Genomic DNA, 57,671 nt, shown 5'->3' with positions numbered 1-57,671 from the left:
ACCCGTAAACTTCAGGCGCGCAGTGCCAAGGGTGCGCTAACGGTCAGTTTATCCCCCAGTTTTGCTATTCAGTGGCTCGTGCCCCGGCTTTCTGGTTTTAACCAGAGTTTTCCGGGGATTGACGTTCGCATTCAGGCGGTGGATCGGGAAGAAGATAAACTGGCGGATGATGTCGATGTCGCGATTTTCTATGGACGGGGCAACTGGCCGGGGCTGCGGACGGATCGCCTTTATCCTGAATACCTGTTGCCGGTTTGTTCTCCTTCGCTGTTGACGGGCGATCGTCCCTTGAAAACGCCCGCTGATCTCGCCCGGCATACGTTGTTGCACGATTCATCCCGGCGGGATTGGCAAGCCTATATCCGCCAGCTTGATATGCAGCAGCAGATCAATGTGCAGCAGGGGCCGATATTCAGCCATAGTGCGATGGTGATCCAAGCGGCCGTGCACGGTCAAGGCGTTGCTCTGGCGAATAATGTCATGGCTCAGAATGAAATTGATGCCGGGCGGCTTGTCTGCCCGTTCAATGATGTTTTGGTCAGTAAGAACGCATTTTATTTGGTTTGTCACGATAATCAGGCAGAATTGGGCAAGATCGCCGCCTTCCGTAAATGGATACTGACTCAAGCGGCGACTGAGCAAGAAAGGTTAGGGTTTATCACCCAACACGCTTAGTGGCTATATCCGATAGCTGATAAACAGGAGCTGTGCGATGAGCAGTCGAACCATGCTTATTTGGGTTGGTATCAGTGGCTTTTTCTACGTGGCATTGGGCGCGATGGGGGCACATATGTTGGCACCTGTCCTGACACCACGTCAGATGGAATGGATACATACCGGCCTGCAATATCAAGGGCTGCATACCCTCGCCATGATGGCGCTGGCCGCTTTGTCGATGCGTCATCCCGTGGCGCCATTGGGTTGGAGTGGGATTTTTTTCGCCGCAGGGATCGTGCTGTTTAGTGGCAGTCTTTATTGTCTGGCCTTTTTACCACTAAAATTTCTGGTTTATTTGACGCCAATCGGTGGGTTCAGTTTTCTCATTGGTTGGTTATGTGTATTAATTGGCGCTCTGCGTCTAAGGAAATCGGCGCCTAGCCATGAATAAAGTTGTTTTATATTGCCGCCCGGGTTTTGAAAAAGAGTGTGCGGCAGAAATTACCGATAAAGCAGGTAAAAAAGAAGTTTACGGTTTTGCCCGTGTGAAAGAGAACAGTGGATATGTGCTGTTTGAGTGTTATCAGCCGGATGATGCGGATCGTCTGATCCGTGAAATTCCGTTCAGTGAATTGATTTTTGCCCGTCAAATGTTGTTGGTGGGCGAATTGCTGAAAAATTTGCCGCCGGAAGATCGCATTACACCGATTACCGGCATGTTGATGGGGGTCGTTGAACGGGCGGGTGAGCTGCGTGTGGAAGTGCCGGATACCAATGAAGGCAAGGAATTGATGAAATTTTGCCGTAAGTTTACGGTTCCGCTGCGTAATGCCATGCGGCAGGAAAAACTGTTGCTGGCGAAGGAAAATAATAGTCGCCCGGTGATCCATGTCTTTTTTATTGCGCCGGGTTGCTGCTACGTCGGGTATTCCTACAGCAACAATAACTCCCGTTTTTATATGGGTATCCCTCGCCTGAAATTCCCTTCAGATGCGCCAAGCCGTTCAACGCTGAAACTGGAAGAAGCCTTTCATGTCTTCATTCCTTATGACGAATGGGAAGAGCGTCTGGATAGTGGCCTTCATGCCGTGGATCTCGGGGCTTGTCCGGGCGGATGGACTTACCAGCTTGTGAAACGCAGTATGTTGGTTCATGCGGTAGACAACGGCCCGATGGCTGACAGCCTGATGGACACGGGGCAAGTAAAGCATTACCGTGTGGATGGCTTTAAATTTGAGCCACCCGTGAAAAACATCTACTGGGTGGTTTGTGACATGGTTGAAAAACCCGCCAAGGTTGCCCAACTGATGACGGATTGGCTGGTACAAAGCTGGTGTCGTGAGGCGATCTTCAATCTTAAGTTGCCGATGAAAAAGCGTTATGAGGAAGTGGCGCATATTTTGCAGAAAATAGAACGGCAATTGCAAGAAAATGGTGTGAATGCACAGATTCAGGCGAAACACCTCTACCACGATCGTGAAGAGATCACCGTGCACGTTCGTCGTATCTGGTCTTTGTATGCCACTGAGCGGGATTATTGAGTTAACCCTTTATTCTCCTTTATTGCTAAGAATTAAGAATGCTGCCGTGTTGGCAGCATTATTTTCAACTTAAAATCGTTCCTGCAAATTTTATCGATAAATAATACCACCATCAGTAATAATTGATTGACCTGTAATATAGTCAGAATCGTTACTAGAAAGAAAAGCGACTAACGCTGCAACATCATCTGGAGTTTGTACTCTTCCTAATGCAATCTCATCTATGAATTTTTTATATGTTGTGCCTTTTGGGACTCCTGTAATCTCTGAAAAACGCTCGTCAATCTCTATCCACATATCAGTTCCTACAATTCCTGGGCAATACGCATTTATAGTAATGCCAAAACTGGCGTATTCCTTAGCAGCAGTTTGAGTCAATGCCCTAACTGCAAATTTGGTCGCAGAATAGACGCCGAGCATGGCAAAACCATCATAAGCAGCAATAGATGCTGCATTAATTATTTTCCCTTTATTATTAAGTTTCTTAAATTGCTCGGCAGCAGCTTGAATACCCCAAATGACACCACCAATATTAACATCTAATATTTTATTTAAATCTTCGGGTAGTACATCTGCTATTTTTTTTACTTGAGATATTCCCGCATTATTAATCATTACATCAAGGCCACCTAATTTATCAGCTGTATATTCAACAGCCTTATATACTTCATTTCTTTGACTAATATCAGAAACTATAATTTCTGATTTACAACCTAATTTATCAACTTCTTCTTTGACTTTTTTTAGTTCATCCATATTTAGGTCAACAAGAGAAAGGTGGCATCCTTCTCTGGCTAATCTTAATGCAATGCCTCGGCCGATACCACGAGCTGCTCCCGTAATTAAAACTATCTTTCCTTTCAAATTATTCATATATACCCCAGATTGTTTTTACAATAAAATTTAGTGTTTTCCATTGTTTATCAATGGGTTTAAGTGTCTTAAAAATCATATATAATAATTTATAAGCACTTGTTGTGAAAGTATAGTATTTATTATGTCATCATGGTTACTCTGAAACATAGATATTTCAATAATTACTGAATGCTTACTCCACCATCGACTGCAATAGTTTGTCCAGTAATATATTCTGCTTCATTTGATGCTAGAAAACAAACTGTGTAACCAACATCTTCAGGCGTTCCCAATTTGCATGTTGGTATTTCATTTCTAAACTGTTTTAAATAATCTTTACCGAATTCTTGCAATCCTTCTGTCAATATATAACCAGGCATAATGGCATTAATGGTTATGTTTTTTTCTGCGTATTCGAGAGCTGCACTTCTCATAAATCCCAATTGTCCTGCTTTACTAGCACCATAATGACTGGAACCTGAAATACCCAGTTTTTCTCCCGTAATTGATGAAGTAATAATGATTCTTCCATTATTTTGTTTTTCCATGACGTTTAGGGCTGCTTGCACTAAAAAAAATGTTCCTTTAAGATTTATGTTTAGGACATAGTCCCAATCTTCAACAGTCATTTTTTTTATATGATGCTGTGGAAAAATTCCTGCATTTGAACACAAGATATCTAGTCGATTATATTTTTTTACAATATGGTTGACAGCGTTTTTGCACGCAATTTGATCCGATACATCAAGAGGAATAAAATCAACTCCAAGCTCTTCTGCTACTTTTTGGCCGTTGATACTATTAGTTCCAGAAATAATAGGAATGGCACCTGATTTTTTTAATACTTTTGCGATTCCTTTCCCTATGCCTTTTGTTCCTCCTGAAATAAAGGCTATTTTTCCTGTTAAATTAAACATAATAGTCCCCTTTGGAATATTATTGTGGTTTTAATGAGTTTTAAAAAGTTTTTTAAAGGTATTTATTGGTACTGATGGATATCTTTTGTGTAAATAAAGTTATTGGTCATAATGAATATCTTTAGTATAAATAAAATTCAAATATCTTTAAAGTGGAAAGCTTAGGTAAAATTAAAGACTAATTTACATTGGCGATAGAGCTTTCATAAAGCAGCATTAAATTATTTAATTTAATGCTGCTTTTAAACTGCCACAACAATGTTGTTGTTTTTTCTACATATTTATTTTACCTTAGATGCTCTAAGTAGATGCCAGGAAATAAAAACTACTATTATAGTTAATATTGACGTTAACCAACTGGTTGTATTAATAGCGTTTGTAAAAGAATATGAGGCTGATTCAATTAATTGGCTCCCTTGGCTTTCTGTTAGTGAATCTGCGACCACATAAGCTCCAGCTAAAGTTTCTAAAGCTAATCCTGTTTGTTCTATCGAAACGCCATCTGGCAAAGTCAAATTTAGACGATAAAAAGCAGTGATTAATCCCCCTAAAATTGTTGTACCAAGAACTACACCAACCTCATAAGCCGTTTCACTGATTGCCGATGCTGCTCCGGTTTTGGAAGAAGGTACAGATGAAAGAACTAAGTCATTAGAAACAGAAGCGATTGCACCTACGCCTATGTTCAATAAAGCAAAAGCGATAACTATTGAAGTTAAATAAGTACCTATACAGGCAATTAAGAAAAATGCAGAACCAGCGAGTGCCAACAAAACTGGGACTAGCCAATATGTAGGGACTCTTTGTGCAACAGGAACAATTAAAATTCCAACAAAAATTGCAATAATTTGACCGGGAACTAGAGCAAGACTGGCAGATATTGGTTTCATATCAAGCACAATTTGTAAAAATTGAGTAGCAAAAAATACAAAGCCAATTAGCAAACCTAAACTGAGTAAATTAACTATGATTGAACCAGTAAATACTCCATTACTAAACAGAGAGATATCCATCAAAGGAGTTAATAGTTTTTTTTGTCGACGGACAAAAAGAACTCCAGCAATAAAACCAATGAGAAATTCTAAGACTACACTGATTTCGAATCCATTACTAGCTAACTGCTTAATGGCATATACAATTCCAGTCATTGCTATTATTGATAATAAAATGCTATAGATGTCGATAGTTCCCGTATTATTTTTATCAGATTCAGGTAATAGAATAGCACCAAAAATTAGTAAAGGTATTAATACAGGTACTGCTAATAAGAAAATAGAATTCCAATCAAAATATTGTAACAAAACACCGCCCACAACAGGACCAAGAGCAGAACCGACAGTTAATGTTGTTGCCCAAATTGCGACAGCTAAACGACGTTGTTCACGATTTTTAAAAAGAGAACTGATTAATGCTAAAGTTGATGGCATCAACATTGCACCGAAAAAACCAAGCGCAGCTCTTCCGATAATCAATTGCTCTGGGGATGTGGACAGTGCTGTTAAAACTGAAACAATTGTGAATCCCAATGAACCAAATAATAATAAAAAACGGTGGCCAATACGATCACCAATGCTCCCCATAGAAACTAAAAGTCCTGCTAATACCAATGCATAAGCGTCAATTATCCACAGTTGTTGGTTCGCACTTGGTTCCAGTGCACTTGCTATTTTAGGCAAAGCAAAACCCAAAATAGTGTTGTCTACAGTTACTAATAAAACAGGTAGCATTAATATTAATAGTCCTAGCCAATTACGAAGTCCCGCTTGATCATTGGTTTTGGTAGTGCCATTAAATGACATCTCTTTCACTCCTTCTTACTTATCTTCATTTAAACTTTGAAAAATGTGTTGACAATCAGTATAGCTAGTATAGAGCCATCCCCCTAATTTTAGTTTAATTTCATCTAAGGAATGATTAAATCCCGCCTTATCTCCAGACTGGATCATTGAATCTAACAAAGATAATTCATTTAATGTATCTTTACGAATTTCCACAGCCATATAATTTTCATGTTGAATATCCCAATAAATTTCCTTTGGATTAGTCAATAGCCTTGACAATAAAGCTAACATTGTACGCATCGGAGGTGGAGAAATATTATATAACACATTTATATCAATTGAATTTGCTTTTAATGCTAAACCAAATGCTAATATCAGTGCATGGGGTAACACTTGACATAGTGCCATAACTTTATCGTGCTCTCTTGGTAGCATTTTAGTAATATGCATTTGGGACTTTGTCAATACTAATTCAATCCAGTCATGTCCATTATGTCTATTTTCTACAATTAAAATTACGGAACGATTCTTCTCCTGTAGGGAAGGAGAAAACATAGGGTTAATACCAACAAAAGGTTGTTGAGGAGAAATGTTTTTTAATGAAGAGTAAAACGGTTCTTGAACAGAGCAAGTTGACACTATCAATACATCGTTGTCGATAGCTGATAAAACCCATGGTAATGCTTTAATTGCAACTGTTTCAGGTAAAGAAAATATTATTGCATCTACTCCATTGAATATTTCATCAACATTTGAATTAGGGTCTAATAAGTCTATTTGGGAATAAGATACATAATTTCCTGAAAGCTGCCTATCTATTCCATGTACAGTATGACCAGAAGTAGAAAGAATACGTCCCAAAAAAGAACCTATAGCACCGTTACTACCTAGAATGACTATCTTAAGGTTATTCACATATTCTCCTTAATATCATTAAAACAAAAGTGTGGCACACTAGCTTTAACCAATGTTTCTTCGAATTCTTCATAAGGATCAGAATCAGCGACAATAGCGCCACCTATACCAAATTCTGCACATTTATCGCGTAATATTGCTGTACGTATAATAATACTTAGTTCTACTTCACCGCTAAAAGAAAACCATCCAAGAGCTCCGGAATAAACTCCTCTAGCTGAAGATTCTAAAAAATCAATAATTTCCATTGTACGCTTCTTCGGTGCTCCAGTCATTGAGCCTCCGGGAAAGCATGCACGAACAGCTTCCATTACAGGAATATTATCTTTCAATTGACCACGTATTGTTGAAACTAGTTGATGGACAGAAGAGAAACTTTCAATTTTGAATAGTTCAGGAACATGTACACTTCCCGGAGTACATACCTGATTGAGATCATGACGTACAAGGTCAACAATCATTAAATTTTCAGCTCTATCTTTTTTAGAATTATTCAAATTATCCCATAGTAATTGATCTTCCTCTTTTGTTTTTCCTCTTGCTCTTGTCCCTTTTATAGGTCTAGATTCAATATTTCTAGCAGAATCAATAGATAAAAATGTTTCTGGAGAAGCACTTAGTATATAAAAGTCATCACATGATAAATATGCACCATAAGGAACAGGGCTTATACGACGCATTTTTTTATAAGCATCAAAAGGTGGATAGGTATAAACCATTTTTGCTCTATTAGTTAAGCATACTTCATAAGATTCTCCATCTTTAATATACTGAAGTGTTTTTTCTATTTTATTTATATATTTTACTCTAGAGTCTTTAAGGTCTATTTTATTGTATTCTACAGGCCCAGGGGAAAAGTTTGGAATATCTTTATTTATTTCTTTATTATGTATAGGGATGTTTTTTGTTGGCCATTTTGGAAAGTCTCCATTAGGTAGCAAAATACACTCGTAAATTTTCTCTGTAAAATGATCAAAAACAAAAAAATGGGGATTGAATATCAATAAAGAATCTGGATATTCTGATTTGTGTTTTTTTTCTCCTATTGTTAGTGATTTTAGTTCATATCCCAGATAGCCAATAAAACCTCCTTTGAATCCAAAAGGAAGTTCTTCAGGTGAAGATATTTCAATTTTTTCTAATAAAATAGATAATTGCGAAAAAAAATCACCTTGAATACAGCTTTCACCATCTGGGCCAATCATATTTAATGTTTCTGTTTGAACGTCGTAACGTATAATAATGGATTGCGAAGAATCATTACCACCCATTATTGAAAATCGAGATTTTAGATTATCAGATTTTTCACTGTCAAGCCAAAAAGAGTAATTTTCACCACTATAATTGTGCATAAAAAATAGCTCAGGATCTATTTTTATTTCATATTCACGGGCATTTAAAGTATAATGAGTTTTACCTCCTGTCAGTAAATAACAGTCAATTACTGAACGAGGTTCTTTTTTCTTTTTTTCATTATATTTTTTGGCTATTTCAATAAAGTTTTCCAGTATTTCATGTCCATATTCAGAATAAATGGATTCAGGGTGAAATTGTACTCCAAAAATAGGTTTTGTTTTGTGTTCCACTGCCATGACTAAACCATCATCAGTCCAAGCTGAACATTTTAAATCATCTGGCAAATTATTGCATATTAAAGAGTGGTACCTGACAACTTCAAAGCGTTTAGGTAAGTTGTAAAACAAACCATCTTTTGTATGATTTATTCTGTCGCGATAGCCATGCACTGGTTTAGGTGCATGGTTTACAGAACCACCAAAGGATAAAACAATGCCTTGATGACCAAGACAAATACCCAACAAAGGAATATTAGAATTTTGAATTACTTTAGAGCAAACTCCAAAATCATTAAATACAGATGGATGACCAGGGCCTGGTGAAATAACTATTGCATCATAATTATTTATAAATAACTCGTCATATGATACAGAATTGGCCACTACAACGGGTTCCACGCCAGTAACTTCGTATAAGTATTGAGCAATATTTTGTGTAAAAGAGTCGTAATTATCAATAAGTAGTATTTTCATCTTTATTTATCTTTATTGTTTAAGAAGTTTTCTATCAAGATACTTTCTTGATAACATGTTTCATTAATAATTAAATTAAATATTGATTTTGTATATTCTTCTCTTAATTTGAATTCTTGAGACCTTTCTTTTAATAGTTTCATTAATGAATTTATGCGTTGAGGTTGCATCATTGGAATATTTTTTTCTGCTTTTATTTCCGCTATTTTCATGCAGACACTCATACGCTCAGAAAGAAGAGTAAGAATTTTAACATTAATAATGTCTAATGAGTCCCTATATGGTTGTAATATATTTTGATGGTTTATCTTTGTTAACTGATTCATGGGTATTAGCATTCCTTTTTATATGGGTTTACTTTTAAATCAGGTTTTTTAAACTTGTGGAATAATTTCTTCTGGTTTCAGCCAACTTAATCCTTTATCTTTTATTTCAGTCAGAGATTCGGATAGTTGTATTATTTCGATTTCTTTATGTTCACAAGAGAAGGCGAATCGAAGCATGGCTTTACCTTCAGATATAAATGGATAAAACACTGGAAATAATAATATACCCTTGTTATGTAGTATACGTGCAGCTTCAAAACCATCTGCTTCATTTTCAAACATAGCGCCACGAATTGGGGATATAGCACCAGCATTCATTAGACTGTTTTGGCTTAATGAGTCAAATAACTTAATGTTTTTCCATAATTTTTTTTGTCTGGTTTGTATTTCAGTTGTAAGATGAATTTTTGCTGAAGCAACATTAGCCGCTAGCATAGGAACCATAATTGAATGACCAAAAACTAAAGTATTTGCTAACGTAGTGATCACTTCAACGTCTTTTGTATCTTTAACTACGACAAAACCACCAGAGCCTCCAAAAGCTTTGGATAATGAGCTTGCAATTATAAGATTCTCTGGTAATTGATGATCTAAGGACGAGAAACAATAACCTGAACCATGATTTCCAACTATAGAAATACCATGAGCATCATCTACGTATACATACCCTCCAGCAGCTGATAACTTATTAGATAGTTCTGCTACCGGAAGTACTCCTGTCATAGAACCAATCCCATCAATCAATAGAATAGGAGTGCGATTGTTTCTTTTACAGTCCTGTAAAGCTTGTTGTATAGATTCTTCATCACTACTATCAATTCTTGATACTAATCCAAATTGTTCAAGGATGCCGCGTAAAATCTGCATAGAAGCATGTGCTGTTTTGTCTATTAACCAATGTACAGGGCGAGTAATAGCATAACTTGGTAAAGAACCACTTCCTAATAATGGTAGTACACCAAGATGAACATTACTGGTAGATGTAAAAACAACAACTGAATTCCCTCTGTAAATCTCTGATAACAATTCTTCTAATTGTTGTAGATATTGTGGGCACATAGCTCCACGAGATGATGATAGATGAATTCCAGTTTTGTTCATTGCTTGTTTAGCTGCTTCTATTAAAGCGGGGTGGTTTTCTAAACCTAAATAAGAGCACGAAACAAATTCGGTAAAAGTTTTACCTTTATCTGTCGTGATTTTTTTGTCAATACGCTCCGTTACTGTGAAACCAGTTAAATCTTCTTTAATAGCTTGACTCAAAATGCTGGTTGTACGTGATTTACGTATTGTCATCCAATCTTGTTCATTTCTCTGATTCATTTTTGTTACCCCTATAATTTGTTATTTACTAAATTAATTACTGAAGATTAAAAATCATTTATACCAATAGTAATAACTGAAAGACCAGTTGTATCTGAAGAATCATTATCAATAATCGTTCTAACTTGGGAAAAACCTTCTTTTAAAAATAGATTGCCGACGGCATTTTGTTGATTTTCTTGATGTTCAATAACCAGCCATCCACTTGCTTTAAGAGATTGCTTGGATTGAATTATGATCGAACGAATTAAATCCAGGCCATCATCTCCAGAATATACTGAAACATAAGGATGATGTTTCTCCCATTCTGGTAATATTGAGTGTTTTTCTGGTATGTATGGCGGATTAGCTACAATTAATGAGACTGATTTTTTAAATTTATCAAGTGATTGAAGATCACGTAAATCAGTTTGAAATGCTTGGGCCTTTATAGATAAATTAGATAATCTATTGATATTTCTTACCAAATATTGAAAGGCCACTGTATCGTACTCTACGCAAACAACATTTAAATCTGGACGACGTTTAGCGATTGATAAACCAATTGCGCCGCATCCTGAACATAAATCTAAAACAGTTGAACCAGAAGGAATGTTACTCTCTTTGTTAATCCATTTATGAATAAGTTGACTATGAGTACGAGGAATAAATACTCCAGAGCCAACAACTAAAGGTAATCCATCAAAATTTACAGAGTTAACAATATGCCCAAGCGGTATGCGATTACAGCGTTCATAAACTGCAAGCATAAATTCATTATAAGCTTGTTCTTTATTACTTCTTTCCAAATAACGATCGATCAAACATTCAAGATCTGATTCGACATCCCAAATACCAGCTTCCGATAAAAGTTTCCTGGCATTATCAATGAAAACTTGATATTCATGAGAAAAATTCATGACCACACTCCATAATAAGTATGCAATTTCTGACGCATTGATTCATAAAGGTAAGAAAATGCAACTAATTCTGGTGGAGGAGTAAAATGAGGATGGAGAGATTCAATCAAAGCCTGATAGTTTTCATTTAGTCCCTTATCCAGCAATGGTAGCCAATAGGGTTTGATATCCCAACGATATTCATATCCTGTAGCAAACATTTGTTGAACAGTTTCTTTAACTATTAATTCACGAGGTAGGCCAACTAATGGTGGGCGGATAGGGTTAAAATCATCAAGGTTAATTTGCGAGTTTTCCACTCCAGTTAAAGAATTAGCAATATAATTCGCTAATAAAGGGGATTGGTGTAATCCATCGCGATATGTTCCAGTGACAAGCCATATATTAGTATCATCACATGGTCCTATTAATGGAAAACCATCGGCAGGAATGGGCCTATTGCCGACTTGAATTGAAAGAATTTCAGCATCATAAAGATTAATATCTAACTGTTCTAATGCACAATCTAGTAAAAATTGGACATCAGAAATTAAGGCATGTTTACGTGGTTTTTCTGCCAAGATATTGGTTGCACCAAGATATAAAGTTCTTTCCCCGCGTGGTACACAGTGTAGACCACATGCAAATGCCCTATTAGGGGTACGGATAACCGACGTTGGCAACTTTTTGCCTTCAGGAACCCTGACTAAAATTGATACGCCATAACCTGCAAATATTGGCGGAATTTTTTTGGAAATTTCAGGTAAATTATATAGAAGTTCTAATGAGTTTACTCCAGCTGCGACTATAACCTTGTTTGCCTGTAAGCATTCTCCACTCAATAACTTAACGCCTACAGCCTTACCATTTTCAGCTAACACACATTGAGCATTTTCTTCTATAATTATCCCACCTTCTTCAATAAATGCTGCGTCCAGCTTTTTAAGTAATAAATCAGAATTTACAGCATGCTCATCAGGAATATATAAGGCACGAAGTGGACGGACTAGATCATTAGGATTGAGCCATTGAATTTCTCGTGGGTCAATTGTTGAATAAGGGACTGAATAGTGGATAAGCGATTGCTCAATAGCATCATAATTGAGGCTATCAACTTCTTTCATTCCAGCAGTATTAAGGATTATATGAGTTCCTTCTGCTGTGAATAATGGTTTGTCATTACCGGAGGAATCAGATAGCCTTTTTTCCCATGTTGGCCAAAGCTTTTTAGCAATACAGTCCATATCTAACTTCAACTTTCCGTGTCGACTGGCCAATAAACCTTGTGTGATCTCACCAAAGCAACCATTCATGGCTCCTGCTGCTTGAGAGGCAGAATGACTTCTATCTGTATTGCCGATTCTACAAACAGAAAATCCTCTATTTGCTAACTCATAGGATATGGAACTACCTATTGCTCCTGAACCAATAACAATAAAATCGTATTTCATCATTCATTTCCTATTTATTCAATAATGGTTTAAATTAAATGATTAAGTAAAGAATGTAGTTATTAATTTTATTTTTTGTAAAAATAGGTCAGGAAGGGAAGTTAACGATAAATTACACTGGTGTCAATCCTTTTCTTAAAATGTATTTTATTGTGGGATATTGGTTTTGTTATTGTTTTTATTGAAACTAAAACATAGTGGTAATGATTTTTTTTCATTTATTGCAATGATGATTTTTTACATTAATGAATGTAGTGTTTTTTAAAGTGGATGGTTATGTTTTTTATTTGTCGTTTAATATATTTAAATAATAATTTTCACCCATAATAACCATATTAAAAATGTGAGATATCGACCTGACTATCAGACTGAGTTATACCCTGAGTAAAAAAAACTAAAGAGATCATGCTTTCTTAAGATCAATTTCCAGCAGATAAAAACAACATTATTTAGTAATAAATAATGTTGTTTCTTTATTATCAAAAAATTTTTAATGAGAAATGAATAATTAATTACATAAATTAAATTTGTTCAATATGTATTCTAAAAAGATATATGAATTATTTTTACACAGACCCTAACTAACGCTATTTTATTCTGGAGTTTTACTTCTAAGAGCGCCCTAGAAAGAATTTAAAACTCTTACTCCCGTTATTTTAAAAATTTCGGATTTTAGGATACTTATCTTGTTGTTACAGGAGATTGACATGGCCTCAAAGAAAAAATATACCTATTCGGGGTTATCTGATTCCCATTCTGTTCAGGATGTTAACTCACTGCTCAATGCCTACGTGCCAAATTCTGATCCCGGTGTTCGGGTGGCACATAAGGTATTAGCCGATGAAGCGCCTGATGAGCTTTTGCGTGGAAATTATCACTGGGCCAATAAATACGTTAAATCCGGCACATTGGAATTATCGTATAACTTCCTGAAATCGGCGCCAGCGATCATGCCATTATTGAAGATTGCTGATTTCAGTGCTTTTAATGAAGATCAAAAAGAAGCCGCGAAACTTTCTTTACAATCTTGGTCTGATGTTGCCAATATTAAATTTACCGAAGTGAGCAGCCCTAATAAGGCCAATATCACGTTTGGTTTCTTTGATTATAGCGCCACCAAGGATTACGCATTTGCAACGCTGCCACAGGGTCAGAGAACGGCTTATAGTTGGTATAATGCAACCAGCCATACTTTTGTGGACAATGACATTGATGTGAATGGTTATGCCCGCCAGACGTTCACGCATGAAATTGGTCATGCCTTGGGGCTGGAACATCCTGCCGATTATGACGCTTCTGATAAAATACGTCCGAGCTATATCAGGTCAGCGGAATATTTCGAAGATTCCCGTGCTCATACCGTCATGAGTTATTTCAGCGAAAAAAACACGGGTCAGGATTTCAAAGCAAATTATTCATCGGCACCGTTGCTGAATGATATTTCCGCCATTCAGGATCTGTATGGCGAGAATATGGAAACCCGGGCGGGTGATACCGTATATGGTTTCAATTCCAATACAGATCGCGATTTTATGACCGCCACTGATGCGGACAGCAAACTCGTCTTCAGTGTCTGGGATGCCGGTGGTGAAGATACCTTTGATTTCTCTGGCTTTACCCAAAATCAGCGTATCAACCTGAATGAAGCCGCTTTCTCCGATGTCGGCGGTTTGAAAGGCAACGTTTCTATCGGCCGTGGTGTCGTGATTGAAAACGCTATCGGCGGCAGCGGTGACGATATTCTGGTCGGTAACAGCGCAGACAACATCCTGAAAGGCGGTGCCGGCGATGACGTCATTTATGGCGGTCTGGGCGGTGATCATCTGTGGGGCGGTGAAGGAAACGATACGTTTGTTTACTTGGACGGCAAAGAATCACTGAAAGACAATCCAGACTGGATCCACGATTTTATCTCTGGTGAAGACAAGATTGACCTGTCTGAGTTCAATTTCGGCGGTACTGGTGATATCAAATTTGTCGATTCGTTCTCAGGTAAGGCCGGCGAAGTGCTGTTCACTTATGATGAAGCAAATGATGTCACCGATTTGGAAATTAGTCTGGGTGGTGATCTGGCCGGCAATGATTTTCTGGTGAAAGTTATCGGTCAGCCGTTGACTGAAGCCGATTTCATCGTCTAATTGAGGTTATCACGTTAAGAGAATATTGCCGTATGCCACTCAGGGTACGGCAATATTGTGGAAATAAAAGATGATGGAACCCTTGCTTTGTGGTTGTCGGTTTTATCGCGTGAAATCGTTTTTATCTACCCTGATCTTACCGATAATTTTCTCTCTCTTTTTTATAGGAGGATGTATGGCGAGTAGTTTGAGACTTCCCCCCGCTGGCGAGTTGAAAGGGTTATGGCAACTCTCCGATGGGAATAAGCAGTGCCGTATTGAATTGACGGATACCCGTTTAACCGAAGGTTCAATGTGGGCGGTAAAAGGCGATGCCTGTGTGGCTGAGTTGATTGGGCAGCCGGTTGAAGGGTGGTATCCGTCGCCTGATGGCATCACATTGACCGATCATGATGGCAACAGCCTGGCCTTTTTCAGTCATGAAGCTGAACAGTGGATCGCTTATTTTGTTGACGGTCGGGAACTGGCCATGACGCGCAATGGCTAATTCAGTGGTTCATCGTGGCTCATATAGATAACGCATTTATTTTGCTTCCGTTAATGATGAAGGGATTGCAGTGAAATTACGCTTTCCGAAGGATGAAATCACGGATGTTATCCGTGCACGCAGCAAGGTCTTCTGGACGCTTGGATTATTTACGGCATTCATCAATCTGCTGATGCTGGTTCCCTCCATTTATATGCTGCAAGTCTATGACCGGGTGCTGCCATCCGGTAATGAAATGACCCTGCTGATGCTGACGTTAATCACACTGGGGATGTTTGCCATGATGGGCGGGCTGGAATATATCCGCAGTCAGGTGGTAATCCGCATCGGCAGTCAGTTTGATATGTGCCTGAACCGGCGGGTCTATACCGCTTCCTGTGAATCCAACCTGAAAAACGGTTCCACCGATGCCGGGCAGATGCTCAATGACTTGGCGACCCTCCGCCAGTTCCTGACGGGCAATGCCCTGTTTGCCTTTTTTGATGCGCCTTGGTTCCCGGTCTATCTTGGCGTTATTTTCCTGTTCAGCCCGTATTTGGGGTTGTTGGCGCTGGTGGGGGCGATCATTTTGATCACGCTGGCCGTGTTGAACCAATGGCTGTCCCAAGCGCCCTTGGCAGAAGCGAGCCATCTTTCTTTACGTTCCGCCAACTTAGCCAGTACCAATTTGCGTAATGCCGAAGTGATTGAAGCGCTCGGCATGTTGCCGGCATTGCGTCAGCGCTGGTTTGGCCTGCATCAGCGTTTTCTCAATTTTCAGCGTATTGCCAGTGAACGTGCGGCCGCGATCATGGCATTGACCAAAACGGTACGCATGGCTTTGCAATCGCTGATCCTTGGCTTGGGCGGCTGGTTGGCGATTGAAGGCCATATCACCCCGGGGATGATGATTGCGGGTTCCATCCTGATGGGCAGAGCGTTATCCCCCATTGAACAGTTGATACAGGCATGGAAGGGCTGGAGCGCGGCACGCCTGTCGTGGCAACGGTTGGACAAGCTGCTGAAAGCCCAACCGAAGCGCAAAAGTGGTATGCCATTGCCGCCGCCGAAGGGCGCGTTGTTGCTGGAAAACGTCTCCGCCATGCCACCGGGTAAAAATAACCACTATGTTTTGCAGGATATCCATTTTGCGCTGGAGGCCGGTGAGGTTCTGGGCGTGATTGGCCCCAGTGCGTCAGGGAAATCAACACTGGCTCGCCTGTTGGTCGGGATATGGCCGGCGCAAGACGGCGTTGTGCGGCTTGATGATGCGGATATCTACCAATGGAACAAAGATGAGCTGGGCGCCTCCGTGGGTTATCTGCCGCAGGATATTGAGCTGTTCGGTGGCACGATCGCGGAGAATATTGCCCGCTTTAATGAGGTTGAACCGGAAAAAGTCATTGAAGCAGCGAAAAAAGCCGGTGTCCATGAATTGGTGCTCAATCTTGAACAGGGGTATGACACGGTTATCGGCGCGGGCGGCATGGGGTTGTCCGGCGGACAGAAACAGCGGATCGGTTTGGCGCGCGCACTGTATGGCAATCCATCGCTGGTGGTGTTGGATGAACCCAATTCGAATCTGGATGATATCGGTGAAAAAGCCTTAAGCCATGCGATTGCCCAATTGCGGGAACAGGGCAAAACCGTGGTGGTTATCACCCACAGGCCGTCATTGCTCTCGCAAACCAGCAAAATTTTGCTGTTGGTGCAGGGGAAAATGAAAATGTTTGGTCCTTCCCAACAGGTGAGGGCGGCGCTGTCCCAACCCCAGTCTCCATCACAGCCACCGCTAAACGCGGTCGAACGTGCCTCGTAACATGATATTTGGGAGTAAAGATGTCCTATCAGACTAACGCAAAGGATAGCCAACACGAGGTGGCGGAATTATTGCCGCTGGATGCCAATCGTTACCTGCGAACAGGTTGGCTGGTGATTGGGATTGGCATTCTGGGTTTTTTCATCTGGGCGGCATTTGCGCCACTCGATAAAGGCGTGGCTTCATCGGGTACGGTCGTGGTGGATGGCAATCGCAAAACCGTCCAATCCCCGGTGAATGGCATTATCCGTCACATTCAGGTGAAAGAGGGTGAACATGTGCAGGCCGGGCAGGTATTGGTTCAGCTCAGTCAGGTGCAGGTGAATGCCCAAATTGACTCCCTCAAACAGCAGCTTTATACCACCTTAGCCACCGAAGCCCGGCTGTTGGCCGAGCAGCAAGGACAGGAGGAGGTTGTTTTTCCTGTGCGACTGAATCAGGCATCAGAGCCACGGGTTCACGACATTCTGGCCTTACAAAAACAGCTCTTTTTATCCCGTCGTGAAATGTTGCGCAGTGATCTGGCGGGCATGCGGCAAGCCGAAGAGGGGCTGGATTTTCAAATCAAGGGGCTGAGGGCAGCGTTGGTGAGTAAACAGCAGCAGCAACTTTCGCTCAAGGAACAGGTGACGAATTTGCAACCGCTGACGGAAGAGGGCTATTTTCCCCGTAACCGCTATCTGGAATTACTGCGCAGCCAAAGTGAATTAAGCGGCAGTATCGCCGAAATGACCGGCAAAATGGGGCAGCTTGAAAAGCAGCGGCAGGAAACGCAGCAGCGGGTTATCCAGCGTCAGGCTGATTACCAACGGGAAGTACGCAGCCAGTTGGCTGATGTGCAGGTATTGGCAAATGAGCTGGGCAATAAGCTGGAAACGGCCCAATTTGATCGGTCACAGACGGCCATTATTGCGCCGGCAGACGGCTCGGTGGTGGGGTTAACCGTGTTTACGCAGGGCGGTGTGGTGGCTTCCGGTGAGAAATTAATGGAGATCCTGCCGACCCGGGGGGCGCTGGAAGTCGAGGCGCGTTTGATGGTGCACCTGATTGATAAAGTCGCCGTGGGGCAGGAGGTTGATTTGATGTTTACCGCATTCAATCAGAACCGGACGCCGAAAGTGGCGGGTAAAGTGATGGTGATTTCTGCCGACCGTTTGCTGGATGAACGGACAAGGGAGCCTTATTACCAGATGCGGTTGAGGGTCACGCCGGCAGGCATGGAGAAACTGGCGGGCTTGAATATCAAACCGGGGATGCCGGTTGAAGTGTTCGTCAAAACTGGTTCGCGTTCATTGTTGAGTTATCTGTTCAAGCCGTTAATGGACAGGGCGTCTACCTCGCTGATTGAGGAGTAATGGGATGTTGATGTATCACCGTGTTGCTTTGTTTTTACCGATACGGTTGTTATCGGTACGGCTGTTATCTGTATTGTTGTTATCGGTATTGCTGCCGGCGTTATCTCCCCGTTCTGCCAGTGCCCTTTCCTTAACGGAAACCTACGCGCTGGCCTTGCAGCACGATCCGACCTTTCAGGCGGCGATTAAAGCGCAGGAAGCGGGTCAGGAGGAGGAGAACCTTGGGCTGGCGGAATTGTTGCCCAAGTTATCCCTGAGTTACCAGAATGCGCCCAAAAACTGGCAGCAGATGGAATCGCAATCTTTAGATCCACGGGGCAGGATCGTCAGGGAGCGCCGTGACCGGCAGTATAACAGCTATAGCGGGGCGGTTATTCTGACCCAGCCGTTGATTGATTTCGAAGTGTGGGCGCGTTATCGCACCCGTCAGGCTTATGCCCTGATGAGTGACAACCGTTTTAGGGCGGACAGCCAGCAACTGGCCGTCAGGGTGGTGACCCATTATATGGCTGTCGCTTATGCGCAGGATCGGCTGGCGCAGGTTGCCCAGCAACGAGCCGCTTATGAGGCGCAACTGGAACGTAACCAAAAGTTGTTCTCTTCTGGTGAAGGCACCCGCACCGATGTCGCGGAAACTCAGGCGCGTTACAGTCAGGTATTGGCGGATGAATTAACGGTACAAGACGAACTGGATGCCGCCATTCGTGACTTGCAGTTATTGGTGGGCATCCCGTTGCCAATGGATTTGCCGGTTAATCGTTTATCCGGCGCGCCACGGTTCAACCCTCTCCGACTGGACTTGGCACATTACGCCGATTGGGAGCAACGGGCATTACGCCAGAATCCGCAACTGGCCGTTGCCCGCCAGAAAGTGGATGTGGCGCATCACGATATTGCGCGCAGCCGGGCGGGGTATTTGCCAAAACTGGAGCTGTATGCGTCCCACAGCGAAAATAAATCCAGCAGCGATAACAGCATCGACCAAAAATACCGGACGGATGCCATCGGATTGCGCGTCTCCATGAATCTCTATAATGGCGGAGGGACGGCGGCGTCAGTGCGTCAATCCGCCGCAAACTATGGCAAGACAAAATTCGAAATGGATGCCCAGACGGGGGAGATCCTCAACGCACTGAGACGCCATTATAACGCTTGCGTGAATGGCGAAAAGCGGATACGCGCTTATGAAATGGCGGTGGAAGCGGCGGCATTACAGGTGAAAGCGACGCAAAAAAGTGTGACACTGGGGCAGCGGGTGAATGTCGATATATTAAATGCCGAACAACAACTCTATACCGCCCGTCGTGAACTGTCTCAGGCCAAATATGACTATATGAAAGCGTGGATTGGGTTGTTAAATGAATCCGGCCAATTAAAGGGGGAACATATTAAATTAATTGCGGATTATTTTGGCTGAGGTGATCCCTTATCTCTTGGTAAGCCGCAATTGCTGCAAATTTCCTTGTAATAACAAATCGGTTCTTAGCGTAGCAATTTCACGGCTGATATAAGCCATTTCCTTGTGAGATTCTAATTTTTTTCGCCATTTATCCGGTTGGGTATCCAAATGCTGGAATAAATTATCCAATGAGCCGGCTTGTTGCAGCAGGGTAGCGGCTGTTTTGGGGCCAATCCCCTGAACGCCGGGGATTTTACTGCTGCTGATACCAGCAAGCCCCCAATAATCAGGCAGTTGGTGAGGTGCAACCCCAAACGCTTGCTGGATAAAGGGTAAATCCAGCCAGCGTTTTTGGAAGTAATCACGAATTTGGATATTGGGGGACAGGAGCTGGCAGTAGCCTTTATCAGTTGAAACGATCGTGACACTGTGCCCGCTATTGGCGACTTTTGTTGCCAGTGTTGCAGCCAAATCATCGGCTTCATGCCCTTCCATGTGCCAGCAAGCCACTCCCAACACATCGAATGCCTGCTTAATGAATGGCATTTCTTGCTGCAAGTTATCCGGCATGGCAGCACGTCCCGCCTTGTAATCGGGGAAAAGTTGATGGCGCCAGCTATGGCTGCGTCCCTCTTCATCAAATACCGCCACCACATGGGTAGGGGATGCGTGGGTGATTAACTGCTTTAACGCATGTTCACAGGCAGGAATGCAAGGGCTTCCCTGTACCGCATGGATGCGCCGGATCAGGTTTAAGGCGTCTACAATCAAAAGGTGTATCATGGTCGTTATCTTCCGTCCGTGGATGGATCCCCTGGCACCAGCCTCATTGAATATTGATGAGGTATCTGCAATTTATTTGATTATGTCATAACAGGGCTTATAAGTACTCCCCCCGGGAAGTTTCATGCGATCCTGCTCGACAAAATCTTTCAGAAGATTATCCATGCGACGCATGATGTCCGCATCACCGTGGATCTTGAATACCCCCCGTTTTTCTATGGCATGAATCCCCGCTTCTTTGACATTACCTGCCACAATACCAGAAAATGCGCGTCGTAGTGCTGAGGCCAGTTTTTCCGGTGGCTGATTTGGATATAAATTCAGGTTAGCCATGTTTTCGTGGGACGGAATAAACGGGGACTGGAGATCAGGGGGGATTTTCAGTGACCAGTTGAAGCTATAGGCATCTCCGGTTAAGCGGCGATTTTCCTGAACGTCCGGCATGGCTTTTTTCATAATGCGTGCTACTTCTGCCGGCGCATCCACAATAATGCGATAGTAATGGCGCGCCTGTTTTCCCAGTGTATGAACGATAAATTCATCCAGCACCTGAAAGTAATTGGCGCTCTCTTTGGGGCCGGTCAAAACCAGTGGCAGAACTTGATCTTTATTTTCGTGATTCATCAGGATGGACAGCAAATACAGCAACTCTTCTGCTGTTCCGACTCCGCCGGGGAAGATAATGATACCGTGGGCGATACGGACAAAGGCTTCCAGACGTTTTTCAATATCCGGCATGATGATCAGTTCATTGACCAGCGGATTGGGTGGCTCTGCCGCAATAATGGAAGGTTCGGTAATGCCGATGAAACGACTTTTCCTGTAATTCTGCTGGGCATGTCCTACGGCGGCACCTTTCATCGGCGCTTCCATTGCCCCCGGCCCACAACCCGTACAGATATTGAGTTCACGCAGTCCAAGCTCATTGCCGACCTTGCGCCCGTACAAGTACTCTTTCTCATTGATGGAATGGCCGCCCCAACAAACAATCATATTGGGTTCTTCTGAGATATGCAGGGCTTTGGCGTTGCGCAGGATGGAGAAAATGGTATTGGTAATGTGCATACCATTTTCCATATTCAGATTATGCGCCTTCTGTGCACTGGCAATTTGCGCGTGAACAAACAAAATATCGCGTAAGACGGCGAAAAGATTGGCTTGCAGGGAGCGGATGATTTTGCCATCAACAAAGGCGTCTTCCGGGGGATTGACGAGTTCCAGTTTTACGCCCCGTTCCCTGCGCAGTACGTTGATGTCAAAATCTTGATATTTTGACAGTAATTCTTTGCTGTTATCCGTTTGACTACCTGAATTGAGAACCGCAAGTGAACAATTACGGAAAAGGCGGTACAAATCACTGCTTGCGGTACGCTTAAGCATATCGACTTCAAGCTGGGAGAGTAAATTCATTGATCCTAATGGATTAACATGTGTAATCAAGAGTGACTCCTTTTACCCCTTGCGGGTTCGATGATTACTGGCGGGCTAACCTTCCTGTTGCTGGAATAAATGCTTCATTACTGCGCCACGGATTGATATCTAATCCCCCCCGACGGGTATAACGTGCATAAACCGTGAGTGTTTCCGGTGCGCATAACGCCATTAAGTCATTGAAAATACGCTCGACACACTGTTCATGAAATTCATTGTGATGCCGGAAAGACACTAGGTAGCGCAGCAGTTTTTCCTGATCGATCTTCGCACCTTTATAACGGATCATCACCGATCCCCAATCAGGCTGGTGGGTGATCAGGCAGTTTGATTTCAGCAAATGGCTAATCAGGGTTTCCTCAACCACAGGGCCGGTTGCTGCATGGTTAAGATAATCGCGATTGAATTGATAATCATCAATATCAATATCCTGATTATCGATACATTCTCCTGCAAATCCGGCAATGGGCTGCTGGCTGAAATCATGGAGGGGATGCAGGACAATTTCAATGTCGCCATTGGCACAAGCCGATAAATCGTGTTGCAAGGTTTTTTGTACCGTTTCCCAATCCGCAAAGCGAGTTTGGTTAAAACTGTTCAGATAAAGTTTAAAACTCTTCGATTCGATCAGGTTCTCACTGGCCGCATCCAGGCTGACATGGCCGATGGCTACTTGAGGAACGCCACGCGCGTTGAGCCAGGAAAGTTCGTACATTGTCCAGATATCTGCCCCATGAAAAGGGAGATTGTCAGGATAAAGCCCAAGCGGTTCCCGGTTCAGACTGCGGGGAACTGCTTGTAATAATGCGGGATCGTAGCTATCGCGGTAGGGAGTGGGTTTACCCAAGGTGAGTTGGGCGAGTGCCTGATTATCTTGATACAGAGACATTAGGATTCCTTGAAGCTGTACTATCTTTAGACGGTAAGGTAAGCCCGTAGTGTATCAAGGAATCCTGATGGTTCGTATTTTTATTGTGCGTTGATATCTGCATATACTCGCCATACTTCAATGTGCATTGATTATCTCCCCACGGGGCGGGAAGATAATCAGCGGCCTTCGTTTCACGAGCTGCAACTTGAAGTTTATAGGGGATAGAGAAAGTTTATGCCTGAAGCAATCTATCCAATAGTGGCGATCTAAAGATGTGATATGGATCGTATTTATGTAATGCTGAAACGGCCGAAACCCAGTTGTTATCAGCAGGCAAACCGTCAGTCAATGACGCCGGAATGATGTTGGTCAATACCTCTTTATCCTCCCATGCGCGGTTAGCACCATAAGCCCAGCCTTTACTCCATTCAACACGGGCGCAGGCATAAGAACCCTCAAATTCGTTGAATAGCCACTGTTCAAGTTGTTGGCAAAATTCAATGGCATAGGGGGTTTCTGGAAAGGTTAAGACATCAAGCCAGACTGCGACATCCCATTCCGGTCGATCCCGTCGGGGGCGAATGGCGGATAGGGCAGGCACGGTCGCTCCTGTAGACACCACTTCAGTGGGATCATCTAATCCGGTTACCCGAACTTCAAGCGGGCCATTGATCGGATATTTCCCTTGGTTTGCATAGTGTTGTATTAATTGCTGCCAGTGGGTATAAAATTTATTCAATACAAGTTGGATATTTTTACGTTGCGTTAATACTGCATAACCATTGGCGGTAACACGCAATGTGGTGGGTTTGACATATAACAGCAGGTTTTTACTCCAACCCCAGAGATCTTTACCACTATTTTGCAAGGCGGCATGGGTCAGTTGATATTGCATTTCACTCACCAGAGGCGTTATCAGCGGGAAATTGGCCAGAAGGTTATCCGCGATATCCGATAGGGTAGGTGAAATATTATCGGAAAAGGGGTAGTTATAAGGTGCCTTAACTTCAAGGCTGGCAGCCGGCTTGGTGGGGGCGACACTCCAGACTTTTAGCCACGGTGCATGTGTGAAGGGGAATAAAATGATTTCCGCCCGACCACTTTTATCCAGAAAATCACTGAACGTCCGCTTTTCTTTTGTGCTTTCCGGCGGGGCAAATAACTCATCTGCCGGAATATCGGTGAAACTCTGACAGCGAAGGCGTTGATTTTTCCCCGCCTGAAGTTGCACTTCCAAAATCAGCGAACAACCAATATGGGTTAATAGCGGCGCGCAATCAGGATCATGTCGCTCAAAACGCCTAATGGTATATTGCTGACTTTCTTTATCCCATACGACGGCAGACAAGGATAATATCGCATTACTGAGAGAGCCGAATGTATGCCCGGGAAGCCGGATTTCGTCAAGCGCTTTAATGGCAGTGCCATGCCCGTCGATGGCGAGAACCGCGCCGAGTGTTAAATCACCGGGCGCGGGTGTTGCCGTAAAGCCCAAGCCCTGTTCTTCCATTTGGGTCAGTAACGTTTCCATTAATATCCCGGTTTGCGCTGTCACGATGGAAAATGTCGAACGATGCTCGATATTGACATGGGTGAAATGAGCGGAAAGATCCAGCAACATAATGCGATTTTTGCCACTTTGCCCTGATGCCAATATCAGTGGTGACCAATTATGTGATTGTCCGATGGGTCTTAATTTATAATTTTCTTGCCATGCCCAATTCACCACGGAAATAATTTCTTCGGCTGTTTTCGGTATACAGCAAGGGATATTATCGGCACGAATTTCGCCTGACCAATTTTTAAAATTGTTCATCTTCCAACTCACCGCTTTGGGAAAGTCAGATAAGTGATATTCTATTTCAGTAATTATTTCATTTTGTAAGTCACTATTTTCTTTTTTAAGCAAGTCTGATGATGGCATGTTTTATTTCCTTTGTTTTTAATCGGAAACCTATTGGCTATCAACAGAAAGCAATTTCTCCAATAACGGTGATCTGAATATGTGATGTGGGTCATAGGTATTTAATAAAGATATTACCGCAGTCCAATTATTATCAGCAGGTTGTCCATCATTGAATGAAGCGGGAATATTATTTTTTATGATATCTTCATCTTCCCATGCGGCATTTTCACTGTAGGTTCACCCTTTACTCCATTCGACGCGAACTGCTGCGTAAGTACCATTAAATTCCTTACATAACCTTTGTTCAAACTGGCGGAGAAATTGATGGGCATACATTTTTACTCCAACCCCAGATATCTTTCCTCGACGTTGACAGCAGAAGATCGGCATAGAAAGACTGAAACTGACCCAACGCGGGGGACAAGGTTACAAACTCTATCCCAGATGACCGCAGAGAGCGACAATATCGCATTGCTCAAAGAACCGTAAGTGTGACCCGCCTGATTGTCTTCCCCACGCGCTTTGATGGCGGTTCCATGTCCGCCAATTGCCAGCAACACCGCCTAATGTTAAATCGCCGGGCTCTGGTGTTGTGGTGAAGCCAAGGCCGTGCTCTTCCAGTTGCGTCATGAGTGCTTCCATCAATACACCGGTTTGTGCTGTAACGATGGCACAGGGAGAGGATTGCGCAATCTGAAATGGGGTCGCAGATCCATGAGCATAATATTTTGGGGTGCCTCTTGTTTGGCGTTCAATATCAAAGGTGACCAATTATGTGATTGCCCAATCGGTCTTACTTTATAATTTTTATTTCAGGGATAAAAATATATTTATATTTTGTCATGTTTTATTGTTTGCATGATTTAATGTGTTTAATGGAAGTGGTTGCTGTTTTTAATTTATCTGAACGTCAGTATTGCCGCGTAATAAATGCGCCGAATTATCTTTATTATAGTTCGAATGTTTTCCCATGACGGGCAGAGACTAAAAAATATTTTATTAAGCTAATTATTCTTCGGAATTCATTCTCTTGTCACTGTGCTGCAATTTGCCGGTCATTGGGTATAGAATAGAAAGTGATTAAGCCTGAGCCTGAAAATAGGAATGATATAAGCATATGACCTTTAATGTGACAGAGGCACTCTCTGACTTTACCCGACGTTATGTTGAATTCTGGCAACAGAAAACGGGGTTTCCGCCGGCCAGCAGCGAATTGTATGGCGTACCTTCACCCTGTGTTGAGCGTACGGGTGAGAGCGTGGTGCATTGGCTTCCACGGCCGTTTTCTGTGCAAGAAAAACTCAATAAGGTAGAAACTGCGCTGGAGATCTGCTTGCAGGATGCTATCCATGCTTACTATACGATGCAGCTTGCGGGTGATATGACAGCCAGTTTTGCCGGACAACATTTCAGCCTGATTCAGGTATGGAGTGAAGATGATTTTATCCGTTTGCAGGAAAACCTGATTGGTCACCTTGTTACCCAGAAGCGGTTAAAACTCTCGCCGACCGTATTTATTGGCACGACGGATACCGACATGGGGTTAATTTCGGTGTGTAATTTGACCGGGCAAGTGATCCTTGAAAAGTTTGGTAGCCATGAAAGGAGTACGTTAGCCGCAGATTTAGCCAGTTTCCTTGCGGTTATCACACCTGTCATGGGCAGTTAATTGCAGAGATTGGTCTGATTTTTTGTAAGAGATATCTCACATCTCGCGTGAGATATCTCTTTTAATCATGGCGTGAATATTATCTGATAAAATTATTTCTATTTTATATCAATAGAATGCGTGATTTTATCTCAGTGCACATTTTATCATTTCTCTGGCGATGCTGATCCCGTGGCTTGTGTCAACCGTCTGAATCGTAGATCCTTTCACTGTTCCGCAAGGAACCACTGCACAACAATAACCAGGGAATAAATCCATCGGGAAGATGGTACAAGGATGATTAGGTACAGGCAGGAAAGCTAAAAAACTATCAGTATAATGATTGAATAAAGGATATCTGACAGGGATGTATTTTGTCAGGGAAATAAACAGGAAGTACCCCAAGTAGCAGGATTGCTATGACAGCCACTCAAGAGGAGAGGTAAAATCTCTCCTCTTACTTCATTTAGATTGCCATTTAGATTGCTGCAATTTTTCCTACCGTAATTTTTCCGCTGAAATCGTATCAATGATACTCTTACGTCCCAATGACGTGGTGGCAGTTTCTGTCATCTGAGCAACAGATTGAGCATCAGACGAAACATCATGAGTATCGAGACACAAATTCTACATAAATTACAGTTAATTGAAGCGACCCTGAAAACACTGGGCATATGGCAAGATTATCCGCCTAAACCCGAAGCCTTTGAAAGCACGGAACCTTTTTCCATTGATACTTTATCAGCAGGGGAGTGGCTCCAGTGGGTGCTAATCCCAAGAATGCGCGCCTTGATAGAGCAACAAGCCTGTTTGCCGACGGCATTCGCCATCGCTCCCTATTTTGAAGAAGTTTACAAAGAAGAAGCCGAGCGTTATTTCCCCCTGCTTGAACATTTGCGGGCGTTGGACAATCTGTTTACGCAGGATGCTTGATATGCTGGAGATTATTTATCAGGATGAGCATATCGTTGCCGTCAATAAGCCTGCCGGATGGTTGGTTCACCGTAGCTGGCTGGCGCGTCATGAGACGGTTTTTGTGATGCAGACATTGCGTGATCAAATTGGACAGCATGTTTTTCCCGTCCATCGTCTGGACAAGCCGACATCCGGGGTTCTGTTAATGGCACTTTCGAGTGACGTCGCCAGAACACTGTCACAACAATTTGAATGCCACGATATACAAAAAACGTATCATGCCGTTGTACGGGGTTATGTTGAAGGTGATGATATTATCGACTACGCCCTAATGGAGCAGTTGGATAAAATTGCGGATAAATTTGCTGATACAGACAGGGCAGCGCAACCCGCCGTGACATATTACCGTTCATTGGCACAAGTCGAGTGTCCGGTTGAAATCGGCCGTTATCCGACATCACGTTTTAGTTTGGTGGCGTTGATGCCAAAAAGCGGCCGTAAGCATCAATTGCGGCGGCATATGTCACATATTCGACACCCGATCATTGGGGATACCACGCACGGCGATTTGCGACAAAATCGCGGTGTGGCTAAATATTATCAGACTGGCAGGTTAATGCTGCATGCCAGCCACCTGCAACTCAAGCACCCTGTGACAGGGGAGAACCTTCTTCTGACTGCGCGCTGGGATCCATCATGGCAGCGTTTGCTTGAACAGTTTGGCTGGCAGGGCATTATGCCTGAGCTGGAATGTCTCACTAGGCATGAATGAACGCAGTATCAAACCGGTTAAATAGTGTTTCAAAATGATAGGAGTCAATTTTGCCCCGCGCACCGCGTGGGACAAGATTGCGAACTCCCACTATGATGAAAACTGATTTAAAGAGATCAATATTTATGGCAAAAATTGGTGTTTTCGTTGGTACAGTTTATGGCAATGCGCTGGCCGTTGCGGAAGAAGCGCAGCAGATACTTGAGCAGCAAGGGCATGAGGTTGAAATTTTTGAAGATGCAACTTTAGTGCAATGGCAAAAGTATTTGCAGCAAGTGGTGTTAGTGGTCACTTCGACCACGGGGCAAGGCGATCTGCCTGACAATATCCAGCCGCTGTATACCGAATTGAATGATAAGTTGGGCTATCAGCCTGATCTGAGCTATGGCGTGATCGCGTTGGGCGACAGTAGTTACGACACTTTCTGTGGTGGTGGCTGCACGTTTGATGAAATGTTACAGGAACAGGGCGCTAAACGCATCGGCGGGGTATTGCAGATTGATGCGATTGAGGTCGCTGAACCTGAAGTCTTTGCCCAAGGCTGGATTAAGGAGTGGGGAACGTTGTTGTCGGTAAGGTTGTAAACAACGGGCTGATTTACACCGCTTATGCCTTTATTGGCTTCGGGAATTTGGGCGGATAAGCGGTGTATGACAAGCTGTTACAATTATTTACGGGTCAGCTTTTCCAAATCTGCTTCAATTTCTGCTATCTTATTTGCAACGACATGTTCGAGATGACGTAAATCGTCGAGGATCTTGTGTTTCAAATCCACTTCAATCTGATCACGCTTGCAAATCTGATCCAACTCTTCAATCACATAACGCAGGTTGGTGTTAATCTCCTTGATTTCTTTGTAGCCTTGGCTTGAGTGATCGTCAGAGATGGTTTTTAACTGGCGTGGATACTTAAATTTAACGCTCTTGGCGAAGAATTCGCCCTTATCTTTACGGAAATAAATCTTCAGAGTATCGTTATTCGCTTCCTGACGGAGGCTATAGCGATCAATATCTTCAGGATGCGTGATCCCCAAACTTTTCAGATTATCGTACATAGCGCGCCACCTAGTCACCTAAATGAAATGGAAAAGGCAAAAAAACAGTGGATTTATTATCCATGTCGTAATCGTTAAAAGTCAATGGGTTAATGGGGTTTAAAACATTTAATCGGCATGGCTTTGTGCGATTGGAAAAGAATGGAAAAAATGTCAAACCCATTACTTTATTTACAGACTTTGAAATCAAGATTGCGCAGGGGCAGAGGCACCCATTTGGGTGGCTCCGCTATTTTAAAAATTTAATCAATATTTCTCAGCAGTTCATTAATTCCCACCTTGCCACGGGTCTTGGCATCCACCTTTTTCACAATAACGGCGCAATACAGGCTGTAACTGCCATCTTTTGACGGAAGATTACCGGAGACGACGACCGAACCCGCAGGGACACGGCCATAATGGATTTCACCGGTTTCGCGATCATAGATTTTGGTGCTTTGGCCGATATAAACACCCATTGAGATCACCGAGCCTTCTTCGACGATAACGCCTTCAACAATCTCAGAGCGTGCGCCGATAAAGCAGTTGTCTTCGATAATGGTTGGGTTGGCCTGCAATGGCTCCAGAACACCACCAATACCAACGCCACCGGATAAGTGAACATTTTTACCAATCTGGGCACAGGAACCGACGGTTGCCCAAGTGTCTACCATGCTGCCTTCATCCACGTAAGCACCGAGGTTGACGTAAGATGGCATCAAGACGGTATTGCGGGCGATATAGGCACCTTGGCGAACAGCCGCAGGCGGCACGACACGGAATCCTTCTTTTTCGAAACGAGCCTGATCATAGTCAGCAAATTTCATCGGTACTTTATCAAAATAGCGGCTTTCAGCGCCTTCCATCACCTGATTGTCATTAATGCGGAAGGAAAGCAGTACCGCTTTTTTCAGCCATTGATGCGTTACCCACTTTCCGTCGATTTTTTCAGCGACACGCAGTTTGCCGCTGTCCAGCATTTGAATAACCTGATTAATTGCATCGCGGGTTGCATCATCAACCGTCGTTGGCGTGATGTTTACACGGTTTTCAAACGCAGTTTCGATAGTCGTTTGTAATTGCTGCATAAGTATGCGGTTCCTAATTTCTGTTAAGAGAGTCTTGTTATAGTTTATCCCGTGTGTCGAGGGCTTCTGTCAACCTTTCTGATAATTCATCCCTTATTTTTTTATGTAATGCGTTTTGATCTTTATCCGCTAAGACAAAAAAGTCTTCGACACGCTCACCGATGGTCGTAATGCGGGCGCCGTGCAGGGAAATACCCAATTCAGCGAAAATATTCCCCACCCGTGCCAATAATCCGGGCTGATCCAACGCGATCAATTCCATATAAGTACGGCGAGCATTTTTGCTTGGTAAAAAGTTAACCTTGGTTGGAACGTTAAAATGACGCAGTTTGGCAGGCAGATTGCGTGCCTTTGGCACGTTAAGATGAGGATCATTCACGACTTTCAGCAAGGCACGGCGGATAGGTTCGTGGCGATCAAATGCCAGGGGATGGCCGTTAGGCTCCAAGACAACAAAGGTATCCATCGCCATTTCATCACGGTTCGTGAAGATTTGGGCATCGTGGACACTCAAATTACGCTTGTCCAATTCTCCAACGACGGCCGCAAAAAGCGAAGGCCGATCTTGGCACCAGATAAAAATTTCTGTTCCGCCGTGAGAAAACGCGGTGCTGATGAGCACCATGGGTTCCAGAGAAGTTTGGTGGATCGTGTGGTAGATCGTGTGGTGGATTAAGTGGCTGGCGTGCCACGCTAATTGGTCAGGGGTATGACGCAGGAAGTAATCCGCATGGCAACGGTTCCAGATATGGTGTAACCGCTGCTCGTCGATATTTTCTTGTTGCAGAAGCGTCAATGCCTGCAAGCGATTATTACGGAGGCGTTCCCGTAAATCAGGGGTATTTTGAATCCCTTGGCGCAATTGGGTTTCCGTGGCGAAATAGAGTTCACGTATCAGGCTCTGTTTCCAGCTATTCCAGAGTTTGGCGTTGGTCGCACAAATATCGGCGACGGTGAGGCAGGCTAAATAATTAAGACGGTTTTGGTTTTTAACCTGACCGGCAAATTGCTGGATGACGTCGGGATCTTGGATATCCCGCCGCTGCGCAGTTACTGACATCAGTAAATGGTCGCGAACCAGCCATTCCACTAATTCTGCTTCATGGTTGGTCAGGCCATGCTGTTGTGCGAAGACGAAGGCATCTTTGGCACCAAGCTCAGAATGATCACCATTGCGCCCTTTGGCAATATCATGGAAAAAAGCCGCCAGCCGCAATAGCTCTGGTTGAGGAAGACGCGGATAAAGTTCAACACACAGCGGGTGGATAACACGGTTGTTTTCATCGGCAAAACTTTCCAGTTTTTGCAGTACGCGGATGGTGTGCTCGTCAACCGTATAAGCATGAAAAAGGTCAAACTGCATCTGGCCGACAATGTTGCTCCAAAATGGCATATAAGCGCCTAATACACTATGCCGGTGCATGGGGAGTAACGCTCCGGCAACCGCATGGGGATGGCGCAGGATAGCCATAAAAATTTTCCGGGCGGCGGGGAGTTCACACAAAGGTGTGCTCAGGTTTCTGCGGGCATAACGAAGTTGGCGCAATGTCGTCGAATAGATCCCCTGAATTTCACGATGTTCAGCCATGTGATAAAACATGCGCAATATTGACGTGGGATCACGGCTGAACAGTGTTTCATCAATGAGGTCGATCAGGTTTCCCCGCAATTGAAACTCGCTGTTCAGGGGACGGGGTTTCTCATGGGGCTGCAATGCCAAAATGGCTTCATCAAACAGTTGCAGCAGCATGTTATTCAGCTCACTGACGCGACGGGTCATGCGATAAAAATCTTTCATCATGCGCTCGACAGGCTGATTTCTTTCCCCTTCATAGCCGAGCAGTTGGGCGACACTGAACTGGCGCTCAAACAGCAGCCGGTTATCATAACGGTTAACAACCAGATGAAGCGCAAAACGGATGCGCCAGAGAAAATGCTGGCATTCGTTCAGCTCATTGCGTTCCTCTTGGGTCAGGAAACCAAAATTGACCATTTCATCTAAGGAGGTCGCGCCAAAATGGCGGTGAGCGACCCAAAGTAAGGTGTGAATATCGCGTAGTCCACCCGGACTGCTTTTGATATCAGGTTCCAGATTGTAACTGGTGCTGTGATAGCGTTGATGGCGTTCTTGTTGTTCCGCAATTTTGGCAGCGAAAAATTTGGCGGACGGCCAGAAATCATCACTGAAAATATATTTCTGCAATCGCAGAAATAGCGGTAAATCCCCACAAATCAGGCGGGATTCTATGAGGTTAGTTGCGATAGTGGGGTCGGAAAGCCCCTTTTGCTGACACTCTTCGAATGTCCTGACACTGTGGCCGACTTCAAGGCGGATATCCCAAAGCAGGGCAATAAGCTGCCCGAGACGAGCCGATTGCTCCTCAGCCAATGGCGATTCACTCAGAATCAATAGGTCAATGTCAGAGAGAGGATGCAATTCGCGGCGGCCATAGCCCCCGACAGCAATCAGTGCAAGGGAATCTATCTGATCAAACCCCTGTTCCTGCCAGAGTCGCTTTAACAGTTGATCAATATAATCACTGCGGGTGTAAATCAGGGCATCCGGTGAAATACCTGCCTTGAATGCCTGTTCAAGCCATAGCCGGAATTCATCAATATGCTGTTTAAGGGCGGGAAATTGCAGATCATCGTGGGAAAACTCCACAGGTGAAAGGGGAGGAACGGGTGCTTGTGCTAAGGAGATATCGACTGGCATATGCAGAAACCTATTATGAGAAAGCTCATGAGGAAACAGACCACGATGACCAGATTACTGAGAAAATGACAGGATGAACAGGCATTATTGACAGAGATTAAGGCTCCCTGTGAGTTGTCAGGAAGCCTTAATCAATTGCGCCAGCGGGGAATTACGCGTTCACTAATACCGCAGGGATATGCGCTTCTTCCTCTTTGCGCCATGTCATGATTTCACAACCATTATCGGTAACAACAAGGGTGTGTTCGTACTGTGCAGACCAACCGCGATCCTTGGTTTTCACTGTCCAGCCATCTTTCATGCTGCGGATACGGAAATCACCAGCGTTGACCATTGGCTCAATGGTGAAGGCCATGCCTTTTTGCAAGACAACACCGCCATCATCAGCATCATAATGCAGAACGTGCGGTTCTTCGTGGAAGCCTTTACCGATACCGTGGCCGCAGTATTCACGGACAACCGAATAATCGTGGCTCTCCACAAATTGCTGGATGGCCTTGCCAATGGCACGCAGGCGGATGCCGGGCTTGACCATTTTCAGGGCGAGGTACAGGCTTTCTTGTGTGACGAGACACAGGCGCTCGCCCTGAATGGTTGGCTTGCCAACAATGAACATTTTGGATGTATCACCGTGGAATTCCTCTTTGATGACCGTCACGTCAATATTGACGATATCACCTTCTTTCAACGCCTTGTCATCGCTGGGAATGCCGTGGCAAACCACATCATTGACAGATATGCACACGGATTTGGGAAAGCCGTGGTAGCCCAGGCACGCTGAAATGGCCTGCTGTTTTTCTGTGATGTGCTCGTGGCAGAGACGATCAAGTTCACCTGTGGTGACACCCGCCTTAACATAAGGCTCAATCATTTCCAGAACTTCGGCGGCCAGACGTCCGGCAACCCGCATCTTCTGAATGTCTTCTTCTGTTTTGATAGAAATAGCCATGAAATGGGTCCATTTAAGTCAGAAAATTACCGACTATTTGATATTAATTAAAGGAAGTGTTGTCGGTAATGGTATCAGCCCACCGAATGGATGCCAATATCACCCGCACCTTTCAATCGTGGCCCATGTAGTTGTAACAAATGTTGGAGTCTGGCGGCGATTTATGGTATAAAGCGCGCCGGTGTTCTGGGTAATTGTTTCTGATTTGATGCAATTTGCCAGAGATACTAAATAACTCATTTTGTGTAAATAACACACACGGATCGACACATACACCGGGGTGCTCTCATGCGGTTAATTCATGCATGTGAATGGCCTTCCTGTGAGAAGGTCTTTTACGAATAGCCAGCAGTTAAAGAGTCGGTGTCATGGGATCTGTGGAGGCATAACCCCAATTAACTTTTTAGAGGTTTAAAATGGCAACTGTTTCCATGCGCGATATGCTGCAAGCTGGCGTTCACTTCGGTCACCAGACTCGTTACTGGAACCCAAAAATGAAACCTTTCATCTTTGGTGCTCGTAACAAAGTTCATATCATCAATCTGGAAAAAACTGTTCCAATGTTCAACGATGCATTGGCAGAGCTGAACAAGATTGCTTCCCGTAAAGGTAAAATCCTGTTTGTTGGTACCAAGCGTGCTGCCAGCGAAGCAGTAAAAGAAGCAGCATTGGGCTGTGACCAATACTTCGTTAACCACCGTTGGTTAGGTGGTATGCTGACTAACTGGAAAACTGTTCGTCAGTCAATCAAGCGTTTGAAAGATCTGGAATCTCAGTCTCAGGACGGTACTTTTGACAAGCTGACCAAAAAAGAAGCGCTGATGCGTACTCGTGAGCTTGGCAAACTGGAAAACAGCCTGGGCGGTATCAAAGACATGGGCGGCCTGCCTGATGCTCTGTTTGTTATCGATGCAGAACATGAACACATCGCTATCAAAGAAGCCAATAACTTGGGTATCCCTGTATTCTCTATCGTTGATACCAACTCTGATCCAGACGGTGTTGACTTCATCATTCCTGGTAACGACGACGCAATCCGTGCAGTTAAACTGTACCTGACCGCCGCAGCTACCGCTGTTCGTGAAGGTCGTTCTCAAGATCTGGCTGTTCAGGCTGAAGAAGGTCTGGTAGACGCTGAATAATAAGGCCAGCTCATTTTTGTTTGAGCCCTTATTGACCAGGTATTGAAATATATTGGTTAGGGGGCCGGTCACGGCCCCCTTTAACTATCTGATATAGAACTATTATCTGATATAGAACTTTCCACGCGGAATATTATCTTCCCGCGAGACACATCGAGGAATAAAACAAATGGCTGACATTACCGCTGCTCTGGTAAAAGAACTGCGTGAGCGTACTGGCGCAGGCATGATGGAATGTAAAAAAGCACTGGTTGAAGCAAATGGTGATATCGAACTGGCTATCGATAACATGCGTAAATCAGGGCAAGCAAAAGCGGCTAAGAAAGCAGGCCGTGTTGCTGCTGAAGGTGTTATCCTGGTTGAAGTTGCGGCTGATGCTAAATTCGCAGCTATCGTTGAACTGAACTGTGAAACTGACTTCGTTGCCAAAGATGCGGGCTTCCTGGCATTCGGTAAAGAAGTTATCGCTTCCGTTATGGCAGACAAAAACGCTGACATCGACGCACTGAAAGCGAAGTTCGAAGAACAGCGCGCTAATCTGGTTGCGAAGATTGGTGAAAACATCAACATTCGTCGCGTTGCTATCCTGGAAGGTGAAGCTGTGGGTTCTTACCTGCACGGCGCGCGTATCGGTGTTCTGGTTGCGGCTGAAAGCGCAGGCGAAGAGCTGATCAAGCATATCGCCATGCACGTTGCTGCAAGCAAGCCGGAATATGTTAACCCAACTGACGTCCCTGTTGACGTGGTTGAGCGTGAGCATCAGATCCAGTTGGACATCGCAATGCAGTCTGGTAAGCCTCGCGAAATCGCAGAGAAAATGGTTTCTGGCCGCATGAACAAATTCACCGGTGAAATCTCTCTGACGGGTCAGAACTTCGTGATGGACCCAAGCAAATCGGTTGGCGATCTGCTGAAAGAAAACAATGCTAAAGTGATCAACTTCATCCGCTTTGAAGTGGGTGAAGGTATTGAGAAAGTTGAAGCTGATTTTGCAGCAGAAGTTGCTGCAATGAGCAAACAGTCTTAATTTTCTTGAACGGAGCCGCCGATTGGCGGTTCTGTTTTATCTCATGATGAATTTTGACATCTGGGCTACATAGCGTGGATGTGTCGTAGTTGAGTGAATCGTAATCAATCCCCAATATCCTTATCTGCTTAGGACTGAACACCATGGCAACCAATGCAAAACCCGTATATCAGAGAATCCTGCTTAAGCTCAGTGGAGAAGCCTTGCAAGGCGCAGAAGGTTTTGGTATCGACGCCAGCGTCTTAGACCGCATGGCTCAGGAAGTCAAAGAACTGGTTGAACTGGGTATTCAGGTCGGTGTCGTTATTGGAGGAGGCAACCTGTTTCGTGGTGCCGGTTTGGCAGAAGCAGGAATGAACCGTGTCGTCGGCGACCACATGGGCATGCTGGCAACGATGATGAATGGTCTGGCAATGCGTGATGCTTTGCACCGTGCCTATGTGAACGCGCGTTTGATGTCCGCTATCCCGCTAAATGGCGTGTGTGACAATTATAGCTGGGCTGAGGCGATCAGTTTATTGCGTCACGGTCGGGTTGTTATTTTCTCTGCGGGTACGGGTAACCCGTTCTTTACAACAGATTCCGCTGCATGTCTGCGTGGCATTGAAATTGAAGCGGATGTTGTGTTAAAAGCAACCAAAGTTGATGGCGTCTATTCTGCTGATCCGGCAAAAGATCCTGAAGCTGTTCTCTACAATAAGCTCACTTATCAGGACGTATTGGAGCGTGAATTGAAAGTGATGGATCTGGCCGCCTTTACGCTGGCGCGTGACCATAACCTGCCAATTCGTGTCTTTAATATGAACAAACCAGGCGCACTTCGTCGTGTTGTGATGGGGGAAAGTGAAGGTACGTTGATTTCTCACGGCTGATTTTTCACCGCTCTTACTCAGAGACATCGGTGAAATTTGACGGTATGATCACGTCCTGATGCGCCAAATTTAATGACACAGGGCCACATGCGCCTTAGCGTATTTGACTCACGTATCTGTGGATTACGCAGTGTGGCCTAAAAAATAACCATCTCCCAAGGGTTTGTAACGTGATTAATGAAATCAAAAAAGACGCACAAGACCGCATGGAAAAAAGCGTCGAAGTACTGAAAAACCAAATTAACAAGATCCGTACTGGCCGTGCTTCTCCAAGTCTGTTGGATGGCATCAGCATTGAATATTATGGCTCTGCAACGCCACTGCGCCAGATTGCCAACGTCGTTGCAGAAGATGCCCGTACTTTGGCGATCACGGTATTTGATCGTTCCATGACTGCGGCGGTTGAAAAAGCCATTATGGCTTCTGATCTGGGCCTGAACCCCTCTTCTGCTGGAACCATTATTCGTGTTCCATTGCCAGCACTGACAGAAGAGCGTCGTAAAGATCTCATTAAAGTTGTGCGTGGAGAAGCGGAGCAAGGCCGTGTCTCCATCCGTAACATCCGCCGTGATGCGAATGAGAAAGTTAAAGCTCTGCTGAAAGACAAAGAAATCAGTGAAGATGAAGAGCGTCGCTCACAAGACGAAATTCAGAAACTGACTGACAGCTTCATTAAGAAAGTTGATGAAGCGCTGGCAAATAAAGAAACTGAGTTGATGGATTTCTAATTGCCATTTCATGCCGACAACGCCGCCACTTTTGCGGCGTTGTTCTTATCTCGGATATGACACTTCGTATCACATTTCTTTCTCAAGCGATGGACATAGCTATCCGCACCGCTCAAACTATGACGGTTCTCTGTTGCAATTTTCCATTGCGATTTTATATCAGTAGCATACTTAGAGTATAAAAATGAAACGGTTAACTATTCTTGGCTCAACGGGTTCGATTGGGAAAAGTACGCTTTCTGTTGTCCGAAATAACCCGGGGAAATTCAGTGTCGTTGCACTGGTGGCTGGGAAAAATATTGAAGTCATGGCACAGCAATGTCTGGAGTTTCACCCGCAATATGCCGCCATGGTAGATGAGTCGTCAGCAAAAGCGCTGCGCCAGTTATTGCAGGTGCAGGGAAGCCAAACCGAAGTGCTGTCCGGTAAAGAGGCCATTTGTGATTTAGCGGCATTGGAAAACGTCGATCAAGTCATGTCGGCCATTGTTGGCGTTGCCGGTTTATTGCCGACGTTGGCCGCGATCCGCCAAGGCAAACAAGTGCTGCTGGCTAACAAAGAATCTTTGATTACCAGTGGTCGCCTGTTTATGGATGCGGTTGCCCAATATCAAGCGCAATTGCTGCCCATTGATAGCGAACACAATGCCATTTTCCAATGCCTGCCGGAAGAGGTGCAGCACAATCTTGGCAATGTCAGTCTAAAAGAGCACGGTATTTCCAGCATTATTCTGACGGGATCAGGCGGGCCGTTTCGCCAGACATCTTTGGATAAACTGCCTGATGTGACGCCAGATGAAGCATGTGCCCATCCTATCTGGTCAATGGGACGTAAAATTTCGGTTGATTCCGCGACCATGATGAACAAGGGTCTGGAATATATCGAAGCGCGTTACCTGTTCAATGCTTCCGCCGATGAAATGGAAGTATTACTGCATCCCCAATCGGTTATCCATTCCATGGTTCGTTATCAGGATGGCAGCATCATTGCACAATTGGGAACACAGGATATGTGTACCCCTATCGCTTATGCGATGGCTTATCCTAACCGCATTCCATCGGGTGCAAAGCCATTGGATTTTACCGAATTGAGTATGCTCACTTTTGAATCCCTGGATTATCAGCGTTATCCTTGTCTGAAATTGGCTATTGAGGCTTGTCATCAAGGACAGGCGGCAACAACGGCGTTGAATGCCGCCAATGAAGAAGCCGTTGATGTTTTTTTGCAAGGTGGCATCCGTTTCACTGATATTGCGGCCATCAATCGATGGGTCGTTGAAAAAGTCAATTTATCTGAACCTCAAAGTATCGAAGAGGTCTTGGAAATCGATAACATGGCAAGGGTTTTAGCGAGAGAAGCCATCAGCACCTTCGCCAAATAGCCAATTTTATTAATAGGTATAGGTTTGCGTTTTGGCAAGTGATATAGTTCGCGGGTAAATTATAGTTGCTATAATAGCCGTTTCAATTATCTGGTGCCTACATTCTAATCATCGATAAGCGTGTAATCATATCAAAGATAAAGGCTTTCATTCAGGTTGTACCAGAAAAATAGCCGTGATATCCGTGGTGATTATTGACACGTGACACGGCTTTTTCATGTTTGGAAGTGATTGCGTTTACCAGAAGGTCAGCTTAGTTATTTAAGGATTATTTTGAGTGATATCTCCCAGTGATAGTGACTCATTGCCAGCGTTACCCAGACATGTTGCCATCATTATGGATGGTAATGGTCGCTGGGCAAAAAAACGCGGCAAATTAAGAGTTTTTGGCCACCGTGCAGGGATCAAAGCCGTGCGGAATGCCGTGAGTTTTTCAGTGAAACACCACATTGAATCACTGACGCTATATGCTTTTAGCAGCGAAAACTGGAATCGCCCACAGCAGGAAGTCAGTTCATTGATGGAGCTGTTTGTTTTTGCTCTCGATAATGAAGTCAAAAGCCTGCATAAACACAATGTGAAATTGTCTGTTATTGGCGATATTAGTCGTTTCAGCTCACGGTTGCAGGAACGTATTCGTCGTTCAGTTGAATTGACCGCAGGCAATACCGGTTTGCACCTTAATATTGCGGCTAACTATGGTGGTCGTTGGGATCTGATTCAAAGTTTTAAACAAATCGCTGAAAAGATTAAAGCCGATGAACTGGTTCCCGAAGAGATTACCGAAGCGACAGTGGGTCACTTCATCAATTTAAGTCAGCAGCCTGAAGTCGATCTGGTGATCAGGACGGGGGGCGAACATCGCATCAGTAATTTCCTGTTATGGCAGATCGCTTATGCAGAATTGTATTTTACCGATATACTTTGGCCTGATTTTGATGAAACTGTTTTTGAAGGTGCGATTAATGCCTTTGCTAAACGAGAACGCCGATTTGGCGGAACAATACCAGACGATGCCAAAGTGGGATCATAGGAGGAGAACTTGCTGAAGTACCGTCTTTTAACTACGTTGATATTGATTCCACTTGTTATTGTAGCGCTGTTTTTCCTCCCCCCATCCGGGTTTGGGCTGGTTGTCATTGCTGTTTCAGCACTGGCGGCATGGGAATGGGGGCAATTTGCAGGTCTTTTCACTCAAGCTAAACGTATTACGCTGGCTGTGTTATGTGCTGTAGGGTTACTGGCCTTGCAATACTCGTTGTCGGATTTTTCTCATCTCATTGATAAACCACAAATTGTCTATCTATTATGGGCTGGCATGCTTTGGTGGATAGCCGCAATTTTATTGGTGGTGACTTATCCGGCTTCTGCTTCCGTCTGGCAATCGTCAGTTGTCTGGCGTCTGCTATTCGGGGTGCTGACTATCGTGCCATTTTATTGTGGAATGATGGTGCTGCGTACCCAAGGCTATGAGAATAATCCCTATGATGGCGCATGGTGGTTGTTGTACGTCATGCTGTTGGTCTGGGCTGCTGATTCAGGCGCGTATATTTTTGGCCGGACCATGGGCAGGCATAAAATGGCGCCCAAAGTATCACCCGGCAAAACCCTTGAAGGGCTGGTTGGCGGGTTATTGACGGCCGCGTTGATTTCGTGGTTGTTCAGTCAATTTGCCCCTGTCCCCGCGATGCCGGAACATCTGTTGCTGATTTCTGCGGTGGTGGTGATTGCCTCGGTCTTTGGTGATTTGACTGAAAGTATGTTCAAGCGGGAATCTGGGATTAAAGACAGTAGTCAATTGATTCCAGGGCACGGCGGTGTCATGGATCGGGTTGATAGCCTGACTGCGGCAGTTCCGGTGTTTGCCGGATTGGTGATGTTGATTTCTTCTGGATTTACTCTCTGAAGGTACGTAATGGATATTCTCTGGAATCTGGCTGCATTTATTGTTGCTTTGGGTGTTCTCATCACAGTGCATGAGTTTGGCCATTTTTGGGTTGCCAGACGATGCGGTATCTACGTTGAACGCTTTTCCATCGGATTTGGCAAAGTACTTTGGCGTCGGACAGATAAACAGGGAACTGAATACGTTATCGCGCTGATCCCCCTTGGTGGATATGTCAAAATGCTCGACGAGCGGGTAGGCGAAGTTGCTGCCGAACGTCGTCATATGGCATTCAACAACAAAACGATTGGCCAGCGCGCGGCTGTTGTCAGCGCTGGGCCAATCGCAAACTTCATTCTGGCGGTGTTCGCTTATTGGCTGGTTTTTGTGATAGGCGTGCCATCCGTGCGCCCTGTCGTATTGGATGTTAAGCCAAACTCGATTGCTGCCCAGGCAAAAATTTTGCCCGGAATGGAACTAAAAGCCGTTAATGGTATCGAAACTTCTGATTGGAATGCAGTACGCCTTGCGATGGTCGGCAACGTCGGTGCGACATCCGTATCGGTGGATGCTTTACCCCTGAATACGATTGGTGGTTTTCAAGAAAACAGTGTTCAAAAAACACTGGATTTGCGTAAATGGACCTTCGACCCCGCCAAGCAGGATGTTTTACTGTCTCTAGGCATTATGCCTGTTGTACCACGGCTGAGTTCACAAGTAGAAAAAGTTTATCCTGCTTCAGCCGCTGAAAAAGCGGGTTTACAAAGTGGGGATAGGATCGTTAAAGTCAATGGTCAAGATGTGGATGTATGGCACACTTTTTCATCTTTTGTCAGGAAGAATCCGAATATTCCTCTAAAATTGGACGTTGCAAGAGCAGGCGGAATGATTTCCCTGTCTCTGACCCCCGAAGTCAGAAAGTTATCCAATGGCCGTGAGGAGGGATTTGCTGGCGTCGAACTGAAAATCATTCCATTGGCGGATGAATACAAGGTTATTCAGCAATATGGACCTTTTTCTGCCATTTATGAGGCAGGAGACAAGACTTGGCAATTAATGAAGCTGACGGTCAATATGATCGGCAAATTGATTGTGGGCGATGTAAAACTGAATAACCTGAGCGGCCCGATTTCCATTGCCAAAGGTGCCGGAGTATCGGCAGATTCTGGCTTGGTGTATTATTTAATGTTTTTGGCGCTAATTAGCGTCAATCTTGGGATCATTAATTTGTTCCCATTACCTGTACTAGATGGTGGACACTTGCTTTTCCTCGCGATCGAAAAGATCAAGGGAGGGCCAGTCTCCGAGCGTGTACAAGACTTCAGTTATCGCATTGGTGCTATATTACTGGTGTTATTAATGGGGCTTGCACTTTTCAATGATTTCTCCCGCTTTTAAGGTGGGGGACCAGTTAGGAAAACGCATAACAACGATGGCGATGAAAAAGTTGCTCATAGCGTCGCTGCTGTTCGGCAGCGCCACTGCATACAGTTCAGACGGATTCGTGGTTCGGGACATTCATTTTGAGGGTCTTCAACGCGTCACCGTTGGTGCAGCATTACTGAACATGCCAGTTCGGGTAGGTGATACGGTTAGTGATGAAGATATTAGCCGCGCGATTCATTCATTGTTTGCAACGGGAAACTTTGAAGATGTTCGTGTCTTACGTGATGGCAACTCACTTGTTGTTCAGGTAAAAGAACGGCCAACCATCGCCAGCATTACTTTCACCGGCAATAAATCGGTGAAAGATGACATGCTCAAGCAAAATCTTGAAGCCTCTCGTGTTCGTGTTGGTGAAGCCCTTGACCGCACTATGCTATCCAGCATTGAGAAAGGGCTGGAAGATTTCTACTACAGTGTTGGTAAATATAACGCAACAGTAAAAGCGGTTGTCACACCTCTGCCCCGTAACCGTGTTGATTTGAAACTCGTTTTTTCTGAAGGGGTTTCTGCCAAGATCCAACAAATTAATATTGTTGGCAATAAAGCCTTTTCAACCAATGAGCTGCTTAACCATTTCCAACTCAGGGATGATGTTCCTTGGTGGAACATGACGGCTGACCAGAAATACCAGAAACAAAAATTGGCCGGCGACCTTGAAACCTTGCGCAGTTTCTATCTTGACCGAGGCTATGCCCGTTTCAATATTGATTCGACCCAAGTTAACCTGACGCCAGATAAGAAAGGTATTTATATCACGGTCAATATCACCGAAGGCGATCAGTACAAAATCGCGGGTGTTGATCTGAATGGTAATTTGGCGGGTTATCAGCCTCAAATCGAGGAATTAACGAAGATCGAACCTGGCTCGCTGTATAACGGTGCAGAAGTGACCCAGATGGAAACCGCGATCAAAAATCTGCTTGGTCGTCATGGTTATGCCTATCCTCGCGTAATGACCCAACCTGAAATTAACGACACCGATAAAACGGTTAAACTGCATGTGAATGTGGATTCTGGTAATCGCTTCTACGTGCGTAAAATCCGTTTTTCAGGCAACGACGTGAGTAAAGATTCAGTATTGCGCCGTGAAATGCGTCAGATGGAAGGCTCATGGCTGGGAAGTGATTTGGTTGAACAGGGTAAAGATCGCCTCAATCGATTGGGGTATTTTGACTCGGTTGATGTAGAAACTGAACGTGTACCCGGCAGCCCGGATCAAGTGGATATCGTTTACAAGGTCAAAGAACGCAATACGGGCTCCATGAACTTTGGGGTGAGTTTCGGTACAGAGAGTGGCATGGGTTTTCAGGTTGGCCTTCAACAAGCCAACTGGTTGGGAACCGGTAACTCCGTCAGTATTAACGCCAGTAAAAATGACTATTCAACGTCAGCTGATATCTCCATGACCAACCCTTACTTTACGGTTGATGGTGTCAGTTTGGGGGGGCGTTTGTTCTATAACGACTTCCGCGCCGATGATGCTGACCTGTCGAATTATACCAATAAAGCCTACGGTACTGAGGGTTCGCTCGGTTTCCCGCTGAATGAAAATAACGGGTTGTCGTTGAGACTGGGTTATATCCATAACTCGCTGTCTAACATGCGCCCACAAGTCGCGATGTGGCGTTATTTGAATAAAATGGGTGACCATCCAAACTTTAAAGACAAGGCTAAGTTTGATACCAATGACTTCTCAATCACCATGGGATGGGTTTACAACAATCTTGACCGTGGTTTCTTCCCTACTTCTGGCCTGAAATCTTCTCTGGATACGAAGGTGACCATTCCCGGCTCAGATAACCAGTTCTATAAAGTCACTTGGAACGTAACGGGTTATTACCCACTGGATAATAATCACGCATGGGTGCTGATGGGGCGTACACGTCTGGGATATGGCGGTGGTTTTGGTGGCAAAGAGATGCCCTTCTATGAAAACTTCTATGCCGGTGGTTCCAACAGTGTTCGCGGCTTCCGCTCAAATAATATTGGCCCGAAAGCGGTTTATTTAGATGGAACTGATAAAGATAAGAGCCCATCCCGTGATGCAGTGGGGGGGAATGCGACGGGGGTTGCCAGTTTCGAACTGATTACCCCGACCCCGTTCTTGGATGCTAAATATGCCAACTCCTTGCGGACTTCGCTGTTTGTTGATGCGGGAACGGTGTGGGATACCAACTGGAATAAGACTGACGCTGGGTTGCCAGACTACAGTAAGCCAAATAACATCCGTGTTTCGGCGGGTATTTCTCTGCAATGGATGTCACCGTTAGGGCCACTGAGCTTCTCTTATGCGAAGCCAATTAAGGAATATGCGGGTGATAGAGCTGAGCAGTTCCAGTTCAATATTGGCGGGGTTTGGTAATTATTAACCATTTTTGGTGAAAATCGCCCTATTATTAGATAGGTAACATAGCGTAGGTCAAAGGAGTTTATAGTGAAGAAAATATTGTGTGCAGCAAGTTTGGGTATGGCATTAGCGTTCTCTGCGGGTGCGCAAGCGGCAGATAAAATTGCTTTAGTGAACGTTGCTGAAGTGTTCCAACAGTTACCTGCCCGTGAAACTGTGGCAAAACAGTTGGAAAGTGAGTTTAAAGGCCGCGCAACCGAATTACAGCGTATGGAATCTGAGCTACAAACCAAAATCCAGAAGTTGCAGCGTGATGGTTCAACGATGAAGGCCAGTGAACGCGAAAAATTGGAAAAAGAAGTGATGGCAAAACGTGATGATTTTGCTCAGAAAGCGCAGAACTTTGAAAACGACAACCGTCGTCGTAGTACGGAAGAACGCAATAAGATCCTGAACCGCATTCAGGATGCCGTTAAAGTGGTTGCAGGCAAAGAAGGTTACGATCTTGTGCTGGATGCGAATACCGCTGTGTATTCTGCATCAAGTAAAGATATCACCGCAGAAGTACTGAAACAGGTTAAGTAAGTAGATGGTTTCAATTCGATTAGCTGATCTCGCTCAGCAGTTGAATGCGCAATTGCATGGTGATGGCGATATCGTCATCACCGGTATTGCGCCGATGTATTCAGCTAATAACGAGCAAATTACCTTTTTATCCGACAGTCGTTATACTGACAAACTTGCTAGCTGTCAGGCTGCGGCTGTTGTGCTGCGCGAAGCCGACCTCCCTCACTGCAAGGTTGCCGCGTTGGTGGTTAATGATCCTTACCTCGCCTATGCACGCATGGCGCAAATTATGGATACGACCCCGAAACCTGCACAGGATATCCACCCGTCAGCCGTGATCTCCCCTGAAGCCGTACTGGGCGAAAATGTGGCCGTTGGTGCCAATGCGGTGATCGAATCCGGTGTTGTGCTGGGTGATAATGTGATCGTTGGTGCCGGGTGTTTTATTGGGAAAAATGCGCAAATTGGTGTCGGAACCCGCCTTTGGGCCAATGTATCGATATACCATTATGTTGAAATTGGTGAGTCGTGCCTGATCCAATCAGGAACTGTTATAGGTTCCGATGGTTTTGGTTATGCTAATGAGCGTGGAAATTGGGTTAAAATTCCACAATTAGGCACCGTCATTATCGGGGATCGCGTTGAAATCGGCGCTAGCACGACCATTGATCGCGGCGCGTTAGATAACACTGTTATCGGTAATGGTGTTATCATAGACAACCAATGCCAAATCGCTCACAACGTGACGATTGGAGACAACACCGCAATAGCGGGTGGTGTCATTATGGCCGGGAGTTTGAAAGTCGGCCGTTACTGTATGATCGGCGGAGCCAGTGTCATTAATGGGCACATGGAAATCTGTGATAAAGTAACCATAACGGGTATGAGTATGGTGATACGCTCGATTACAGAGCCTGGTGTATACTCATCGGGTTTCCCGTCACAACCGAACAGGGCTTGGCGTAAGACTGCCGCTTTAGTCATGAATATCAATGAAATGAATAAGCGCTTGAAGTCAGTTGAACGTCAACTGGAAGGTGAAAACGAGTAATCATACCCGAATCTTGGATAGACATTTTTGATTAAACGTTTTTAATTAGCATTTTTGGTTGTGCTTTTGATTTTGCGGCCTGCCTGATAACTCTGAATTTAGGGTTAACGCAGGCCGTGTCGTTAGTATTATGATCCTTATATGACAGGAAGAGTATTTAGATGAGTGATAATCATACTCTGCAAATTGAAGAGATTTTAGATTTACTGCCTCACCGCTACCCATTTTTGTTGGTAGATCGCGTCTTAGATTTTGAGGCAGGTAAATTTCTGCGCGCAGTCAAGAATGTATCATTTAATGAACCATTCTTTCAGGGGCATTTCCCTGGTAGACCGATTTTCCCCGGTGTCTTAATCCTTGAAGCAATGGCTCAGGCGACCGGTATTCTGGCGTTTAAAAGTGTTGGATCACTGGAGCCAGGTGAATTGTATTACTTTGCAGCGATTGATGGCGCTCGATTCAAGCGTCCGGTTCTGCCGGGTGATCAAATGATCATGGAAGTAGAATTTATTAAAGAACGTCGCGGTGTTGCGCGTTTCAGGGGCGTAGCGAAAGTCGATGGAGAAGTGGCTTGCGAAGCTGAAATGATGTGCGCGCGCCGTCGTGAGGCTTAATCCATGATTGATCAAACCGCTGTTATTCATCCCTCTTCTATTGTTGAAGAGGGTGCTGTTATTGGTGCCAATGTTCGCATTGGCCCATTTTGTTATATCGGCGCTCAAGTTGAGATTGGTGAAGGGACTGAATTGAAATCCCATGTTGTGGTTAATGGGATAACGAAGATTGGTCGTGATAACCAGATTTATCAATTTGCCTCCATCGGTGAGGTAAATCAAGATCTCAAATATCAGGGTGAACCCACCCGCGTTGAAATTGGTGACCGTAATCGCATTCGTGAAAGTGTTTCTATCCACCGGGGCACGGTTCAGGGGGGCGGGGTAACTCAAGTCGGCAATGATAATTTGCTGATGATCAACGTCCATATCGCCCATGACTGCATCGTGGGTGATCGTTGTATTATTGCGAACAACGGCACGTTGGGCGGGCATGTTATTCTGGGTGACCATGTCATTATCGGTGGAATGACGGCGGTGCATCAATTCTGCCAAATTGGTTCCCATGTGATGGTCGGCGGCTGTTCCGGCGTTGCTCAGGATGTTCCTCCTTACATCATCGCGCAGGGAAACCATGCAACACCTTTCGGATTGAATATCGAAGGTCTGAAACGCCGTGGGTTTGACAAAGAATCGCTGCATGCCATTCGTCACGCCTATAAGACGCTTTATCGCAGCGGAAAAACGTTAGACGAAGCCAGACAAGACATTGATCTTCAGGCAGAAAATAACCCGCATGTGAAAGTATTCAGCGATTTTCTGGAAAATTCCGTAAAATCCAGCCGTGGCATTATTCGTTAAGTAGATGAAGGATACTCCTTTGACTACCTTGTCTTCTGTTGATAATCAGCGCCCGCTGACAATTGGTTTGGTCGCCGGAGAAACATCCGGTGATATTCTTGGGGCAGGGTTGATTCGCGCATTGAAAGCAAAAATTCCGCACGCCCGCTTTGTGGGCGTTGCCGGCCCTCTTATGCAGGCTGAAGGTTGTGAAACCTGGTATGAGATGGAAGAGCTGGCCGTCATGGGGATCGTTGAAGTTCTGGGACGTTTGCCCCGTTTGCTGAAAATACGCAGGGATTTAACCGCGCGTTTTACCGCGTTGAAGCCTGATGTGTTTATTGGCATTGATGCACCTGACTTTAACATTACCTTGGAAGGTCGGCTTAAGCAGCAGGGAATTAAAACGATCCATTACGTTAGCCCATCTGTCTGGGCGTGGCGCCAGAAACGCGTGTTTAAAATTGGGCGGTCAACGGATTTGGTATTGGCATTTTTACCCTTTGAAAAAGCCTTCTACGATCGGTTTAACGTTCCATGTCGGTTTATTGGGCACACGATGGCAGATGCCATGCCTTTGCAAACAGATAAAGCCGCCGCCAGAAAAATGTTGGATATTCCACTGACTGCTCACTGTCTGGCGATCTTGCCCGGTAGCCGCCATGCTGAAGTCGAGATGCTAAGTGCTGACTTCTTAAAAACCGCCCAATTATTGCGGGAGAAATTCCCCGATCTGCATATATTGGTGCCTTTGGTTAATGCCAAACGGCGTGAACAGTTTCAGCGTATTAAAAACGAGGCAGCACCGGATTTGCGGCTCCATTTATTGGAGGGTAAAGCGCGTGAAGCCATGATTGCCAGTGATGCCGCGTTACTTGCATCCGGTACGGCAGCGCTGGAGTGTATGCTGGCCAAGTGCCCGATGGTGGTGGGCTATAGAGTGAAACCTTTTACATTCTGGCTGGCAAAACGTTTGGTGAAAACACCCTATTTCTCCTTGCCTAACCTGTTGGCAGGCAAAGAATTAGTTAAAGAATTACTACAGGATGAATGCACACCAAAAGCGTTGTCAGAGGCGTTGTTGCCTCTTTTGCAAGGTGGTGCGGATGTGGCAGCGTTAAAACAAACGTTTTTGCATCTGCATAAACGCATTCGCTGTGATGCCGATGAACAGGCCGCACAAGCCGTTTTGGAATTAGCGAGAAGATAATGGATTTTGTTTATCCACAGGCGAATTTGATTGCTGGTGTTGATGAAGTCGGGCGTGGCCCATTAGTCGGGGCTGTCGTCACGGCGGCAGTGATTCTTGATCCGGCGAAACCCATTGCAGGCTTAGCGGATTCGAAAAAACTCACGGAAAAACGCCGTGAAGCACTCTATTTGGAAATAAAAGAGAAAGCCTTGTGCTGGAGTCTCGGCCGTGCAGAGCCGGAAGAGATCGACCAGCTCAACATCCTCCACGCCACCATGCTTGCTATGCAAAGGGCGGTTGAAGGGTTGGCAGTCACCCCAGATTATGTTCTCATCGATGGCAATCGTTGCCCGGCATTAACCATGCCAGCCCAAGCCATCGTGAAGGGGGATAGTCTGGTTGCAGAAATCAGCGCCGCCTCCATTCTTGCCAAAGTGACCCGAGACAGAGAAATGGCCGAACTGGATAAACAGTTTCCTGGCTACGGCTTTGCGCAACATAAAGGCTATCCTACCGCCCTGCATCTGGAAAAACTGGCTTCTCTAGGGGCGACGGAACATCATCGTAAAAGTTTTGCGCCAGTCAAACGGGCGCTAGGTCTTGGATAAAAATCTGGACAGATTATGACAGAACCACGTTTTGTACACTTACGTGTTCACAGCGATTATTCAATGATTGATGGCTTGGCTAAGACCGGCCCGTTGGTGAAAAAAGTGGCCAAATTGGGGATGCCCGCTTTGGCAATCACGGATTTTACCAACTTATGTGGGTTGGTGAAGTTCTATGGCAGCGCCCACGGTGCCGGTATCAAGCCCATTATCGGGGCAGATTTTTATGTGGAAAGCGATTTGTTGGGCGATGAATATGCCCATCTGACGATCCTTGCCCGCAATAATGAGGGTTATCAAAATCTGACCTTGCTGATCTCAGAGGCTTACCAAAAAGGATATGGTGCGATCGGCCCCACCATCAAGCGGGAATGGTTGGTAAAATATAAAACAGGCCTGATCCTGCTGTCGGGTGGACGCATGGGCGATGTGGGTAAATTCCTGCTGCGTGGCAATCAGGTGATGGCGGAACAATGCCTCGATTTTTATCAGGCACATTTCCCTGACAGCTATTACTTTGAGTTGATCCGTACCGGGCGTCAGGATGAAGAAAATTATCTTCACGAGGTTGTGGCGCTGGCAGCAGAAAAAAATCTTCCCGTGGTGGCAACCAATGATGTCTGCTTTCTGGAAAGCGAAGATTTCGATGCCCACGAGATCCGGGTTGCTATCCATGATGGTTATACGCTGTCTGATCCGAAACGGCCTAAAAATTACAGCCCTCAGCAATATCTACGCAGTGAACAGGAGATGTGTGAGCTTTTCTCAGACATTCCTGAAGCGCTACAAAATAGCGTAGAAATTGCTAAACGCTGTAATGTCACCATTCGTCTTGGTGAGTATTTCCTGCCGCAATTCCCGACAGGAGAAATGAGCACTGAAGATTTTCTCGTTGAAAAATCCAAACAAGGGCTGGAAGATCGTTTGGCGTTTCTCTATCCCGATCCGGAAATCAGGGCGCAGAAACGTCTGCCCTATGATGAACGCCTTGATATTGAGCTGAACGTTATCAACCAAATGGGATTCCCAGGTTACTTCCTGATCGTGATGGAATTTATCCAGTGGTCGAAAGACAACGGTGTCCCCGTTGGTCCGGGGCGAGGCTCTGGTGCCGGTTCCCTTGTGGCTTACGCATTAAACATTACCGATCTCGATCCGCTGGAATTCGATCTGCTGTTTGAACGTTTCCTGAACCCTGAACGTGTATCGATGCCTGACTTTGACGTCGATTTCTGTATGGAAAAACGTGATCAGGTTATCGACCATGTTGCAGAGATGTACGGGCGGGATGCGGTATCGCAGATTATCACGTTTGGTACGATGGCGGCGAAAGCGGTTATCCGCGATGTTGGGCGCGTGCTTGGGCACCCTTATGGGTTTGTTGATCGAATATCAAAATTAGTGCCTCCTGATCCCGGCATGACGCTGGAAAAAGCCTTTGCAGCCGAGCCACAGCTACCTGAAATTTACGAAGCGGATGAAGAAGTTAAGGCGCTGATAGACATGGCGCGCAAACTGGAAGGTGTCACGCGTAACGCCGGTAAGCATGCTGGTGGCGTGGTTATTGCACCCACCAAGATTACCGACTTTGCCCCGATTTACTGTGATCCGGAAGGGCAAAACCCGGTTACCCAGTTTGACAAAAACGATGTGGAATATGCGGGTCTGGTGAAGTTTGACTTCCTTGGCCTGAGAACCCTGACCATCATCAACTGGGCGCTTGAGATGGTGAATGCCCGCCGTGCCAGGCAGGGGCTGGAGCCGATTGATATCGCCGCGATTCCACTGGATGACAAGAAAAGTTTCGATATGCTGCAACGCTCTGAAACTACGGCCGTGTTCCAGCTTGAATCCCGCGGGATGAAGGATTTGATCAAACGCCTGCGTCCCGACTGTTTTGAAGACATGATCGCATTGGTGGCACTATTCCGGCCGGGGCCGTTGCAATCAGGCATGGTAGATAACTTTATCGACCGTAAACATGGGCGGGAAGAGCTATCTTACCCTGACGTTGAATGGCAGCATGAATCCCTGAAACCCGTCTTGGAGCCGACTTACGGTATCATTCTGTATCAGGAACAGGTGATGCAGATTGCACAGGTGTTGGCGGGTTATACCCTTGGCGGTGCAGATATGCTGCGCCGTGCAATGGGGAAGAAAAAACCAGAGGAGATGGCTAAACAGCGGTCAGTATTTGAAGAGGGCGCGACAAAACAGGGCATTGATGGCGAACTCTCGATGAAGATCTTCGATTTGGTGGAGAAATTCGCGGGTTATGGCTTTAACAAATCGCACTCTGCCGCTTATGCACTGGTTTCTTATCAGACTTTATGGCTGAAAGCGCACTATCCGGCTGAATTTATGGCTGCCGTGATGACCGCGGATATGGATAACACCGAAAAAGTCGTTGGGCTGGTGGATGAATGCTGGCGCATGGGGCTGAAAGTGTTGCCCCCGGATATCAATAGCGGCTTGTATCATTTCCACGTCAATGATGACGGAGAAATCGTTTACGGTATCGGTGCGATTAAAGGTGTGGGTGAAGGGCCGATTGAAGCGATGCTCGAAGCCCGGCAGGAAGAAGGCCATTTCAAGGAGCTGTTCGACCTGTGCGCCCGCGTTGATATTAAAAAAATCAACCGCCGTGTGATGGAAAAACTGATTATGTCCGGTGCCTTTGACCGGCTGGGGCCACACCGTGCGGCACTGATGTCCTCGCTGGAAGGCGCACTGAAAGCCGCAGATCAACATGCCAAAGCGGAAGCGACGGGTCAAACGGATATGTTTGGTGTGTTGGCTGAAGAACCCGAACAGGTTGAGCGTTCCTATGCCAGTACGCCAAAATGGCCAGATCAGGTGGTCTTGGATGGTGAGCGGGAAACTCTGGGCTTGTATTTAACCGGACACCCGATCACCAGCTATTTAAAAGAGATTGAACGATATACCAATGGATTGCGTCTAAAAGATGTGAACCCGACACCTCGTGGTCAAGTCACAACTGTGGTAGGTTTGGTGTTAGCTGCCAAAATAATGACGACTAAACGGGGAAACCGGATTGGGATCAGTACGTTGGACGATCGTTCAGGACGTCTGGAGATCATGCTGTTCTCTGATGCGTTGGAAAGGTATCAGCATTTATTGGAACAGGACAAGATTTTGATTGCGACCGGACAAGTCAGCTTTGATGACTTCAGCGGTGGGCTTAAAATGACAGTGCGTGAGCTAATGGATATCAGTGAGGCCCGTGAAAAATTTGCACGTGGGCTTGCTATCTCGCTATCAGACAGGCAAATTGATGAACAATTATTGAACCGCCTGCGTGGTGCATTGGAGCCACACCGTTCAGGAACGATACCGGTTCATCTTTATTATCAGCGGGTAGATGCCCGCGCCCGTTTACGATTCGGTGCAACATGGCGGGTAACGCCGACAGACACCCTTTTGACAGATCTGCGAACTCTGCTGGGTAATGAGCAGGTAGAATTAGAATTTGACTAGAATAGGAACGTTATGAGTCTGAATTTTCTGGATTTTGAACAGCCGATTGCCGAGCTGGAAGCGAAAATCGATTCGCTCACCGCAGTTAGCCGTCAAGATGAAAAGCTAGATATCAATCTGGATGAAGAAGTCCAGCGTCTGCGGGAAAAAAGCCTAGAGCTGACTCGCAAAATTTTCGCTGATTTAGGGGCATGGCAAATTTCTCAGCTATCGCGTCATCCACTGCGTCCCTATACGCTGGATTATATTAAACTCATCTTTACTGACTTTGAAGAATTAGCGGGTGATCGCGCCTATGCTGATGACAAAGCGATAGTGGGCGGATTGGCACGTATTGATGGTCATCCAGTGATGGTGATTGGCCATCAGAAAGGGCGTGAAACGAAAGAAAAGATCCGCCGTAACTTTGGTATGCCATCACCGGAAGGTTATCGCAAGGCATTGAGATTGATGGAAATGGCAGAACGTTTCAAATTGCCAATCATGACTTTCATTGATACTCCTGGCGCATATCCTGGTGTCGGTGCAGAAGAGCGGGGTCAGTCAGAAGCGATAGCACGTAACCTGCGTGAAATGTCTCGCCTTTCCGTACCGGTTATCTGTACGGTGATTGGCGAAGGTGGCTCTGGTGGGGCGTTGGCGCTGAGTGTGGGTGATAAAATTAATATGTTGCAATACAGCACCTTCTCCACCATCTCCCCGGAAGGCTGTGCTTCCATTTTGTGGAAAAGCGCTGAAAAAGCACCATTGGCGGCCGAAGCCATGGGAAATACCGCACCGCGTCTGAAAGAGTTGAATCTGATTGATACGGTTATTGCAGAACCCCTGGGTGGTGCGCACCGCAACTATGAAAAAATGGCTGAAGCATTGAAAGTTCAATTGTTGGCTGATCTTTCTGAGTTAAGTGAGCTGGAGAGTGAAGAGTTAGTTAACCGTCGTTATGAGCGCTTGATGCAGTACGGTTACTGCTAAGTCTGCATAAAAAGATCGACAATTAAAAAGGTCTGCAAGTCAATTCTGGAAGCTGGTTGTTATTGATATGATGGCTTTCACATAATACGGCGTTATTTTGAATATCGCGAATAGCAGATGGAAAACTTATCAGGTGGAAAGTATTGAGGAGTGATAATTCCCGAGTATTTCCACCTGTTTTGCTATTTATAGGAATGGGATAGGTGCCTCATAGGCTGAGCTTTAAAATAAATAAGTTGAGTTTTCTATGGCCAAATATAAATATATTATTTATGCATTTTCTTGCGTGTTTATCTGGAGCTTTATTCCTTCTATATCGCGTTTTGGTCAGAAAACGATGGATCACTTCCAATACTTATTCTGGTCAAACATTTTGTCTGTTTTGGCGGTATTTGTTGTCGCGTTGATGATGGGGAGAAGTTGGAAAAAAATTTTATTCATTCCGTTTCCCGTCATGCTTAAGGTGCTTATCTTAGGTGCTTTGGATTGTTTCTTCTATTTACTGCTTTACTATGGTTATTCCATTGAGAATGGGGTTGCTGTTTTGGTGATCCAATATAGCTGGCCGTTAATGATTATTGGATTGTCATTTTTTCTGTTTAAAGAAAAATTGTCGATCAAGCAGATGATCGGCATTGCGATGGGCTTTATGGCCGTTGTGATTACTTTCACGAAAGGAAATATTACCGAGATTGCGGTAGAACATCCCCAAGCATTGTTACTGGTATTTAGCGGGGCATTTTGTTTTGCATTAATGTCGGTATTATCGAGGCAATTTGCTATTGATCCTTATATTAGTACATTCTGGGTATTCACCTGTTCTACCTTAGTCTCTGCGATATTTATGTTTGCTTTCAGCAGCATTAACTTACCTGACGGTGATTCACTGATGCCAACGTTGCTTAACGGCATCATACTGAATGGCGTCTCGTATATTATTTGGTTTAAGGCCATGAACGCCCCTGATTCTCATAAGATTGCCTCAATCCTGTTCTTATCCCCCGTTTTGTCGATGATGTGGATTATCCTGTTTTTTGGTGATGCGTTTGTGCCTGCGTATGTGTTTGGATTAGCGCTGGTGATTATTTCTGGGTTGCTGTGTATCAGTAATCAGAGAAAAACGCCTGAACAAAATAAAATGACAGATGATCTGATTGAGGATTGATCTGGTCAATAAAAAAGAAAGGTTATGGCTCCATAATGGCAAGTTCTTATGATTTTCTGCTTACCACGTTGGCAGAACAGATTGGTCAGCATAAAAAGATTTTGGTCGGATTTAGCGGTGGATTAGATTCCACCGTATTGCTGCATTTGCTTGTTCGTTTGCGAACTCAATCACATCAATTGGATCGTGAGCGAATGGCATTAAGGGCAATTCATATTCATCATGGTTTAAACCCAAAGGCCGATTTATGGGTCGAACATTGTCGTCAGGTTTGCGCTGATTGGCAGATTGATTTCCGGACTGAACAAGTCGAGCTGAATACCCGCCAGAATGGAATTGAAGCCGCAGCACGAAATGCGCGTTATCACGCTTTCCAACATGAGCTACAGCAGGATGAAGTTTTAATGACGGCGCAACATCTTGATGATCAGGCAGAAACGTTTTTATTGGCATTGAAACGGGGCAGTGGTCCGGCGGGATTATCTTCCATGCCACCCAGAATGCCGTTTGCGGGAACGACATTGATTCGTCCATTACTCGATGTCAGCCGTGCAGAATTGGAAGCCTATGCACAGGCACAAAAATTACAATGGGTTGAGGATGATAGTAATCAAGATGATCGCTATGACCGTAATTTTTTGCGCCTGAATATCATGCCGTTACTCAATCAGCGCTGGCCTCATTTTCCGCAAGCGGTTTCCCGTAGTGCCAGCTTATGTGGGGAACAAGAACAATTGTTGGATGAATTGCTGCAAGAATCTTTGTATTCATTGGTTACATCGGAAGGTGCAATCGCTATTCCTCCTTTGGAAAACAGTTCTGAAGCAAAACGGAATGCGTTGTTGCGACGGTGGCTTCATCAGTGTGGCATAAAAATGCCGGCACGGGAGCAGCTCCAACGAATTTGGTCAGAAGTGGCACTCGCTCGGCAAGATGCAGAGCCTCGCTTTAGATTAGGACAACATGATATTCGCCGTTACCGGCAGCAACTTTGGCTGGTGCCCCAATACCAGAATCTGACGGACTCTATGCTTGAATGGGATTTACAGCAGAAATTGACGTTACCGGATGGGTTAGGGACGCTGCTCTGCGCTAAAGAAAACAGTATTGAAAACTGTATGACCGTGAGAAAACCAAACAGTCATGAGCAAGTGACGGTTCGTTTTGGTGTTCAGGGCAATATCCGTATTGTGGGACGGCAACATTCCCGCCACAGTAAGAAATTATGGCAAGAGTTGGGCGTTGCGCCTTGGCTTAGAGAGAGAACCCCTTTGCTCTATTACAATGAAACGCTAATTGCCGCGTTGGGCGTTTTTATTACTAAAGAAGGGCAGGGTTTGCTGGATAACGAGGAAATTTCAGTTCAGTGGAAGAGGGGCATTCTTTATGCTTAACGGTATCGTCGGTTTTCTCCATTAATCGAAATACTAGAGTTAACTTATTGATTTATGAGGTTACATTATAAACGGTGTGATCTCTTCTTTATTTAGTCATTTACCTGTAAACAAGACTATTTCACCCAGAAAGTTTAGTTAATTGATATTTTTATCTTGAAAATATAACAACGTGTACTATATTTTTATATATAGGCTAATTCTGTTTTTAAATGCTTATGTTTTAATTTGTTACGTTAAAGATTGGTTCGGGATTTAAAGCCATTAACCATATCAATGAAATGGTTAAACTATAATCAAGTTATCGTAAACTCTTTTAATTTTATCGCCATCTGAAAATTGAAAACTGAAAGTAGAAAGTGAGTATTGATAAAATCATTATTTATACCCTCCATCTTTCAAGTTACTGCTTTATTGGTTTCATGCACTTACCTTAGTCACATAGTTATAGAACATATGGTTTTAAATTATATGGTTTTAAATCATGTGGTTTTAAACATAAGTTGGCTATTTTTCTGGGTATTTGTGCCTTTGCTGCCGTGTTGAAATTTATTGGGTATATCCTTTTTTTAAATAAGGTGGCTAATATGATTGATGCGATTAATGAAAATGACATTAAAATTCAAGCGCTAAGCGTATTTTCTAAAGAAATGCAAGGTAAGTTAGAACAAAATAAAATTGATGAAATATGCAAAAAATTTCTTTTAGGTGAAGAGAGTTATGCCTATAAATCAAGACCTTATGTGACCAGTTATGTTTTTTACACTCATGTGGAATTGGCCGTGAGCAATGGTTTTATATTTATCGGGCATGGGAGTGTATTAGATTCACCGGGTTCAGGAAGCTATTGGGGAAAACTTTATGCCAGCGATTTTGATAAATTGCGCGCGAATACAGACTCTTTTTGGTACATTTCGAACTTAACCTCAGGAATATTATTGTTTTTTGACCTAAATAGCACGTTATTAGCAAATTTCGTTGGATTTGGTATCTCGTCAGTTTTATCTTCAGGTACGGGTTA

Annotated in this window: 50 protein-coding genes and 1 pseudogene (1 of these 51 running past the window's edge); 32 read left to right on the top strand and 19 right to left on the bottom strand. The window is 44.6% G+C overall.

Annotated elements, in window-relative coordinates; all coding sequences use genetic code 11:
* The 3 genes in view from PSI17_RS03145 to rlmM are tightly spaced (at most 37 nt apart) and all read left to right on the top strand, a layout consistent with a single transcriptional unit that may run on beyond the window.
* Positions 1-675, top strand: partial view of a transcriptional regulator GcvA gene (locus PSI17_RS03145; RefSeq protein ID WP_273550569.1) — the 3' portion only. 249 nt of this gene lie to the left of the window's left edge; 675 of the gene's 924 nt are visible here — the last part of the coding sequence; its start codon lies beyond the left edge, outside the window; its stop codon occupies positions 673-675.
* A 37-nt stretch (positions 676-712) separates the two neighbouring features.
* The gene (locus PSI17_RS03140) at positions 713-1,108 is read left to right on the top strand and encodes a DUF423 domain-containing protein (RefSeq protein ID WP_273550568.1); all 396 of its coding nucleotides are present in this window, start codon (positions 713-715) and stop codon (positions 1,106-1,108) included.
* Positions 1,101-2,198: a 23S rRNA (cytidine(2498)-2'-O)-methyltransferase RlmM gene (rlmM, locus tag PSI17_RS03135; protein WP_273550567.1), complete on the top strand. Its 1,098-nt coding sequence runs from the start codon at positions 1,101-1,103 to the stop codon at positions 2,196-2,198. The genes PSI17_RS03140 and rlmM overlap by 8 nt, the downstream gene beginning before the upstream one ends.
* A 90-nt stretch (positions 2,199-2,288) precedes the next feature.
* On the opposite strand, the gene PSI17_RS03130 is transcribed toward rlmM, so the two are convergent.
* The 9 genes from PSI17_RS03130 to PSI17_RS03090 form a co-directional block, all read right to left on the bottom strand.
* Positions 2,289-3,071 carry an acetoin reductase gene (locus PSI17_RS03130; RefSeq protein WP_273550566.1) on the bottom strand — a complete coding sequence of 261 codons (783 nt, stop codon included), beginning with the start codon at positions 3,069-3,071 and terminating at the stop codon, positions 2,289-2,291.
* 164 nt (positions 3,072-3,235) lie between these two features.
* A complete protein-coding gene (locus PSI17_RS03125; RefSeq protein ID WP_273550565.1) occupies positions 3,236-3,970 on the bottom strand; it encodes an SDR family NAD(P)-dependent oxidoreductase in 735 nt (244 codons plus the stop codon).
* Between the two features lie 281 nt (positions 3,971-4,251).
* Entirely contained in the window at positions 4,252-5,769 is a 1,518-nt protein-coding gene (locus PSI17_RS03120; protein ID WP_273550564.1) for an MFS transporter, read from the bottom strand.
* Between the two features lie 15 nt (positions 5,770-5,784).
* A complete protein-coding gene (locus PSI17_RS03115; protein WP_273550563.1) occupies positions 5,785-6,666 on the bottom strand; it encodes a prephenate dehydrogenase dimerization domain-containing protein in 882 nt (293 codons plus the stop codon).
* Entirely contained in the window at positions 6,663-8,714 is a 2,052-nt protein-coding gene (gene pabB, locus PSI17_RS03110; protein WP_273550562.1) for an aminodeoxychorismate synthase component I, read from the bottom strand. The genes PSI17_RS03115 and pabB overlap by 4 nt, the downstream gene beginning before the upstream one ends.
* 2 nt (positions 8,715-8,716) lie before the next feature.
* Positions 8,717-9,040 (bottom strand): chorismate mutase, encoded by a 324-nt coding sequence (locus PSI17_RS03105; RefSeq protein WP_273550561.1) that lies wholly within the window; start codon positions 9,038-9,040, stop codon positions 8,717-8,719.
* Between the two features lie 48 nt (positions 9,041-9,088).
* Complete coding sequence (locus tag PSI17_RS03100) at positions 9,089-10,363, bottom strand: aminotransferase class I/II-fold pyridoxal phosphate-dependent enzyme (protein WP_273550560.1); 1,275 nt, start codon at positions 10,361-10,363, stop codon at positions 9,089-9,091.
* 47 nt (positions 10,364-10,410) lie between these two features.
* A complete protein-coding gene (locus tag PSI17_RS03095; RefSeq protein WP_273550559.1) occupies positions 10,411-11,262 on the bottom strand; it encodes a HemK/PrmC family methyltransferase in 852 nt (283 codons plus the stop codon).
* Entirely contained in the window at positions 11,259-12,692 is a 1,434-nt protein-coding gene (locus tag PSI17_RS03090) for an NAD(P)/FAD-dependent oxidoreductase (protein ID WP_273550558.1), read from the bottom strand. Before PSI17_RS03090 ends, PSI17_RS03095 begins: the two co-directional genes overlap by 4 nt.
* Positions 12,693-13,399: 707 nt before the next feature.
* Between PSI17_RS03090 and PSI17_RS03085 the strand changes: the two genes are divergently transcribed.
* From PSI17_RS03085 to PSI17_RS03065, 5 genes are all read left to right on the top strand, one after another.
* Positions 13,400-14,830: a serralysin family metalloprotease gene (locus PSI17_RS03085; RefSeq protein WP_273550557.1), complete on the top strand. Its 1,431-nt coding sequence runs from the start codon at positions 13,400-13,402 to the stop codon at positions 14,828-14,830.
* A 175-nt stretch (positions 14,831-15,005) separates the two neighbouring features.
* Positions 15,006-15,317, top strand: coding sequence for a protease inhibitor Inh/omp19 family protein (locus PSI17_RS03080; RefSeq protein WP_273550556.1), 312 nt, complete (start codon positions 15,006-15,008; stop codon positions 15,315-15,317).
* Positions 15,318-15,387: 70 nt separating this feature from the next.
* Positions 15,388-17,115 (top strand): type I secretion system permease/ATPase, encoded by a 1,728-nt coding sequence (locus PSI17_RS03075; RefSeq protein WP_273550555.1) that lies wholly within the window; start codon positions 15,388-15,390, stop codon positions 17,113-17,115.
* Between the two features lie 20 nt (positions 17,116-17,135).
* On the top strand, positions 17,136-18,470 hold the full coding sequence (locus PSI17_RS03070; RefSeq protein ID WP_273550554.1) for an HlyD family type I secretion periplasmic adaptor subunit: 1,335 nt from the start codon (positions 17,136-17,138) through the stop codon (positions 18,468-18,470).
* A gap of 4 nt (positions 18,471-18,474) precedes the next feature.
* The gene (locus tag PSI17_RS03065) at positions 18,475-19,887 is read left to right on the top strand and encodes a TolC family outer membrane protein (protein WP_273550553.1); all 1,413 of its coding nucleotides are present in this window, start codon (positions 18,475-18,477) and stop codon (positions 19,885-19,887) included.
* 9 nt (positions 19,888-19,896) lie between these two features.
* Here the strand turns inward: PSI17_RS03065 and xni are convergent, their stop codons facing one another.
* The 6 genes and pseudogenes from xni to PSI17_RS03040 all read right to left on the bottom strand — a co-directional run bounded on the left by xni (position 19,897) and on the right by PSI17_RS03040 (position 25,631).
* Complete coding sequence (xni, locus tag PSI17_RS03060) at positions 19,897-20,652, bottom strand: flap endonuclease Xni (protein WP_273550552.1); 756 nt, start codon at positions 20,650-20,652, stop codon at positions 19,897-19,899.
* 72 nt (positions 20,653-20,724) lie between these two features.
* A complete protein-coding gene (gene ppnN, locus PSI17_RS03055) occupies positions 20,725-22,092 on the bottom strand; it encodes a nucleotide 5'-monophosphate nucleosidase PpnN (RefSeq protein ID WP_273550551.1) in 1,368 nt (455 codons plus the stop codon).
* A 34-nt stretch (positions 22,093-22,126) separates the two neighbouring features.
* The gene (queF, locus tag PSI17_RS03050) at positions 22,127-22,972 is read right to left on the bottom strand and encodes an NADPH-dependent 7-cyano-7-deazaguanine reductase QueF (RefSeq protein ID WP_273550550.1); all 846 of its coding nucleotides are present in this window, start codon (positions 22,970-22,972) and stop codon (positions 22,127-22,129) included.
* A gap of 214 nt (positions 22,973-23,186) precedes the next feature.
* Entirely contained in the window at positions 23,187-24,878 is a 1,692-nt protein-coding gene (locus PSI17_RS03045; protein ID WP_273550549.1) for a cholesterol oxidase substrate-binding domain-containing protein, read from the bottom strand.
* Positions 24,879-24,908: 30 nt separating this feature from the next.
* Positions 24,909-25,196 (bottom strand): annotated as a pseudogene (locus PSI17_RS17370) (cholesterol oxidase substrate-binding domain-containing protein).
* A gap of 99 nt (positions 25,197-25,295) precedes the next feature.
* Positions 25,296-25,631, bottom strand: a complete 336-nt coding sequence (locus PSI17_RS03040; RefSeq protein WP_273550548.1) for a hypothetical protein — start codon at positions 25,629-25,631, stop codon at positions 25,296-25,298.
* Positions 25,632-25,977: 346 nt separating this feature from the next.
* Between PSI17_RS03040 and syd the strand changes: the two genes are divergently transcribed.
* The 4 genes from syd (at position 25,978) to PSI17_RS03020 (ending at position 28,779) form a co-directional block, all read left to right on the top strand.
* The gene (gene syd / locus PSI17_RS03035) at positions 25,978-26,529 is read left to right on the top strand and encodes a SecY-interacting protein (protein ID WP_273550547.1); all 552 of its coding nucleotides are present in this window, start codon (positions 25,978-25,980) and stop codon (positions 26,527-26,529) included.
* A 585-nt stretch (positions 26,530-27,114) separates the two neighbouring features.
* Positions 27,115-27,441 carry a YqcC family protein gene (locus tag PSI17_RS03030; protein ID WP_273550546.1) on the top strand — a complete coding sequence of 109 codons (327 nt, stop codon included), beginning with the start codon at positions 27,115-27,117 and terminating at the stop codon, positions 27,439-27,441.
* A gap of 1 nt (position 27,442) precedes the next feature.
* Positions 27,443-28,195: a tRNA pseudouridine(65) synthase TruC gene (truC, locus tag PSI17_RS03025; RefSeq protein WP_273550545.1), complete on the top strand. Its 753-nt coding sequence runs from the start codon at positions 27,443-27,445 to the stop codon at positions 28,193-28,195.
* Positions 28,196-28,320: 125 nt separating this feature from the next.
* Positions 28,321-28,779, top strand: coding sequence for a flavodoxin (locus tag PSI17_RS03020; protein WP_273550544.1), 459 nt, complete (start codon positions 28,321-28,323; stop codon positions 28,777-28,779).
* Positions 28,780-28,862: 83 nt separating this feature from the next.
* On the opposite strand, the gene PSI17_RS03015 is transcribed toward PSI17_RS03020, so the two are convergent.
* From PSI17_RS03015 to map, 4 genes are all read right to left on the bottom strand, one after another.
* Positions 28,863-29,249, bottom strand: a complete 387-nt coding sequence (locus PSI17_RS03015) for a DUF3461 family protein (RefSeq protein ID WP_273550543.1) — start codon at positions 29,247-29,249, stop codon at positions 28,863-28,865.
* Between the two features lie 242 nt (positions 29,250-29,491).
* Positions 29,492-30,316, bottom strand: a complete 825-nt coding sequence (dapD, locus tag PSI17_RS03010) for a 2,3,4,5-tetrahydropyridine-2,6-dicarboxylate N-succinyltransferase (RefSeq protein ID WP_273550542.1) — start codon at positions 30,314-30,316, stop codon at positions 29,492-29,494.
* 37 nt (positions 30,317-30,353) lie between these two features.
* Entirely contained in the window at positions 30,354-33,032 is a 2,679-nt protein-coding gene (gene glnD, locus PSI17_RS03005) for a bifunctional uridylyltransferase/uridylyl-removing protein GlnD (protein ID WP_273550541.1), read from the bottom strand.
* Positions 33,033-33,183: 151 nt separating this feature from the next.
* A complete protein-coding gene (gene map, locus PSI17_RS03000; RefSeq protein ID WP_273550540.1) occupies positions 33,184-33,981 on the bottom strand; it encodes a type I methionyl aminopeptidase in 798 nt (265 codons plus the stop codon).
* A gap of 416 nt (positions 33,982-34,397) precedes the next feature.
* Between map and rpsB the strand changes: the two genes are divergently transcribed.
* The 20 genes from rpsB to PSI17_RS02900 all read left to right on the top strand — a co-directional run.
* Positions 34,398-35,123 (top strand): 30S ribosomal protein S2, encoded by a 726-nt coding sequence (gene rpsB, locus PSI17_RS02995; protein WP_273550539.1) that lies wholly within the window; start codon positions 34,398-34,400, stop codon positions 35,121-35,123.
* A 169-nt stretch (positions 35,124-35,292) separates the two neighbouring features.
* On the top strand, positions 35,293-36,150 hold the full coding sequence (gene tsf / locus PSI17_RS02990; RefSeq protein ID WP_273550538.1) for a translation elongation factor Ts: 858 nt from the start codon (positions 35,293-35,295) through the stop codon (positions 36,148-36,150).
* A 143-nt stretch (positions 36,151-36,293) separates the two neighbouring features.
* Positions 36,294-37,022 (top strand): UMP kinase, encoded by a 729-nt coding sequence (gene pyrH / locus PSI17_RS02985; RefSeq protein WP_273550537.1) that lies wholly within the window; start codon positions 36,294-36,296, stop codon positions 37,020-37,022.
* Positions 37,023-37,192: 170 nt separating this feature from the next.
* The gene (gene frr, locus PSI17_RS02980; RefSeq protein WP_273550536.1) at positions 37,193-37,750 is read left to right on the top strand and encodes a ribosome recycling factor; all 558 of its coding nucleotides are present in this window, start codon (positions 37,193-37,195) and stop codon (positions 37,748-37,750) included.
* Between the two features lie 184 nt (positions 37,751-37,934).
* Complete coding sequence (gene ispC / locus PSI17_RS02975) at positions 37,935-39,131, top strand: 1-deoxy-D-xylulose-5-phosphate reductoisomerase (RefSeq protein ID WP_273550535.1); 1,197 nt, start codon at positions 37,935-37,937, stop codon at positions 39,129-39,131.
* A 337-nt stretch (positions 39,132-39,468) separates the two neighbouring features.
* Positions 39,469-40,164 (top strand): polyprenyl diphosphate synthase, encoded by a 696-nt coding sequence (gene uppS, locus PSI17_RS02970; protein WP_443255993.1) that lies wholly within the window; start codon positions 39,469-39,471, stop codon positions 40,162-40,164.
* Positions 40,165-40,173: 9 nt separating this feature from the next.
* Entirely contained in the window at positions 40,174-41,037 is an 864-nt protein-coding gene (cdsA, locus tag PSI17_RS02965) for a phosphatidate cytidylyltransferase (protein ID WP_273550534.1), read from the top strand.
* Between the two features lie 9 nt (positions 41,038-41,046).
* Positions 41,047-42,414 (top strand): sigma E protease regulator RseP, encoded by a 1,368-nt coding sequence (gene rseP / locus PSI17_RS02960; protein WP_273550533.1) that lies wholly within the window; start codon positions 41,047-41,049, stop codon positions 42,412-42,414.
* Positions 42,415-42,448: 34 nt separating this feature from the next.
* On the top strand, positions 42,449-44,824 hold the full coding sequence (bamA, locus tag PSI17_RS02955; RefSeq protein ID WP_273550580.1) for an outer membrane protein assembly factor BamA: 2,376 nt from the start codon (positions 42,449-42,451) through the stop codon (positions 44,822-44,824).
* A 72-nt stretch (positions 44,825-44,896) separates the two neighbouring features.
* Positions 44,897-45,394, top strand: coding sequence for a molecular chaperone Skp (skp, locus tag PSI17_RS02950; RefSeq protein ID WP_273550532.1), 498 nt, complete (start codon positions 44,897-44,899; stop codon positions 45,392-45,394).
* Positions 45,395-45,398: 4 nt separating this feature from the next.
* A complete protein-coding gene (gene lpxD, locus PSI17_RS02945; protein WP_273550531.1) occupies positions 45,399-46,427 on the top strand; it encodes a UDP-3-O-(3-hydroxymyristoyl)glucosamine N-acyltransferase in 1,029 nt (342 codons plus the stop codon).
* A gap of 161 nt (positions 46,428-46,588) precedes the next feature.
* Complete coding sequence (fabZ, locus tag PSI17_RS02940) at positions 46,589-47,041, top strand: 3-hydroxyacyl-ACP dehydratase FabZ (RefSeq protein WP_273550530.1); 453 nt, start codon at positions 46,589-46,591, stop codon at positions 47,039-47,041.
* Between the two features lie 3 nt (positions 47,042-47,044).
* Positions 47,045-47,842: an acyl-ACP--UDP-N-acetylglucosamine O-acyltransferase gene (gene lpxA / locus PSI17_RS02935; RefSeq protein WP_273550529.1), complete on the top strand. Its 798-nt coding sequence runs from the start codon at positions 47,045-47,047 to the stop codon at positions 47,840-47,842.
* 4 nt (positions 47,843-47,846) lie between these two features.
* Entirely contained in the window at positions 47,847-49,031 is a 1,185-nt protein-coding gene (gene lpxB / locus PSI17_RS02930; protein ID WP_273550528.1) for a lipid-A-disaccharide synthase, read from the top strand.
* Positions 49,031-49,621: a ribonuclease HII gene (rnhB, locus tag PSI17_RS02925; RefSeq protein ID WP_273550527.1), complete on the top strand. Its 591-nt coding sequence runs from the start codon at positions 49,031-49,033 to the stop codon at positions 49,619-49,621. Before lpxB ends, rnhB begins: the two co-directional genes overlap by 1 nt.
* A 15-nt stretch (positions 49,622-49,636) precedes the next feature.
* Entirely contained in the window at positions 49,637-53,119 is a 3,483-nt protein-coding gene (dnaE, locus tag PSI17_RS02920; protein WP_273550526.1) for a DNA polymerase III subunit alpha, read from the top strand.
* A 12-nt stretch (positions 53,120-53,131) separates the two neighbouring features.
* The gene (gene accA, locus PSI17_RS02915; protein WP_273550525.1) at positions 53,132-54,091 is read left to right on the top strand and encodes an acetyl-CoA carboxylase carboxyl transferase subunit alpha; all 960 of its coding nucleotides are present in this window, start codon (positions 53,132-53,134) and stop codon (positions 54,089-54,091) included.
* Between the two features lie 247 nt (positions 54,092-54,338).
* The gene (locus PSI17_RS02910; RefSeq protein WP_273550524.1) at positions 54,339-55,256 is read left to right on the top strand and encodes a DMT family transporter; all 918 of its coding nucleotides are present in this window, start codon (positions 54,339-54,341) and stop codon (positions 55,254-55,256) included.
* 35 nt (positions 55,257-55,291) lie between these two features.
* A complete protein-coding gene (tilS, locus tag PSI17_RS02905; RefSeq protein WP_273550523.1) occupies positions 55,292-56,650 on the top strand; it encodes a tRNA lysidine(34) synthetase TilS in 1,359 nt (452 codons plus the stop codon).
* Positions 56,651-57,237: 587 nt separating this feature from the next.
* Positions 57,238-57,671: VapA/VapB family virulence-associated protein (locus PSI17_RS02900; RefSeq protein ID WP_273550522.1), on the top strand; the 434-nt coding region annotated here is incomplete at its 3' end.

The sequence above is a fragment of the Xenorhabdus sp. IM139775 genome, assembly GCF_028598745.1.
In the GTDB taxonomy this organism is placed as follows: Bacteria; Pseudomonadota; Gammaproteobacteria; order Enterobacterales; family Enterobacteriaceae; genus Xenorhabdus.
The sequence above is the reverse complement of the archived record's forward strand: the minus strand, read 5'-3'. Positions and strand labels throughout refer to the sequence as shown.

Coding starts and splice junctions, on each gene's coding strand:
- PSI17_RS03140 (WP_273550568.1), top strand. CDS start 713: ATGAGCAGTCGAACCATGCTTATTTGGGTTGGTATCAGTGGCTTTTTC.
- rlmM (WP_273550567.1), top strand. CDS start 1,101: ATGAATAAAGTTGTTTTATATTGCCGCCCGGGTTTTGAAAAAGAGTGT.
- PSI17_RS03130 (WP_273550566.1), bottom strand. CDS start 3,071: ATGAATAATTTGAAAGGAAAGATAGTTTTAATTACGGGAGCAGCTCGT.
- PSI17_RS03125 (WP_273550565.1), bottom strand. CDS start 3,970: ATGTTTAATTTAACAGGAAAAATAGCCTTTATTTCAGGAGGAACAAAA.
- PSI17_RS03120 (WP_273550564.1), bottom strand. CDS start 5,769: ATGTCATTTAATGGCACTACCAAAACCAATGATCAAGCGGGACTTCGT.
- pabB (WP_273550562.1), bottom strand. CDS start 8,714: ATGAAAATACTACTTATTGATAATTACGACTCTTTTACACAAAATATT.
- PSI17_RS03105 (WP_273550561.1), bottom strand. CDS start 9,040: ATGAATCAGTTAACAAAGATAAACCATCAAAATATATTACAACCATAT.
- PSI17_RS03100 (WP_273550560.1), bottom strand. CDS start 10,363: ATGAATCAGAGAAATGAACAAGATTGGATGACAATACGTAAATCACGT.
- PSI17_RS03095 (WP_273550559.1), bottom strand. CDS start 11,262: ATGAATTTTTCTCATGAATATCAAGTTTTCATTGATAATGCCAGGAAA.
- PSI17_RS03090 (WP_273550558.1), bottom strand. CDS start 12,692: ATGAAATACGATTTTATTGTTATTGGTTCAGGAGCAATAGGTAGTTCC.
- PSI17_RS03085 (WP_273550557.1), top strand. CDS start 13,400: ATGGCCTCAAAGAAAAAATATACCTATTCGGGGTTATCTGATTCCCAT.
- PSI17_RS03080 (WP_273550556.1), top strand. CDS start 15,006: ATGGCGAGTAGTTTGAGACTTCCCCCCGCTGGCGAGTTGAAAGGGTTA.
- PSI17_RS03070 (WP_273550554.1), top strand. CDS start 17,136: ATGTCCTATCAGACTAACGCAAAGGATAGCCAACACGAGGTGGCGGAA.
- PSI17_RS03065 (WP_273550553.1), top strand. CDS start 18,475: ATGTTGATGTATCACCGTGTTGCTTTGTTTTTACCGATACGGTTGTTA.
- xni (WP_273550552.1), bottom strand. CDS start 20,652: ATGATACACCTTTTGATTGTAGACGCCTTAAACCTGATCCGGCGCATC.
- queF (WP_273550550.1), bottom strand. CDS start 22,972: ATGTCTCTGTATCAAGATAATCAGGCACTCGCCCAACTCACCTTGGGT.
- PSI17_RS03045 (WP_273550549.1), bottom strand. CDS start 24,878: ATGCCATCATCAGACTTGCTTAAAAAAGAAAATAGTGACTTACAAAAT.
- syd (WP_273550547.1), top strand. CDS start 25,978: ATGACCTTTAATGTGACAGAGGCACTCTCTGACTTTACCCGACGTTAT.
- PSI17_RS03030 (WP_273550546.1), top strand. CDS start 27,115: ATGAGTATCGAGACACAAATTCTACATAAATTACAGTTAATTGAAGCG.
- truC (WP_273550545.1), top strand. CDS start 27,443: ATGCTGGAGATTATTTATCAGGATGAGCATATCGTTGCCGTCAATAAG.
- PSI17_RS03020 (WP_273550544.1), top strand. CDS start 28,321: ATGGCAAAAATTGGTGTTTTCGTTGGTACAGTTTATGGCAATGCGCTG.
- PSI17_RS03015 (WP_273550543.1), bottom strand. CDS start 29,249: ATGTACGATAATCTGAAAAGTTTGGGGATCACGCATCCTGAAGATATT.
- dapD (WP_273550542.1), bottom strand. CDS start 30,316: ATGCAGCAATTACAAACGACTATCGAAACTGCGTTTGAAAACCGTGTA.
- glnD (WP_273550541.1), bottom strand. CDS start 33,032: ATGCCAGTCGATATCTCCTTAGCACAAGCACCCGTTCCTCCCCTTTCA.
- map (WP_273550540.1), bottom strand. CDS start 33,981: ATGGCTATTTCTATCAAAACAGAAGAAGACATTCAGAAGATGCGGGTT.
- rpsB (WP_273550539.1), top strand. CDS start 34,398: ATGGCAACTGTTTCCATGCGCGATATGCTGCAAGCTGGCGTTCACTTC.
- tsf (WP_273550538.1), top strand. CDS start 35,293: ATGGCTGACATTACCGCTGCTCTGGTAAAAGAACTGCGTGAGCGTACT.
- pyrH (WP_273550537.1), top strand. CDS start 36,294: ATGGCAACCAATGCAAAACCCGTATATCAGAGAATCCTGCTTAAGCTC.
- ispC (WP_273550535.1), top strand. CDS start 37,935: ATGAAACGGTTAACTATTCTTGGCTCAACGGGTTCGATTGGGAAAAGT.
- uppS (WP_443255993.1), top strand. CDS start 39,469: ATGGATGGTAATGGTCGCTGGGCAAAAAAACGCGGCAAATTAAGAGTT.
- rseP (WP_273550533.1), top strand. CDS start 41,047: ATGGATATTCTCTGGAATCTGGCTGCATTTATTGTTGCTTTGGGTGTT.
- bamA (WP_273550580.1), top strand. CDS start 42,449: ATGGCGATGAAAAAGTTGCTCATAGCGTCGCTGCTGTTCGGCAGCGCC.
- lpxD (WP_273550531.1), top strand. CDS start 45,399: ATGGTTTCAATTCGATTAGCTGATCTCGCTCAGCAGTTGAATGCGCAA.
- fabZ (WP_273550530.1), top strand. CDS start 46,589: ATGAGTGATAATCATACTCTGCAAATTGAAGAGATTTTAGATTTACTG.
- lpxA (WP_273550529.1), top strand. CDS start 47,045: ATGATTGATCAAACCGCTGTTATTCATCCCTCTTCTATTGTTGAAGAG.
- lpxB (WP_273550528.1), top strand. CDS start 47,847: ATGAAGGATACTCCTTTGACTACCTTGTCTTCTGTTGATAATCAGCGC.
- rnhB (WP_273550527.1), top strand. CDS start 49,031: ATGGATTTTGTTTATCCACAGGCGAATTTGATTGCTGGTGTTGATGAA.
- dnaE (WP_273550526.1), top strand. CDS start 49,637: ATGACAGAACCACGTTTTGTACACTTACGTGTTCACAGCGATTATTCA.
- accA (WP_273550525.1), top strand. CDS start 53,132: ATGAGTCTGAATTTTCTGGATTTTGAACAGCCGATTGCCGAGCTGGAA.
- PSI17_RS02910 (WP_273550524.1), top strand. CDS start 54,339: ATGGCCAAATATAAATATATTATTTATGCATTTTCTTGCGTGTTTATC.
- tilS (WP_273550523.1), top strand. CDS start 55,292: ATGGCAAGTTCTTATGATTTTCTGCTTACCACGTTGGCAGAACAGATT.